Below are 46,445 nucleotides of genomic sequence, written 5' to 3' on the forward strand. Positions count from 1 at the left end.
CCCCGACATCCGGCACGGGCTGCGCGAGGGCAGCGTCGACCTGGCCGTGGTGGCGCTGGACCGGCAGCGGCAGCGCGGACTGGTGACCCGCCTGCTGTCGTACGAGGAGATGGTGCTGGTGTCCGCCCCGCCGCGCGTGCTCGCCGGAACCGGCCCGGACGGCACGGTCACCCTCGCCGGGGCGGCCCGGCTGCCGCTGGTGGACTTCACACCGGGCTGGGCGATCCGCGTCTGCGTGGACCGGGCGTTCCGCGCCGCCGGTGTGGAACGGGAGCCGGCCTTCGAGGTCGACGACTTCGCGGCCGCGGCCGAGCTGGTCCGCGACGACCTGGGCGTCTGCGTCCTGCCCGCCTCGATCGCGGGACGGTTCCCGGGCCTGAGCACCCACGCGTTCGCCCGGCACGCGCCGCACTGGAAGATCATGATGGTCCACCCCCGTGGCGACACGCCTCCGGCGGTCACCGCGCTCCTGCGGCACATGACCTGAGGGGCGGGTGGCCCGGGGACCCGTCGGCACCGCGGCCGGGCCTGGCCCCCGAAGGGCCGGTGCGCCGGACCGCGGGCGCCGTCAGGTGGATTCGGCGGGGCGGGAGAGCGGGCGGGCGGGCGGCTGGGGGGTCAGCCGGTCCAGGCCCTTGCGGTCGTAGTAGCGGGTCATCGCGAAGCCGAAGACGAGGGCGAGCACGCTCCCGACGGCGATCATGAGCCAGGCGCGCCCGAGCCCGGCGTCGGCCCGCGCGTCGAAGAACAGGATGGCGCGCACCCCGTCGCTGAGCTGGCGCATGGGCTCGAAGACGGACAGGAACCGGTAGAAGCCGGGGACCGCCTGGAGCGGGACCGTGGCGCCCGAGGAGGGCAGGCCCAGCACGATGAACACGAACATCGACACGAGCTGGCCGATCCCGCCGAACGCCGCGTTGATCGCCTGGACGCCCAGTCCGACGGCCAGGCTCGCGCAGTAGGAGTAGAGCCACAGCAAGGGCAGGTGGGTGGCGTCCATGCCGAGGATCGCGACGGTGGCCAGCATGACGAGCGACACCGTGAGCACGGTGATCCCGGCCGTCATGACCATCTTCAGGAGCAGGGTCTGGGTGCGGCTGATCGGCACGGTGGGGCGGCGGGTGTGCCAGGGGCCGATCTCGGTGTCGGCGTAGCCGAGGGCCGTGTCGACGCCGGTGCCGATGAGGTTGCCGCCGAGGAATCCGGCCAGCACCAGGAGGAGGGTGTAGTAGAACGCGCTCAGCCCGAGTCCGCTGTGCGCGCCGATGGGGTGTCCGATCCGGGTGACGACCTGGACGGGGTCGGCGAGCAGCAGCCGCGTCGTGGGGTCCGCCTTCGCGGTCACGGGGGACGCCGTCAGCTGCTTCCCGATGGTCGCGGAGGTCTGCTGGGCCGCGGCCGTGGTGATCCGGGAGGCGAGGGACGAACCGAGGCTGCCCATGCCCGGGTTGGTCAGCACCGTCATGGTGGGCCGGACGGTGGCGTTCGCCGTGGTCAGCGCGGTCAGGGAGTCGGTGAAGTTCCGGGGGACGACGAGGGCTCCGTAGATCTTGCCGGAGGAGAGTTCGTCCTCCGCCTGCGCCCGGGTGAGTCTGCGCCAGCCCGCCGCGCCGGCGGTGTCGCTCGCCGCGATGGCCGCGGTCACCTGGGTTCCCACGTTCTGCCGCTGTCCCGGAGGGGGCTTGCCGGTGTCCTCGTTGACCAGGCCGATCGGCAGGTCGCGCAGGTGCCCGTTCGGGTTGACGATGCCGCCCATGTAGAGCAGCGACAGCAGCAGCGCGAGCAGGCCCGTGAGCACGGTGGGCACCAGCCACAGCTTCGGGCGGCGCAGGAGTGCGGCGGCACGCGCGCGTGCGGGAGCGTCCGGGCCTCCGGCGGTGCCGTCGGGGCCACCGGTGCGGGCGGCGCCTCCGCCCGCACCCGTCGTGCCCGGGGGCTCCTCGGGGTGACTGCTGTCGGCGTCCATGGTTCTCCACAGGTTCCGGGGCGGCACGGGAACGGCGAGGGGCGCGCGGTCCTCGGCCGGGGAGTCCAGGACCGCACGTCAGCCCAGGATCGGACGGACCCGCGCGTCACGGACGACGACTCGCCGAACCCCGGCCGCGCACGACGAAGCCCGCGCGCAGGACGAGCTGATCACGTCCCCTCGTGCCGCGCCCCCCGAGGCCGTCGCCGCCCCCGGGCCGGGCCCTCCGGGGCCGCGTTCTGCGGTCGCGCCCTCGCCCCGCGGGCCGTACGTTCGTCACCACGGTCGTCGTCTTCGGCCGTGTCGCTCACACGGTGGTCCCGCTTCCACTCCCGGACACCGTGGCGTCACACCGGACGGGAACGTCTCCCGCGTACCCGTTGCATCGCCTCGGATCCGTCCGTCCGTACCCGGGCGTGACGCGGAAGGACGACGTGCGCCGTGTCCCTGCCTCCGCTCGACAGCCTCCCCTCGACCACGGCCGAGGTCACGGCCACGGCCACAGCCGCACCGGCACCGGCACCGGCACCGGCACCGGCACCCGGCGACGCGCTGTGCGTCACCCGTCCGGGCTCCGCGACCCGCCTCGCGTTCCTCGGCCGTCCCGCCCGCCTGGTGCTCGCGCTGCTCCCCCTGCTGATCATCGGGATCTGGGCGGCGCTGGACCGGAGCACCTGGCGTGACGGCGCCGCACGGCTGGCCGACGCCGATCCCCGGTGGCTGCTCATGGGGGTCGTGTTCACCCTGATGGGCTGGGTGGTCGCCGCCTGCATCCGGCAGGGCGCCCTGCCGGAGCGGCTGCCGCCCGGCCTGCTGCTGGCCTCGCAGCTCGCCGCCGGCGCCGCCAACCTCGTCCTGCCGTCGAGCATCGGCGCGCACGCGGTCACGCTGCGCTTCCTCCAGGGCCGGGGCATCCCGCTGGCTCGCGCCACCGCGTCGCTCGCCCTGTACGCGCTGGTCAGGCCGGTGGCGAGGATTCCGGTGCTGATCTTCTTCCTGGTGGCCCTCGAGGACGTCCGCGAGCTCGGCGGGCTCGCCCCGGACCGCCGGACGCTGCTGCCGGCCGCGGGCGCCGTGGCACTCGGCCTCACCGCCGTCTGCCTGCTGCTGACCCTGGTCCGCCCGCTGCGCCGCCCGGCCCTCGGCTTCCTGCGCACCGCGCTCACCGACGTACGGATCCTGCACACCCGGCCCAGCCGCGTCCTCGCCCTCTGGGGCGGTTCGGCGCTCGCCCCGGTGCTCCAGGGGAGCACGGTCGCGGCGGTCGGCTTCTCGCTCGGGCTGCCGCTGTCCTGGGCTCAGGTGGTGTTCGCGCTGCTGGTGGCCAGTACCGTCGCCGGCGCCGTGCCCGCACCGGGCGGAATCGGCCCGGTGGACGCGGCCCTGGTCCTCACCCTGGCCGCGCTGGGCGCCCCGATGGGCCTGTCGACGGCCACCGTCATCACCTACCGCGCCCTGACGATCTGGATCCCGCTGCTCCCGGGCACGCTGATCCTTTCGGCCCTCGTGCATCGCAAGGTGCTGTGAGAGGAGGCCGACCCGGGCCGGGCGGAACAGCCCGGCGACCGCGATCGGCCTCCGTCCGGCGTCGGCCGGGCCGGCTCAGCCCTCGTCGGGCGTCAGCCGGCCTCGCTCAGCCCTCGTCCGGCGTCAGCCGCAGCGAGATGCTGTTGATGCAGTACCTCTGGTCCGTCGGTGTCGGATAGCCCTCGCCCTCGAAGACGTGGCCGAGGTGCGAACCGCAGCGGGAGCAGCGCACCTCCGTCCGCACCATGCCGAGCGAACGGTCCTGGATCAGCTCGACGGCGTCCGAGTTCTTCGGGTCGTAGAAGGACGGCCAGCCGCAGTGCGACTCGAACTTCTCCGTGGAGGTGAAGAGTTCGGCGCCGCAGGCGCGACAGGAGTAGACGCCCTTCGCCTTGGTGTCGGTGTACTCGCCGGTGAAGGCGGGCTCGGTGCCCGCCTTGCGCAGCACCTTGTACTCGGCCGGGGTCAGCTCCGCGCGCCACTGCTCGTCCGGCTTTTCGATGTCGTACGACATGAAGCTCAACCCCTCACGCTCAAGGAGGCCCGCTGGGGGCCACGGTCACTCGGCCAGGCGGGCGAGGATCTCCGGTCCGAGATCCGTCACGTCGCCCGCGCCCATGGTGAGAACGAGATCACCGGGCTTGGACATTCCCGCGACGACGGACGGGACCTGGGCCTTGTCGTGGACCGGTGTCACCTCCGCGCCCGCGGTGCGGGCGGCCTGGATGATCAGCTCGCTGGTGACACCGGGGATCGGGTCCTCGCGGGCCGGGTAGATGTCCAGGACGACCGAGGAATCGGCCAGCGACAGGGCCTCGCCCATCTCCTTGCCCAGTTCCTGGGTGCGGGAGAACAGGTGCGGCTGGAAGACGACGAGGATGCGGCCCGAGGCCCCGGCCCGCATGGCCTCCAGGTCGGCGGTCATCTCGGTCGGGTGGTGCGCGTAGGAGTCGACGACCTGGACGCCGGCCGCCTCGCCCTTGAGCTGGAGGCGGCGCTTGACTCCGGTGTACGAGGCGAGCGCGGGGGCCAGCTCGGCGGCCGGGATGCCGAGGGCGACGCCCGCGGCCAGCGCGGCCACCGCGTTGTGGGCGTAGTGGCGGCCGGGGACGGAGACCGTGAAGGTCAGCTCGGCGCCGTCCAGCAGGACCGTCACCTCGCTCGTGAGACCGTGCGGGACCACGGACAGCACCCGGACGTCCGCGTCGCCGGCGTCGCCGTACGTCACCACGCGCACGTCACGGCCCGTGACGCGGCGGGTCAGTTCGCGGGCGCCCTCGTGGTCCGCCGAGATCACCAGCGTGCCGCCCTCGGTGACGCGGTCCACGAACGTCTCGAAGGACTCGTAGATCTCGTCCATGGACGAGTAGTTGGCGTGGTGGTCGAGCTCGACGTTGAGGATGATCGCGACCTCGGGCGCGTACTTGTGGAAGCTGCGGTCCGATTCGTCGGCCTCGGCGACGAAGATGTCACCGTCGCCGTGCAGGGCGTTCGAGCCGGGGGCGTCGAGGTCGCCGCCGATGGCGTACGAGGGGGCGAGGCCGAGCGAGGACAGGGACACGGCCAGCATCGAGGTGGTGGTCGTCTTGCCGTGGGTGCCGGCGACCGCGATCGGGCGCAGTCCGTCCATCAGACGGGCGAGGGCGTCCGAGCGGTGGACGACGGGGATGCCCAGCTCGGCCGCGCGGGCCAGCTCGGGGTTGTCCGCGCGGATCGCGGAGGAGACCACGACACAGGTGGCGTCCGCGGCGAGGTGGTCGGCCGCGTGCCCGATGTGGACCGTGGCGCCCAGCGCGCGCAGCGCCTCGGCGGTGGCGGACTCCTTGGCGTCGCTGCCCGCCACGACGGCTCCGCGCTGGGCGAGGATCTTCGCGATGCCCGACATCCCGGCGCCGCCGATGCCGATGAAGTGCGGTCGGTCCATCGCGGTAGGAAGGCCGGGTGCCATGCGTGTTTCTCCCCAAGATCCGGTACGAAGGTGGGTGCGCTCTCCCGAAGGGAACGCGGCCCCAGCCTATGGGGTGCGACCGGCGCCGCCTCACGAGGGACACCGGCGACCGCACCCCGGGCGCCCCTCGGGGCCCCGGTCAGGCCTTGCTGTGCGAGAACAGCTTCAGGACCGGCACACCCACCTTGTGGCGCGCCCGGGAGGCCCAGTCGCGGTGGAAGAACTCCTCCACGTAGTGGGGGTCGGTCAGCACGATGACCTCGTCGGCCTCCACCTGGTCGACCAGGGTCTTCAGCGCGTCGAGGGGGTGGTCCTCGATGAGCCGGCCCTCGGCCGTGCTGCCGGAGCCGCGCAGCGCCAGCAGCGACACCTCCAGCGCCCGCTCGCCCTGGCCGGCGGCCGCCTCGCCCTCCGGTGTGTCGCCCTCGTGGGTCGCCTCGTCGATCTCGCCCATCGCGACGTCGTCGATGGCCCGCAGCAACCGGTCCGCCTGGTCGCCCCGGGGCTGGAGCAGTACGTGGAAGGCGACCGACTCGTCACCGTGCAAGGTGGTGACGAACTCCACGTCGGCGGACGTCAGGGCCTTCTCGATCATCAATACGCTCGTGAACACGACAGGCGCCCTTCTCGTCCGTGGGCCGTCCCGGCCCCCTGCGGAAACCATCCTGCCCCGTGACAGCACGGGTACTGCGCGAATTAGTGTGCCCGTCCGAAGAGAAACGGAATCTCTTATTCCGACTGTCGGTCGGATCGGCGGTACCGGCCGTACAGGAACCCGTCCTCCTCCAGCAGGGACGCCAGCTCGAAGTGCCGGGGCACCGGCACCGAGGGCCCTCCCGCGATCCGCTGGGCGTCGCCCGCGACGAGCATCGGGGACAGCGTCAGACACATCTCGTCCAGGACACCGGCCGCGACGAACTGACCCAGCAGCCTCGGCCCGCCCTCGGTGAGCAGCCTGGTGTGCCCGAGGTCACCCAGGGCCCGTACGGCACGGGCGGGATCGACCCCCGCTCCGTCCCCGGCGATCACCACCCGCGCGCCGGCCCGCTCGGCCTCGGCGATCCGCTCCGGCGCCGCCGCGGCACCGGTCAGCACCAGCGTGGGCACCAGGGGCGAGGTGAACAGCGGCAGCGAGAAGTCCAGGTCGAGGCTGGCCGTGACCACCGCGATCGCGGGCGCGGGGCCCTGCCCGGCGGCTTCCCGCAGTGCCGCGAAGGCCTCACGCGCGCGGGCCGGCCGGTAGCCCTCCTGCCGCACCGTCTCGGCGCCGGCGACCACGACGTCCGCGAGTCCCCTGAGGACACCGAAGATCCTCATGTCGGTCGCGTTCGAGATGGGCTGCGAGCGCCCGTCGTGCTGGGCGGCGCCGTCGAGCGTGGACACCATGTTGGCCCGCAGCCAGGGCCGCCGGACGTCGGGGTAGGCGTACGCCTCCGCCAGTTCCCCGAGCTCCCACTCCCGCTCCGTCCCACCCGCCCCGGGGGCCTCACCGGAGGGCTGTGCTGCTGTTTCATAGGTCACAGGGAACAGGCGTCGCATGTCGTGCAGTGTGGCACGGCGCATAGAGTGGGGAACCGTGTCGTCCACCTCCACCGCCTCCGCGATCGACCCGATAGCCGAAGCGGCCCCGCTGTCCCTGTGCGCCCGCGAGCCGCACGTCCCCGCCGACCGGCTCGTCGCCGAGATGGTGCCGCCGCCGCGCTTCGACTCGGTCCGCTTCGCCACGTACATCCCCGACCCGAACCAGCCCAGCCAGACCGAGGCCGTGGGCGTCCTCGAGGCGTTCGCCGCGGGTCTCGGCGGAGCGCACGCCGTGGGCGCGCCCAAGCGGCGGCTGTTCGGCTTCGGCAAGGGGGCCCCGAAGACGCCGACCGGTCCCCGGGGCGTCTACCTGGACGGCGGCTACGGCGTCGGCAAGACCCACCTCCTCGCCTCCCTGTGGCACGCGACCCCGGCGGAGCCCTCGCTCAAGGCGTTCGGCACCTTCGTGGAACTGACGAACCTCGTCGGCGCGCTCGGTTTCCAGAAGACCGTGCAGACCCTCTCCGGGCACCGCCTCCTGTGCATCGACGAGTTCGAGCTCGACGACCCGGGCGACACCGTCCTCGTCTCCACCCTGCTCGGCAAGCTGGTCGACGCGGGCGTGGCGCTCGCCGCCACCTCGAACACACTTCCGGGCAAGCTCGGCGAGGGCCGGTTCGCGGCCGCCGACTTCCTGCGGGAGATCCAGGGCCTGTCCGCGCGCTTCCGCCCGCTGCGCATCGACGGCGAGGACTACCGCCACCGCGGACTGCCCGAGGCGCCCGCCCCGTTCTCCGACGAGCAGGTCACCAAGGCCGCGTACGCCACCGACGGCGCGTCCCTCGACGACTTCCCGCACCTGCTCGATCACCTCGCGCGCGTGCACCCCAGCCGGTACGGCGCCCTGACCGACGGGCTCAAGGCGGTCTGCCTGACCGACGTGCAGCCCGTCCCGGACCAGTCGACGGCGCTGCGGCTCGTCGTGCTGGCCGACCGGCTCTACGACCGCGAGGTGCCGGTCCTCGCCTCCGGAATGCCCTTCGACCGGCTGTTCAGCGAGGAGATGCTGAACGGCGGCTACCGCAAGAAGTACTTCCGCGCGATCTCCCGGCTGACCGCGCTCGCCCGCGACGCGAAGGGGCTCGTGGCGAACCACGGAGCCTAGGGCGTGTCCGGTGCGCCCGGTACCGCGGGACGCCCGCGGCACCGGGACCCCCTCCGCACCGACCGGTAACAACCGCGCCCCCGCGACGTAGAGTGGAATGGCCAGACACATCAGGCGGCTCGGAAGGGGGTCGTCATGGTCCAGGAACTCGTCGTGGCGATCACGGCGGCCTGCTCCGCCTCGGTGATCTACGTCGCCGCCGCCGCCCGCGTCGTCAAGCAGTACGAACGCGGGGTCGTGTTCCGTCTCGGGCGGGTGGCGGGCGAGGTCCGCGCCCCCGGCTTCACCATGGTCGTGCCGTTCGTGGACCGGCTGCGCAAGGTCAACATGCAGATCGTGACCCTGCCCATCCCGGCCCAGGAGGGCATCACCCGGGACAACGTGACGGTCCGCGTCGACGCGGTCGTCTACTTCAAGGTGGTGGACGCGACGAACGCCATCATCCAGGTCGAGGACTACCGCTTCGCGGTCTCCCAGATGGCACAGACCTCGCTCCGGTCGATCATCGGCAAGAGCGATCTGGACGACCTGCTCTCCAACCGCGAAAAGCTCAACCAGGGGCTGGAGTTGATGATCGACAGCCCGGCCATCGGCTGGGGCGTGCAGATCGACCGGGTCGAGATCAAGGACGTGTCGCTGCCCGAGACGATGAAGCGGTCCATGGCCCGGCAGGCCGAGGCGGACCGCGAGCGCAGGGCCCGGATCATCAACGCGGACGCGGAACTCCAGGCCTCCAAGAAGCTCGCGGAAGCCGCCGGTGTCATGTCGGAACAGCCGGCCGCCCTCCAACTGCGCCTCCTGCAGACCGTGGTGGCCGTCGCCGCGGAGAAGAACTCCACCCTCGTCCTGCCCTTCCCCGTCGAACTGCTGCGCTTCCTGGAACGGGCCCAGAGCGGACAGCAGCCGCCCGTGGCGCCGTCACGGCCGGAACAGCCGCCGGGCGCACCGCCACCGGTGGAGCGACGGCCCGGGGTCGAACCCGTGGAGCCTCCCCCCGCGCAGGACCGGCTCGCCAGAACGCTGGGGGCGATCGGCCTCCCCGAGGCGTTCGCCGACACGGACGGGCTCGGGGTCCCGGACACCTTCGGCATCCTGGGCGAGCCCCGGGTTCCGCTGGAGCCCGAGGGACCGAAGGACGCCGGCGATCCGGACGGGACCGGGAACCCGGACGGGTTCGGCGGTGCCGATGGCTTCGGGAACGAGGCGGACCGGACCGGGACCGAGGAGAAGCGCGCGGAGCCGGAGGCCCCCGCGGGGTGACGCCGGGTGCCGGAGGCCCCGCGAGGTGACGGCTGGTGCCGGAGGCTCCGCGCGAGGTGGCGCCTGGTGCCGCAGGCCCCCGTGGGCTGACGCCGGGGCCGCCCACGCCGCCGGTGGAGAACTCGCGGTCCTAAGCTGGCCGCATGAGCGACGACTACTGCGCGAGCGGCGCGGACGGCCCGGCCGGTGAGTCCCGCGGCGCCCTCGAAGCGGCGGGGCAGGACGGGCCGTACGCGGAGTGCGTGCTGTGCCGTGAACCGACCGAGTACCCGGAGTCGTACAAGGGGATCACGCTGTGCCCGGTCTGCGACTGGCAGGAGGCGCAGCGCACCGCGTGCTCGGGGTGACCGGCGCGCGCGGACGGTCCGCGGAACGGGCGGCTCGGGAACCGGACCGTCCGTCCGGAACGGATCTTCCGCCTGGCAGACTGGGGACGTGAGCCGCGACGACCCGACCCCCGCCGACGACAGCCCGTTCCGTGACGAGTCCACGGTGCGCGACGAGGCGCGGCAGTTCGTGCTGCCGCTGGTCGTGCGCATCGAGAAGGCCGCTCCCCCGGCGCGCACCGACGCGCTGGAGACCGCCGCCCGGGCCGTGCTGACCATGCTGAGCGACGAGCGTTCGCTCGGGGACGGCATCTGGGCGCAGGCGATGCGGGACTGGCAGGACGCCCGGATCCGCAAGGTCGTACGGCGGGCGCGCGGAGCGGAGTGGCGGCGGGCCGAGGCGCTGCCCGGCATCACCGTGACCGGCCGGTCCGCGGAGGTACGGGTGTTCCCGCCGGTGCCGCTGGACGGCTGGCCGAAGGAGCTGGCGCGGCTCCAGGTGTCGGGTACGGATCTCGACGATCCGGAGCCGCCGGCGCCGGCCGATCCGTCGGCGCCCGTGCTGTGGCTCAACCCGGAACTCGACATGTCGGCGGGCAAGACGATGGCGCAGACGGGCCATGGGGCCCAACTGGCCTGGTGGGAGCTGTCGGAGAAGGAGCGGACCGCCTGGCGCGGGGCGGGTTTCGCCCTCTCGGTGCGCACCGCGGATCCGGCCCACTGGAGTGAACTCAGCGTCTCCGACGTGCCGTTGGTCCGTGACGCGGGGTTCACGGAGATCGCTCCCGGACTGACGGTCGCCGTCGAGGGACACGACCGCGTCGGCGCCCTGCCGCAGGACGCCCCGGATCCGGCCGGCTGACGCCGGGCCCTACTCGGCCAGCGTGGTGGCGAGTTCCGCGGTGACGCGGACGATCTCGGTGTCCGGCTCGGCCAGCAGGTGCTGGAGGGTGCCGCGGTGGGCGCGGACGGCCTGGCGGGCCTCGCGCTCCCAGCCCACCCAGTTCTCCCGGCGGTTGAGGAGCTTGGGATAGGCGGCGGCCGTGCGCTCCCACTGCCGGGCTTCCGCGATGTCCCTCAGGAGCTGGATTATCTGCACGCGGCAGGTGACCTGGGGGAGTTCGGCGAGCTCCCAGAGGAAGGGGACGGTGGCGGCCGTCGCCTGCTCCACGACGAATCCGAACTGGCAGATTCGTTCCCTCAGGTCCTGGAGCGCCGCTCTGGCGGTTGCCGCGTCACCCCAGGCGACGGTGTTGAGCAGGAAGGGGATGGCTTCCGCCGACCCCTTGGAGTCCTTGATCTCGTCCCACGACACGCGTTCCAGGTTCCTGAGTGGTGTGGCCATTTCCGCTCCCTCCGAAGGCGTCGGACAGTGCCAGGTGCGCGGGCGGGCCGAGGCTCCGTCCCGGACGATCACGCTCCCCGGGGAGCGGCTGATCTGACGTCAGTACAGGCCTCTGGCAACGAGGTTGACGCCACGGCTATTATCCACGCTGACAGCGCCTTCGTGCAATTGCACGAGAAATTGCACGAAGACGGAGAGGCGCATGGGCCGCGTGGGGCCCGGGCCGCAGGCCGCGCCCGGGCGGCCCGCCCGGGCGCGCACCTGGTGGAACGTCTGCGTGGAACGTCAGCAAGGAGAGTGCGTTGGTGCCATCAGTGCCGAACGGAGTGCGGGCCAGCTCGCTGGGCGCCTCCTGGATCAAGAGCAGGCACAGCAATGCCGAAGGCAACTGCGTCGAGGTGGCCGCACTGGGCGACGGGCGGATAGCCGTCCGCAACTCCCGCGACCCCGACGGCCCGGCACTCGTCTACACCCCGGCGGAAGTGGCCGCGTTCCTGGCGGGCGCGAAGGACGGGGAGTTCGACCACCTGCTCTGAACCCGGCCGCCGGTGCGCCGAACTCCGTTGAAACGGAAGGATGGTTGTCCACTTCTGTCTCTCCATGCGGCAGAGTCCGGCGCAGTGCGATAATTTTGGCTGTCTTCTGCCGGTCGACTGGGAGTCAGGATGTCCGTCGAGTCACCCCGCGTCTCCCGCCTCGAACCGTATCTGAGCCGGGAGGAGCCCGCCCCCACTCTGCTGAAGATGCTGGTCGGCGTGCAGCTCGCCGGCGCCCGCGAGGACGCGGGGCTCTCCCAGGAACAGGCGGCGCGCTCCCTCGGGTTCAGCGCGGCGAAGCTGTCGCGCATAGAGGCGGGAAAGGGCCGCCGGCCCCCGACCGAGGACGACGTCCGCGCGCTGCTCGGCCTGTACGGGACCGAGGAGTACGAGATCTCGGTCCTGCTCAGACTGCTCAAGCGCGCGGGCGAGCCGGGGTGGTGGCAGCGCTACGACAAGCGGCTGATGCCCGAGTGGTTCGACCGGCTGGTCGGACTCCAGGAGGCGGCCACCACCATCCGCACCTTCGAGATCCAGTACGTTCCGGGCCTGTTGCAGACCCCCGAGTACACGCGTGCCGTGGTGGAACGCGGGCTGCCGACGGCACCCGCCGCCGAGGTGCAGCGCCGGGTGGAGCTGCGCACGCGCAGACGGGAGCTGCTGGACCGGGCGGACGCCCCTCAACTGTGGGCCGTCGTCGACGAGTCCGTGCTGCTGCGTGTCCTGGGCAGCCGTGAGGTGATGCGCGCCCAGCTCGAACACCTCATCGAGATGACCCAGCGCCCCCATGTGGTCGTGCAGATCGTGCCGTTGGACGTCACCAACGCCTCGGCGCCGGCCATCCCGGTCACCTATCTGCGCTTCGGCGGCGTCGAACTGCCCGACATCGTCTACCTGGAGCACATCAGAAGCGCCAACTTCCTGGAGGACCGCGACGAGACGGAGGAGTACCGGGTGGTACTGGACCGGCTCGCCGACGAGGCCCTCAGTCCCCGCGCGTCCCTCGCGCTGCTGCGCGGCACGGTGGAACAGCGGTACGCGGCGAACTAGGGCCTGTCGGACGGGAACGGCCGGACGGGAATGGCCGGACGGCCCTAGCGGATCCGGCCGACCCCGCCGAACTCGATCCACTCCTGCGTGAGCTGGCGCGGTACGACGTCGGTGTCCGGACGCCAGGTGGAGACCTCGACCAGTCCGGGTTCGAGGACGTCCATGCCGTCGAAGAACTCCTCCACGTCCTTCTCCTGACGGACGCGGCCCCAGTGCCCCTGCGTCGCGGTGTCCATGAAGCCGGTGACGAAGTCGCGGACCTCGGCGTCCTCGCTGACCAGCTGGCACATCACCATGAAACTGCCGGGCGCCAGCCGTTCGGCGACCCGGCGGATCACGGGGAGGGGCCCGTCCGTCTCGCTGTCCGGGATGCAGTGGAACACCGAGTTGAACAGCACGGCCACCGGCTGCGAGAGGTCGATCAGCCGCCGGGTGTCGGCGTGGTCGAAGATCTCGTCCGTCTGCCGCAGATCGGCGTGGATGACGGCGGTCCGCTCGTTCTGGTCGAGCAGGGCCCGGCCGTGGACGAGCACCATCGGGTCGACGTCGACGTAGACCACGCGGGAGGTCTCGTCGACGGCCTGGGCGACCTGGTGCACGTTGTTCTGGGTGGGCAGGCCGGATCCGTGGTCGAGGAACTGCCTGATGCCGTAGCCGTCCGCCAGCGTCCGGACCACCCGCTGGAGGAAACGCCGGTTGTTCAGCGCGAGCGCGCGCGTGCTGGGGACGACCTTGTCCAGCTCCTCGCAGGCCGCCCGGTCGGCGGCGTAGTTGTCCTTGCCGCCGAGGTAGTGGTCGTACATGCGCGCGGCCGTGGGCACCGTGGCATCGATCGACGTGGACAGCTGCTCGCCAGGCTGCATCGTTCCCCCAGATCCGTGTCGGCCTGCCTGACCGGCGCGACCGGCAAACCATCTTAGGGAAACGGAAGTTGGCGTTACCACCCCCCGAACGAAGGACGCGGGAGGGCTTTCAGGCCAACTCTCGCCGCCCGTTCCCGCTGGTGGCGCGAAAGGGCCACTCGCCCTCTCCGGTACCGGTCCGCTCGCCTCCGTCCGGGGCGGGACCGCCGGCGCGGAACCTCAAATCTTGCTCTGAACGTCCGCCCCGGTGGGTTCGGTCCCGGTCCCCTGGGCCATGACCTGGTCACGCCGGTGCACCGGCCGTCGTGGGGAGCGACGCAGAGGGAGGCGCGGCCGAGGCCGTGACGGAGGAGGGGACATGACGAAGCCGGGGCGGCTGGGTACGGGAATCGGGTGGCGGCCGGAGATAGCCGAGGCCGTGGAGCGGATGCCCGGCATCGACTGGGTCGAGGCGGTGGCGGAGAACGTGTGCCCCGGCCATCTGCCCGAGTCGCTGCTGCGCCTGCGCGAGCGGGGCGTCACGGTGGTGCCGCACGGCGTCTCCCTGGGTCTCGGCGGCGCCGACCGGCCCGACGAGGCGCGGCTCACCGCGCTGGCGGAGCGCGCCGAGGCGCTGGGTTCACCGCTCGTCACGGAACACATCGCCTTCGTCCGGGCTGGTGGCCCGCTCACCGCGTCACCGCTGCTGGAGGCCGGGCACCTGCTGCCCGTTCCGCGCACCCGGGACGCGCTGCGCGTCCTGTGCGCGAACGTCCGCGCGGCCCAGGCCGCGCTCCCCGTCCCCCTCGCCGTGGAGAACATCGCCGCGCTGATCTCCTGGCCCGGCGAGGAGATGACCGAGGGACAGTTCCTCTACGACCTGGTCGACCGCACCGGCGTCCGGCTGCTCATCGACGTGGCCAACCTCCACACCAACCATGTCAACCGCGGCGAGGACCCCGCGAGGGCCCTCGACGAACTGCCCGTCGAGGCGATCGCCTACGTCCACGTCGCCGGAGGCTTCGAGCGGGACGGCGTGTGGCACGACAGCCACGCCCACCCCGTCCCGCGGCCCGTGCTCGACATCCTCGCCGACCTCGCGTCCCGGGTGACCCCGCCGGGTGTCCTCCTCGAACGCGACGAGAACTTCCCCGGACCGGCCGAGCTGGAGCGGGAGCTCACCGCGATCCGGGAGACCGTGGAGAAGGCGGAGGCCGCGCCCCGGCCCGCCGGGCGTGACAGCGTGGCCCCGGCCGGGAGCGGCACCGCTCCCCTCGCGGCCGGACCGGACGACGCGGCCGCGACGGACTCCCCCGCCGACGCGGGAGACGCCCCCCGGCAGCGGGTGGCGCTGGCGCAGGCCGCCCTGCTGTCCGCGCTGGTCGCCGGGACCCCCGCGCCCGAGGGCTTCGACCGCGCCCGCCTCGGGGTCCAGGGGCGCGCCCTCGCCGCCAAACGCGCGGACGTCGTGGCCAAGGTGGCCCCGGAGCTGCCCGAGATCCTGGCCGACGGCTACCGGCCGGCGTTCCTCGCGTACGCGCAGCGGCGTCCGATGACCGGCGGCTACCGCCGCGACGCCCTGGACTTCGCCGAGCACCTGCTGCTCACGGGCCTGCCGGAGGGCGCCGGGACCCGGCGGCTGCGCGCGTGGTGGCTGGAGCGGTCGGGCCCGGCCCCGCTGTCCGGGCGGCCCGTGGCCCGGCTGGCCAGGGCCACCCGCAAGGCCCTGCTCCGCCGCTGAGCGACCCCACCTGCGGACGACACCGCCCCGCCAACCGGCCGACCCGCTGCCCCACGACCCCGCCGACCCACCAAATCGGCCGACCCGCCGCCCCACGGCCCGCCGAGCGGACGGCGCCGCCGCTCCAACCGGCCGACCCGTCAGCCCGCCGACCCGCCGACCCGCCGACCGGCCGACCCACGCCCCCGGACGACACCACCCCGCGCCCCATCGCCCCGCCGGCTCGGAGGCTCGGCACCCCGCCGGCTCGCCGGCTCCGCGGTAAGCACTCGGACCCCGGCGAGACGTCTCGGCCAGGCATCCGACACACCCCCTCCGCGGAGTGTGCCCGGAGTAACACCGCGTCCTGTGAAGGTGATGTGTGCGTCCGCTTCCTGTCGCTTCAGGCCGTTTTGGTGTCGGCGCGAACCACCGCAACAGGTGCCTTCCCCCCTCGGCCCGATCCGTTCTTCGTGTACGGCGGTTGACGTAGAGCCCGCAGTAGCATGCCAACCCGCACCCGAAGCGCATTAGCGTGCGGTGCCGCAACAGGAGGCACCATGCGATCCGACAACCGCAGCGGACCGGTCAGCGGGACAGGGCTCATCATCGCCGCACTGCTGGCGACCCTGGCCGCGCTGGCCTTTCCGATCTGGTCGTACGCGGACCGCGCCGGCACCGGCCTCGACACCCTGAACTCCGGAACCGTGCCGAGCCCGTACGGCCCGCTCTCGGGCCTGGACAGGGAGTTCGTCACCAGGGTCCGGCTGGCCGGACTGTGGGAGCTGCCCGCGGGCCAGCAGGCCCAGGAGCGCGGCACCACCCAGGCCGTACGGACGGCCGGACAGCATCTGATCGAGGGACACACGTTCCTCGACGCGCGCGTCCGCAGCGTCGCCGCGCGGCTCAGCCTGGAACTGCCCAGTCAGCCCAACGCGCAGCAGCGTCAGTGGCTGTCCACGCTCAGCGCGGCGCACGGCACGCAGTACGACCGGGACTTCGCGAACATCCTGCGCGCGGCGCACGGCAAGGTGTTCGCCATGGTCGCCCAGGTCCGAGCGAACACCCGCAACTCGCTCGTACGCGATCTCGCCGACGACGCGAACACCACCGTGCTCGACCACATCAAGGTGCTCGAGGCGACCGGATACGTGGACTTCGACGCGCTCGCCCGGGACGCGGCCACCGCGAGCCCGCCGCCGCTCACCAACTCCCCCGCGCCGCCCGGGCCGGTCCCGTCCCCTTCCTCACCGGCTCCCGTGACCCCGTCCTCGGGCTACCCGCTCCCCCCGGCCGCCTCGCGCCCCAACCCCTCGCCCGGCTCCTGAACGGACCGCCGGACCCTCAGGAGCCGCCCGGACCGGACGAGTTGAGGACGGTGCGAGGGTCGAGCACCGGGGCACACGACAAACGGAACGTCACACACCGGCAACGGCTCCGTCCCACATCGTGAATGGAGCATGGCGCCCGCCCGGTCCCATCGCATAGAAAAACGCCATGTTCTGGGTCCTTCTCCTGATCCTCGCCTGGGTGGCGGCCGGTGTCTCCTGCACCCGGCTGTGTCTGGCCGCGGTCCACGCCGCGTCGCTCGACGCCGACGCCGCGCACGGGCACGACCTCACGCTGTACGAGGCCGCGTTCCTGTCCGGCGGGCCGGCCCGGGTGGCCGACCTGACCCTGGTGTCGATGGCCCGGCAGCGCCGCCTGCTGCTCGCGCACACCGGCTGGGCCACGGTCGTCGACCCGCGCGGGCGCGACGACATGGAGCGCTCGGTCATCGGGGCGATCGGGCCCGAGGGCCAGTCCCGGATAGCACCGCTGCGGGCGGCCACCGCCGCCGCCGACTCCGTACGCCGTCTCGCGGACCGCCTGGTCGCGGCCGGCCTCGCCGTCCCCGACGGGGCGCGCACCACGATCGCGGGGGCCGTCCGCCAGGTCCAGGCCGCCGCGGCCGGGGTCCTCGCGCTGGGCCTCGTGGCCCTGCTGCTGCCGGGTCAGGCCCCGGGCAGCGACGTCCCGGTGGCCGTCTGGTTCCTGCTCCCGCTCATCCTGACGGTGAGCTGTCTGGCCATAGCCCGGATCGAGGTGCACCCCTGCACCCGCTGGGCCTCCCCGGCCGGGCAGCGGCTGCTCGGCACCCTGGCCCGGCACTCCGACGCGTCCGGCGACGACCGTACGTACCTCACCTCCGTCGCCGTACGCGGTGTCCGCGCGATCGGCGAGCCCGAACTGCGGGCGGCCCTGGCGCACCGCGACCGCGACACGTCCTGGCGGGAGGGGGCCCGCTAGGACAGGCCCGCGGCCCGGTCCGACACGCCCGGAAGTACCAAAGGGGCTGAAAGGAGCCCGCGGGGGCGCATCGGGGTCATTGGCGCCGACACCGGCGGGCGGTGCTTTACTTCGCCGACCGCCGAACGAAGCATCCTTCTGTCGCTGCCGCGCGCTGAAGGGATTCGCGATGAGAGCTGCCGTCCTCCACGGAACCGCAGGGTCCTTGCTGCTGACCGGCCTCGTCGCCGCTCCGGCGGGCGGCGCGCAGGCCTGGCCGGACCCGGTCGGATCCGCCGAGACGCGCGGCACCGCCGTCGCCGCCGGGCGCGCCGCCGCCGCGGGCATCCGCTTCGGCAGGTGCCCCAAGGTGGAGCACCTGCCGGCAAGCCTCCAGTGCGGCACGGTCTCGGTGCCCCTCGACTACGCCCTCCCCGACGGCAAACGGATCAGACTGACCGTCAGCCGGGTGAAGGCCACCGGCAAGGACCCGCACAACGCGCGGCACAAGGTGCCGCGCCAGGGCTCCCTCGTCTACAACCCCGGCGGTCCCGGGGCCTCCGGCATGTACTTCCCGCTGATCGGCCTCATGCCCGAATGGAAGCGGATCGGAGCCGCGTACGACCTCGTCGGTTACGCCCCCCGCGGCGTCGGCCGGTCGGCGCCGCTGTCCTGCCGGGACCCCCGGCACCCGCGCAAGCCGCTCCTGCAGGCCCCGGCGGTCCCCTCGGAGTCGTTCAAGAAGGCACGGATCGCGGAGGCCAAGGCGTACGCCCGCGGCTGTGCCCGGCGTTCGGGCGCCGCCCTGCGCCACTACACCTCGCTCGCCAACGCCCGTGACCTGGACGTGCTGCGGGCCGCGCTCGGCGAGCGGAAGCTGACGTTCATGGGTGCCTCGTACGGGACCTACTACGGGGCCCTGTACGCGACCCTGTTCCCCTCGCACGTACGCCGCATGGTCTTCGACTCGGCGGTGAACCCCGACCCCGAGAAGGTCTGGTACGGCAACAACCTCGACCAGTCGGCCGCGTTCGAGATCCGCTGGGCGGACTTCCGCGCGTGGATCGCCCGGCACGACAAGGTGTACGGGCTCGGCCGCACCGCCGAGGAGGTGCGGCGTTCCTACGAGAAGGCGCGGGCCCGGCTCGCCGCCTCGCCCGCGGGCGGGAAGGTGGGCCCGGCCCAGCTCCAGGGCACGTTCCTGCAGGCCGGGTACTTCGACGACTACTGGCCGCAGCGCGCGCTGGCGCTGTCCGCCTATCTGAAGGGCGATCCGAAGCCGCTGATCCAGCTGGCGGGCCCCCACCCGGAGGCGGCCGCCGAGCAGGAGAACGGCAGCGCGGTCTACACGGCGGTGGAGTGCAACGACGCGCCCTGGCCGACCGACTGGCGCACCTGGGACCGCGACAACACCCGGCTCGCGCGCGTCGCGCCGTTCGAGACCTGGGACAACGTGTGGATGAACCTGCCGTGCGCGTACTGGTCGGCGCCCCGGCAGAAGCCGCTCGACGTGCGGACACTGCCCGGTGAGCTGCCGCCGACGCTGATCCTCGCCGCCGAGCGGGACGCGGCGACACCGTACGAGGGAGCCAAGGAGCTGCAGCGACGGCTGTGGGGCTCGGTGCTGGTGACGGAGCACGGCGCCGGCACCCACGGGATCGGCGGCGGCCCCAACAGTTGCGTCAACGCCCATCTGGACGCGTATCTCCTGGAGGGCCGGCTTCCCGGCCGTGACGCGGGATGCGCACCGCACCGGGAGCCGGTGGCGCGGGCCCGCTGACCGGCTCCGCGGACACGGAAGGCGGGCGCCCCGCGAAGGGACGCCCGCCCTTTTGCGCGGGGACGGCCGGACCGGTGCCGGGACGGCCGGGCGAAAGGTGCCGGGACGGTCAGGCGAGGCCCGCGACCAGGTCGGCGACGTCCTTGCGGCGGCCGGTGTAGAACGGGACCTCCTCGCGGACGTGCATCCGGGCCTCGGAGGCGCGCAGGTGGCGCATGAGGTCGACGATGCGGTAGAGCTCGTCCGCCTCGAAGGCGAGCATCCACTCGTAGTCGCCGAGCGAGAACGAGGCGACCGTGTTCGCGCGGACATCGGGGTACCCGCGGGCCATCTTGCCGTGGTCGGCGAGCATCCGGCGGCGGTCCTCGTCGGGCAGCAGGTACCAGTCGTAGGAGCGCACGAAGGGGTAGACGCTGACGTAGTCGCGGGGCGTCTCGTCGGCGAGGAACGCCGGGATGTGCGAGCGGTTGAACTCGGCCGGACGGTGCAGCGCCATGTTCGACCAGACCGGCTCCAGGGCGCGGCCCAGCTTCGTACGGCGGAAGAGGTTGTACGCCTCCTGGAGCTGGTCGCTGGTCTCGGCGTGCCACCAGATCATGATGTCGGCGTCGGCGCGCAGCCCCGAGACGTCGTAGGTGCCACGCACGGTGACGTCCTTCGCGGCGAGCTGGTCGAACAGCTCCTGGACCTCGTCGGCGTAACCGGAACGGTCCTCGGGGAGCACGTCCTTCAGCTTGAAGACCGACCACAGGGTGTAGCGGATGACCTCGTTCAGGTCCTTGGCCAGCTTGCCCTTGTTCGGGATCCGGGCGGCCTCGGTGGTGGGGGCGTCGTCACTCATGAGGCTATTCTCCCGCGCCGCCGTGCAGGCTCTGCACCGGGTTGGCGGTGAGCTCGCGCACGCCGCGCGGGTCGCCGCCCAGCTGGTCGACCGCGGCGTACGCGCTCGCGATGCAGGCCGGGATGCCGACACCGTCGTACTGCGCGCCGCACACCGCGAGACCCGGCAGCTTGGCGACCTCCTCGCGGATGCGGGCCACGCGCGCGTGGTGGCCGACCGGGTACTGCGGCAGGCCGTCGTCCCAGCGGGTGACGCGGGTCGCGAGCGGTTCGGCGTCCAGGCCGGTGGCCTCGCGCAGGTCGTGCCGGGAGACGTCGACCAGGTGGGCGTCCTCCCGCTCCAGGATCTCCGTCTCGCCGTAGCGCCCCACGGAGGTGCGCAGCACCAGCACGTCCGGGTCCTCGTCGGCGATCCAGCCCCACTTGCGGGAGGCGAAGGTGGACGCCTTGATCGTGCGGCCGTCCACCGGCGGCACCAGGAAGCCGCTGCCCTCGGGCAGGGCGACGCCGGCACGGCGGTAGGCGAGGGTGACCAGGGCCATGGAGGCGTACTCGACCGTACGCAGCTCGGCGGCGGCCGCGGGTGATTCGGCGCCCAGCAGCGTGGCCGCGGCGGGGGCGGGAACGGCGACGACCACCGCGTCGGCCCGCAGGACACGCTCGCCGGCGACCACCTGCCAGCCCGTCGGTGCCGTCCGGCGCAGTTCCGTCACGGGAGTCCCGGTCAGGATCTCCCCGCCCCGGTCCGCCACCGAGCGTGCCACGGCGAGCGGCAGCCGGCCCACGCCGCCCTGGATGCCCATGAAGACCGGCCCGGTCTGCCCGCCCGCGGCCGCCCCGGCCTGGATCTCCCGGACCGCCTCCGTGAGCGAGTCATGGGTCCGCGCGGCCCGGAAGAGCTGCGGGACCGCGGAACGCATCGAGATGCGGTAGGCGTCGCCCGCGTAGACACCGCCCAGGAGCGGCTCGACCAGGCGGTCCACGACCTCGCGGCCGAGGCGGGCCGCCACGTACTCCCCGACGGCCACGTCGTCGCCGACCTCGGTGCGGGGCAGTTCGGCGTCGCGCTCGATGCGGGCGAGGCCCTCGTCCGACAGGACACCGGCCAGGGCGTCGGCCGTGCCCGGTACGCCCATCACATGGCCCTTGGGCATCGGGCGCAGCGCACCCCGGGTCCAGATCGAGGCCGTGGCGGTGGCCGGCGGCCGCAGCCGGTCGGTCAGGCCCACCTCGCGCGCCAGGTCCACCGCTTCCGGGCGGCGCGCCAGCATGGACTCGGCGCCCAGGTCGACCCGCACGCCCGCGATCTCCCCGGGAAGGAGCTTGCCGCCCACCCGGTCCGAGGCCTCGACGACGGTCACGCGTGTCCCGCGTCCGAGCAATCGGTGTGCGGCCGCCAGCCCGGCGATGCCGGCTCCGACGACGACGACGTGCCCCAGGTCCGGTCGTGATGCGCTCATGACCCCACCCTCTCAGACACCGGCGGCCCTCCCGCCAGGGCCGTGCGGCCCCTTCGAGTCCGGACCGTGACCGCATCGGGACCGGAGTACGCCAACGTCCCGTGCCCGTCCGGCGTCGAAGAAGCGTCAGTCGTCACCACCCTGGGGGTAGACCCGCATGCGCACTGCCAGCTCCGGACATCCGCTCCGGCCCGTGTCACCCGGCGAGTCCGGCTCGTCCGCCTCGTCCGCCTCGTCCGTCCCGTCGGTCCCGTCGGTCCCGGCCGCGTCGTCGGCGCGCGCCGGCCGTCCCGCCCGGCTCATGGCCGGGATGTTCCTCGTCACCGCGCTCGCGCTGACGGGCTGCGGCGCGGGAAGCGGGGCGGGAGGCAGCAACGACAAGTCGGTCGCGCGGAGCGACGCGAACGCCGCCCCCGCCGAGCAGGCGGACTCGGGGGCCGCGGGGGCCGCAGGGAGCGGCGCGTCGAACGGCCGCAAGGCCGCTCCGCCCAAGGTGACCGTGAACAGCATCATCCGTACGGCCTCCCTGACCGTCGTGGTCAAGGACGTTCCCGAGGCCCTGGACGACGCCCGCACGGCGGCCGAGAACGCCGGGGGCTACGTCGGCGACGAGACCACCACCCGCGACGAACGGGACCACGAGCGCACGCGGGTCGTCCTGCGGGTGCCCACCGAGCGGTACGACGAGGTGCTCACCGGCCTGGAGGGCGCCGGCAAGGTCGTCTCGCGGACCGCGAAGGCGGAGGACGTCACCGATCAGGTCGTGGACGTGGAGAGCCGCGTCAAGTCGCAGCGCGCCAGCGTGGCCCGGGTCCGCGAACTGATGGACAAGGCGACCAGGCTCAGTGATGTGGTGGCCCTGGAAGGGGAGTTGAGCACCAGGGAGGCCGATCTGGAGGCGCTGCTGGCCCAGCAGTCGTCGCTGAAGGACCGTACGAGCCTCGCCACCATCACGCTCACGCTGTCCGAGACTCCGGTGAAGAAGGCGGAGAAGAAGGGGTCCGACCCCGGCTTCCTCGACGCGCTCTCGGGCGGCTGGGACGTGCTGGTCACCGTGGTGCGCTGGCTGGCGCTGGCGATCGGCGCGGTGCTCCCCTTCGTGGTGGTCCTGGGTCTGATCGCCCTGGTGTGGATGCGCGGGGTGAGCCCCCGGCTGCGCCGCCGGACCCCGGCGGCCGCCTCGGGACCGGCTCCGGTTCCCGCTCCTGCGGTGGCGCCGGGCCCGGCTCCGGCCGCGGCTCCCGCTCCGGCGGTGCCCGCGGGGCAGGGACCGGCTCCGGTTCCGGCCGCGCGCCCGGCTCAGGCCCCCGCCGCGGAGCCGGCCGGCGGCGCGGCCGGCGGCACGGGTTCCGGCAAGGCGGGCGAGGCGGCCTCCGGCCCGGCTCGCGAGGGCCGCGGGGAGGACTGAAGTGCCGCGCCCCCGTAGCGTGTTCGTATGGGCATGAACGATGCGAACGGTGCGAGCGGCGGGCGTGACGACCGGGAACGGCTGGTCGTGATCGGGGGTGACGCGGCGGGCATGTCCGCCGCGTCCCAGGCACGCCGGCTGCGCGGTCCCGACGAGCTGGAGATCGTGGCGTTCGAGCGGAGCCACTTCACCTCGTACTCGGCGTGCGGCATCCCGTACTGGGTGGGCGGCGACGTCCCCGACCGGGACCGGCTGATCGCGCGGACCCCCGGGCAGCACCGGGAGCGCGCCATCGACCTGCGGATGCGCACGGAGGTCACCGAGATCGACGTGGCGGGCGCCCGCGTGCGGTCGCTGGACCTCGAGACCGGGGCCGAGGAGTGGACGTCGTACGACAGGCTCGTCATCGCGACCGGCGCGCGTCCGGTCCGCCCCGATCTGCCGGGCGCCGACGCGCCTGGCGTCCACGGTGTGCAGACCCTGGACGACGGGCAGGCGCTGCTCGACACGCTCGCGAGGACCGGGGGCCGCCGTGCCGTGGTCGTCGGCGCGGGCTACATCGGCGTGGAGATGGCCGAGGCGCTGATCAACCGCGGGTACGAGGTGACCGTCGTCAACCGGGGCACGGAGCCGATGGCCACCCTCGACCCGGACATGGGCCGCCTGGTGCACAAGGCCATGGAGGGCCTCGGCATCACCATGGTCGGAAACGCGGAGGTCACCGGGTTCCTCACCGGCGACGAGGGGCGGGTCCGCGCGGTCGTCACGGAGGAGGCCACCTATCCGGCGGACGTGGTGGTGCTCGGCATCGGCGTACGCCCCGAGACGTCGCTGGCCCGTGCGGCCGGGCTGCCGCTCGGCGACCACGGGGGGCTGCTCACCGATCTGTCGATGCGGGTACGCGGGCACGAGGACATCTGGGCGGGCGGCGACTGCGTCGAGGTGCTGGACCTGGTCTCGGGGCGCGAGCGGCACATCGCGCTGGGCACCCACGCGAACAAGCACGGGCAGGTCATCGGCTCCAACGTGGCCGGCGGATACGCCACGTTCCCCGGTGTCGTCGGCACGGCGGTGAGCAAGGTCTGCGATCTGGAGATCGCCCGCACCGGGCTGCGCGAGAAGGACGCGCGCCGGGCGGGCCTGAGGTTCGAGACCGTCACCGTCGAGTCGACGAGCCGCGCGGGCTACTACCCGAACGCCGCCCTCATGACGGTGAAGATGCTCGCGGAACACCGCACGGGACGGCTGCTCGGCGTGCAGATCGTCGGCCGGGAGGGCGCGGCGAAGCGTGTGGACATCGCCGCGGTGGCGCTGACCGCGGGCATGACGGTGGAGCAGATGACGATGCTGGACCTCGGCTACGCGCCGCCGTTCTCCCCGGTCTGGGACCCCGTCCTGGTCGCGGCCCGCAAGGCGGTGGCGAAGGTGCGGCAGACGGCACGGTGACGGGCGGGGCGGTGGGCCTCCGCCCCGCCCGGACGGTCCGCCGGGCGGCGCGCGGCCCGCGGACCGGCTACGCGGACTCGTTCCCCGCCGACCCGTTGATCCGGTCGATCGCCTGCCGGGCCTGCTCGGCGGGCGGCCGGGGCGGCAGCGAGGAGACCGAGGCGGCCGCGGTGACCGCGGGCGGGGTCTGGGCCGGCTTCGCGTGCGCCGCCGGCCGGGAGGAGCGCAGACGATGGCTGACGGCCTCGTCCAGGGTCACGGGCCGCTGCAACCGGGCCGCGAGCCGTCCGGCCTCCTGGCCGAGCGCGGCGACGTCCTCCCAGGGGAGGTGCACCACCAGCGCGATCTCCGCCTCGCCGTCGGGCAGGGCGTGCATCGGAGGAGTAACTCGGTCGCTCATGGCCTGTGTCCTCACGTCTTCACGTCGTCGCGTCGTCGTACCCGGGCCGCGTCGCCGGAGCGACGCGGGGGACTGAGGAGACATACGGGCGCAGGGGCACATGTGTTCAGTGGGGCCGGCGGGAAACCGCCCGCGGGCGGCCCCGGCCAGGTGGCCGGGCGGGGCCGCCGGAGCGCGGATTCACCCCGCGCTCCGGGGGCAGTAGTCCCTCGTGGTCATTCCCGTCCATGACGTGAACCCGGTGCGGCGCACGCCCTATGTGACGTACGCGCTGATCGCCGCCAATGTGCTCGTCTTCCTCTACACCCCCGGTCTCGCCGGATCGGTGGCGGGCGACAGCGCCCTGTCGCAGCTCTGTCATCTGCACGCGTTCCTGGACCACTGGGCCGCCGTGCCGCAGGAACTGATCCACCATCGGGTGCCCCGTCTGGTGCCGACCGGCGAGGTCGGCGGCGGGCCGCACGGGCCGGGCTGCGTGCTGGGACCGCGGGACTACGACAAGTCGCCGCCGCTGTCGGTGCTCACGGCGATGTTCCTGCACGGGAGCTGGCTGCATCTGCTGGGCAACATGCTCTTCCTGCTGATCTTCGGCAACAACATCGAGGACCGGCTCGGACATGTGCGCTTCACGCTGTTCTACGTGGCGTGCGGCTTCGCGGCGGCGTACGGCTTCGCGCTGGTCAACGAGGACTCGGGCGACCCGCTGATCGGCGCCTCGGGGGCGATCGCCGGGGTCCTCGGCGCGTATCTGGTGCTGTATCCGAGAGCCAGGGTCTGGGTCCTGGTCCCGTTCCTGGTGTTCCTGCCGCTGCGGCTGCCCGCGTGGCTCGTGCTGGGCTTCTGGTTCGTGCTCCAGGCCGCGTACTCGTCGGGCGCCGCCGTGCCGGACGGGGGCACCGTGGCGTACGCGGCGCACGTCGTCGGCTTCCTGGCCGGCATGCTCCTGGCCTGGCCGCTGCGCCCGGGCACCCCGCCGCCGCCCGAGCCGCGCCGCCTGCTGTGGGGCAGACAGGCGCGGCACGGCTGGTGAACCGTGAACGGGCCGGCCGCGGGTCCCGGGCCGTGTCCGCGAAGCCGCGCCTGCCCGGCGACGCCCAGGGTCTGTCTGACAGGCCCTAGCGCGCGGTCTGCTGGTGGACGTACTCCACCAGGCGGGACAGCGCGTCCGGGTCCATGCTCGGCATGACGCCGTGCCCGAGGTTGAAGACGTGGCCCTCCAGACCGGCGGCCGCGTCGAGCACCTCGCGGGTCTTCGCCTCGACGGCCTCGGTGCTCGCGAACAGGACCGCGGGGTCGAGGTTGCCCTGGAGCGCCTTGCCGGGGCCGACGCGGCGGGCGGCCTCGTCGAGCGGGACGCGCCAGTCGACGCCGACGACGTCCGCGCCGGCCTCACCCATGAGGCCGAGCAGTTCGCCGGTGCCCACGCCGAAGTGGATGCGCGGCACGCCGTACGAGGCGACCGCGTCGAAGACCTTCGCCGAGGCGGGCATCACGGAACGGCGGTAGTCGGCCGGGGCCAGGGCGCCGACCCAGGAGTCGAAGAGCTGGACGGCGCTCGCCCCGGCCTCGATCTGCACCTTCAGGAAGGCGGAGGTGATCTCGGCGAGACGGTCCAGGAGGTCGGCCCAGAGCTGCGGGTCGCTGTACATCAGCGCCTTGGTGTGCTCGTGGTTCTTGGACGGACCGCCCTCCACGAGGTAACTCGCGAGGGTGAAAGGCGCGCCGGCGAAACCGATCAGGGGAGTCTCGCCGAGTTCGGCCGTCAGGAGCCCGATCGCCTCGGTGACGTACCAGACGTCCTCGGGGCTCAGATCACGCAGCTGGGCCAGGTCGGCACGGGTGCGGATCGGGTTCTGGACGACCGGGCCGACGCCCGGCTTGATGTCCAGGTCGACACCGATGGCCTTCAGCGGGACCACGATGTCGCTGAAGTAGATCGCGGCGTCCACGTGGTGCCGGCGGACCGGCTGGAGCGTGATCTCGGCGACCAGCTCGGGCCGCATGCAGGACTCCAGCATGGGGATGCCCTCGCGCACCTTGAGGTACTCGGGCAGTGAGCGACCGGCCTGCCGCATGAACCACACGGGCGTGTGCGGCACGGGCTCGCGCCTGCACGCCTTGAGGAAGGCGGACTCGTACGTGGCTGTCGGCTGGTGCCCGGCGGGGCTGTGGTTGGCGCTCACGACGGAAAGTCTCCCACGGCTCACGGACACCCCCGTCCCGGGCTCCGGTGCGCCCGCCGCCCCGGCCGCGGTCCTCCGGACGGCGCGCCCGCGGGACGGCGTGCGCCCGGCGTGATCCGGACAGGGGTCCCACGCACGGGTGTCTCTCCCTGCGCGCGGGCTCCGTTCCCCTTAATCTTCCCGGCATGGCTGCGGCTCAGGGACGACTGTCGGACGGCGCTGGCGGAATGGACGACGCGAGGGAGAAGAAGGAGGAGGACAGGAATGCGGCGGAGACGGCCCCGTTGCCCTTCCGGGCGGCCGTCGACGCACTGCGGGCCGCCCGGCTGCGGCCGGACATCGAGATCGACCCGACACGACCACCGCAGCGCCTGGCTCCGTACGCGTACGCGCTGGAGGCCGCGGTCGTCGCCGACGACGAGGATCTGGCCGACGGCCGTCTCGTCCTGCTGCACGATCCGGCCGGGCACGACGCCTGGCAGGGCTCCTTCCGTCTGGTGACCCTGGTCCGCGCGGAGCTGGAGCCGGAGATGGCCGCCGACCCGCTGCTCCCCGAGGTCTGCTGGTCGTGGCTGACCGGCGCGCTCCAGGCCCGCGGGCTCTCGTACGGCGAGCCGAGCGGCACCGTGACCCGCGCGAGCTCGCACTACTTCGGCGGGCTCGCGGAGCGCCCGGCCGCCTCGCAGATCGAGATCCGCGCCTCGTGGACGCCGCGTGAGGGACTCGGCGGCGTACCGGACACCGCCGCGCACCTCGCCGGCTGGTGCGACCTGCTGTGCCAGATCGCCGGTCTGCCGCCGGTGACCCCGGGCGACGCCTCGGTGGTCACCCTGCCGCAGCGCCGGGGACCACAGTCCCGCTGACCCCGCCGAGGGCGCGCGCCGACGCGCGCGCCCTTTCCGTTTCCTTACCGGCCGCACGCCGATACGAGCACTTTCGGCCGCGTATCGACGAGGAATGACGCGGAACGACTCGGTTCGATCTTCGGATGATCGATCGCGCGTCCGAATTGCACGGATTGTTACTCACCCCATCGTGATCATTCCCTAAAGGTCGACGGGTTTGATGCCGAAGACGTCTGTGACCTTGAAAGCACGGTTCGTCCTGGCTCGCCCCCCAGAGCCGGTCCCGTCCCGCTCCCGCACCCCAGGAGGCCTGGTGTCCGTTCTCCTCGAGCAGCCCGCAAGCCTGGTCGCCTACCGCCCGAACAAGCCGACCGCCATGGTGGTCGTGGCAGACCCCCGGGTCCGTTCCACCGTCACCCGCCATCTGTGGGCGCTCGGAGTGCGCGACGTCATCGAGGCGTCGTCCGTCGCGGAGGCCCGTCCCCGAATCGGCAACCCGCGCGACATCTGCGTCGCCGACGTCCATCTGCCGGACGGTTCCGGCCTCACCCTCCTTTCCGAAACCCGAGCCGCGGGCTGGCCCAACGGCCTCGCCCTCTCCGCGGCCGACGACATCGGTGCCGTACGCAACGCCCTCGCGGGCGGCGTCAAGGGCTACGTCGTCACCGGCACCCGTACGAACGTCGGGCTCCCCACCCGGCCGGGCGCCGCGCCCATCGGTTCGGCCGCCGCCCGTATGCACCGCCGCCCCCCGGGTGCCCCGAGCCACCCGGGCGGCTACCGCGAACTGTCCGGCCGAGAGGTCGAGGTCCTGCGCCTGGTCGCGGAGGGCCAGTCGAACAAGGCCATCGGCGTCTCCATGGGCCTGTCCGCACTGACCGTCAAGAGCCACCTCGCCCGCATCGCGCGCAAGCTCGGCACGGGCGACCGCGCCGGAATGGTCGCGGTGGCCCTGCGGACCGGAATCATCCACTGACCCTCCCCCGCCCCCTCCTCCCCCGCCTCCCGATGCCCCGCACCCGACACCGAGCGGTCGCCCTTCCCCCCGGCCGCCCCCCGGCGCGTGAACCGCGTCTTGCGCTCACCTGACTGGTTTACGACCATCCGACGCCCGTCGACGGAACGTTCCGTCGACGGGCGTCGTCCATCCACGGATACCCTTGACAGGTGACCGACGCCCAAGAGACCGCAGCAGACAGCTCACTGCGAACCACCGGAGGCGGCCCTCCGGACGACGTCGAATCGGCGCCGACCCCTTTGCTGGAGCCCCGAGAGGGCATCCCGCCGGTGATCGCCGACGAGGCCGCCCTCGCCGAGGTGATCGCCGCCTTCGCCGCCGGCAGCGGCCCGGTGGCCGTCGACGCCGAGCGGGCGTCCGGCTACCGCTACGGCCAGCGCGCCTATCTCGTGCAGCTTCGCCGCGAGGGCGCCGGCAGCGCGCTCATCGACCCCGTCGCCTGTCCCGACCTGTCCGGTCTCGGTGAGGCCGTCTCCGGGGCCGAGTGGGTCCTGCACGCCGCGACCCAGGACCTGCCCTGCCTGCGCGGGATAGGCATGATCCCCACCACCCTCTTCGACACCGAGCTGGCCGGACGCCTCGCCGGGTTCCCCCGGGTGGGCCTGGGCGCCATGGTCGAGAGCGTCCTCGGCTTCGTCCTGGAGAAGGGGCACTCCGCCGTCGACTGGTCGACGCGCCCGCTGCCCGAGCCCTGGCTGCGCTACGCCGCGCTCGACGTCGAGCTGCTGGTCGACCTGCGTGACGCCCTGGAGAAGGAGCTCGACCGGCAGGGCAAGCTGGAGTGGGCCCGGCAGGAGTTCGACGCCATCGCCCAGGCCGAGCCCGCGCCACCGCGCAAGGACCCCTGGCGCCGCACGTCCGGGATGCACAAGGTGCGCCGCCGCCGGCAGATGGCCGTCGTACGGGAGCTGTGGGAGACCCGGGACCGCGTCGCGCAGCGCCGGGACATCTCGCCCGGCAAGGTGCTCGGGGACGCGGCCATCGTCGAGGCGGCACTGGCCGTGCCCGTCAACCTGCACGCCCTGGCCGCCCTGAACGGCTTCGGGCACCGCATGGGCCGGCGTCAGCTGGAGCAGTGGCAGGCCGCGGTCGACCGCGCGAGGGCGCTGCCGGACGCCGAGCTGCCGCAGCCCGGCCAGCCGGTCACCGGGCCTCCCCCGCCGCGGGCCTGGGCCGACAAGGACCCGGCCGCCGCCGCCCGGCTCTCCGCCGCGCGGGCGGCCGTGTCGGCGCTGGCCGAAGGGCTGAACATGCCGCAGGAGAACCTGATCACGCCGGACACCGTGCGGCGCGTGTGCTGGGAGCCGCCCGCGACGCCGGACACGCAGTCCGTCGGCGCGGCGCTGACCGCCTGCGGGGCCCGCCCCTGGCAGGTCGAACTGGTCACACCGGCCCTGGTGACGGCACTGTCGGTGAAGACGGCCTAGGGGCGGCCCACCGGGGTCGGCCGGGGCCGGGGCGACCGGGCACCGTCCGCGCACGCCGGGGTCGGCCGAGGCATGGGCCGGCCCGGCATCGTCCGCGCACGCCGGGGACTGCCGAGGCCTGGGCCGGCCCGGCATCGTCCGCGCACGCCGGGGACGGTCCAGGGCCGGGGCAACGAAGCACACCCCCGGCACGACCGCCCAGGCCGGCCCCCGGTACGACAGCTCAGGCCGGCCCCGGTACGACAGCTCAGCCTGTGGCCCCCGCACGATCGCCCCAAGCCCGTGCCCCCGGCACGACCGCCCAAGCCCGCCCCCAGGTCCGACGCCGCACGAAGGGCCTCCCGATCCGATCCACCTCGGCTCGGGAGGCTTTTCCCCGGCACTACCGCCCAAGCCGGACCCCGGTACGACAGCTCAAGACTGTGGCCCCCGTACGACCGTCCAAAGCCCGTGCCCCCCGGCACGACCGCCCAAGCCTGCCTCCAGGTCCGACGCCCCAGGAAGGGCCCCCTGATCCGATCCGCCCCGGCTCGGGAGGTCTTTCCCCGGTCCTCACGGCGGGGTCGGTCCCTCGAACGGGCGATGAGATCGCGCCAAGATCCTGGGCGCCCGATCATGGCCGGTTCCTCCCGGCGTTCGGCCTTCCGGATGTGACCTTCGCCGCTCCCGCCCGCGGGACTGGGCAGGCTGGTTACTCGTAAGTAGCATGGGTGCTGAGCGCGCGCTCAGGCGTGTGTCGCGCAGCAGTGCCATCCCGCATCTGGAGGAGAGCCATCGTGCCTCGTACCGTCAGGGACGTCGTCTTCGTCGACGGCGTCCGCACCCCGTTCGGCAAGGCGGGCCCGAAGGGCATCTACCACGAGACCCGCGCCGACGACCTCGTCGTGAAGGCCATCCGGGAGCTGCTGCGCCGCAACCCCGGTCTTGACCCCAAGAAGATCGACGAGGTCGCCATCGCCGCGACCACGCAGATCGGTGACCAGGGTCTGACCCTGGGCCGCACGGCCGGCATCCTCGCCGGACTGCCGCAGTCGGTCCCGGGTTACTCCATCGACCGTATGTGCGCGGGCGCGCTGACCGCCGTCACCAGCGTCGCGGGCTCCATCGGCTTCGGCGCGTACGACGTCGTCATCGCCGGCGGTGTCGAGCACATGGGCCGTCACCCCATGGGCGAGGGCGTGGACCCGAACCCGCGCTTCGTGAGCGAGAAGCTGGTCGACGAGTCCGCCCTCTTCATGGGCATGACCGCCGAGAACCTGCACGACCGCTACCCGACCATCACCAAGCAGCGCGCCGACGAGTACGCCGTGCGCTCGCAGGAGAAGGCCGCCAAGGCGTACGCCAACGGCAAGATCCAGCAGGACCTGGTGCCGATCTCGGTGCGCAACACCAACCCGGAGGTCGGCGAGACCGGCTGGGGCCTGGTCACCGCCGACGAGCCGATGCGTCCGGGCACCACGCTGGAGAGCCTGTCGGGTCTGAAGACCCCGTTCCGCGTCCACGGCCGGGTCACCGCCGGCAACGCGGCCGGTCTGAACGACGGTGCGACCGCGTCGATCATCGCCTCCGAGGACTTCGCCCGCGAGAACGGCCTGCCGGTCAAGATGCGCCTGGTCTCGTACGCCTTCGCGGGCGTCGAGCCGGAGGTCATGGGCTACGGCCCGATCCCGGCCACCGAGAAGGCCCTCGCCCAGGCCGGTCTGTCGATCGAGGACATCAACCTCTTCGAGATCAACGAGGCCTTCGCCGTCCAGGTGCTCGCCTTCCTGGAGCACTACGGCATCGCCGACGACGACGCGCGCGTCAACCAGTACGGCGGCGCCATCGCCTACGGCCACCCACTCGCCTCCTCCGGCGTCCGTCTGATGACGCAGCTGGCCCGCCAGTTCGAGGAGCAGCCGGAGGTCCGTTACGGCCTCACCACCATGTGCGTCGGCTTCGGCATGGGCGCCACGGTGATCTGGGAGAACCCGCACCACAAGGACGCCGGAGGCGACAAGTGAGCACCGCTGAACTCCTCAAGGGAGCGGCCGAGCTGTTCCCCGACGAGGTCGTGACCTCGGCGAACGTACGCCACCTCGACCTGCCGTTCGGTGCCGGGCGCTTCGCGCTCATCACCCTCGACAACGGCTTCGACCACACCAAGCCGACCACCTTCGGCCCCGCGTCGCTGGCGAACCTGAACGCCGCCATCGACCAGGTCGAGCAGGAGGCCGCGGCCGGCGAGATCGTCGGTATCGGCGTCACCGGCAAGCCGTTCATCTTCGCGGTCGGCGCCGACCTCAAGGGTGTCGAGCTGCTGAAGCGCCACGAGGACGCGCTCGCCATCGGCAAGGGCGGCCACGAGGTCTTCAAGCGCTTGTCGGGCCTCGCGGTCCCGACCTTCGCGTACTACAACGGCGCGGCGATGGGCGGTGGCGTCGAGGTCGGTCTGCACTGCACCTACCGGACGGTCTCCGCGGCCCTGCCGGCGTTCTCGCTGCCCGAGGTCTTCCTCGGTCTGGTCCCCGGCTGGGGCGGCTGCACGATCCTGCCGAACCTGATCGGTGCGGACAAGGCCGTCTCGGTGATCATCGAGAACTCGCTCAACCAGAACAAGCAGCTCAAGGGCGGTCAGGTCTACGACCTCGGCATCGCCGACGCGCTCTTCGAGGGTGCGGACTTCCTGGAGCAGTCGCTGCTGTGGACGGCCGCCGTCCTCAAGGGCGAGATCGCGATCGAGCGTCCGGAGATCGACCGCGGCGAGGCCTGGGACCAGGCCGTCGCCCGTGGCCGCTTCATCGCCGACAGCAAGGTGCACGGGGCCGCCCCGGCCGCCTACCGTGCGCTGGACATCATCGCCGCGGCCAAGGACGGCGACCTGCAGAAGGGCTACGACGCCGAGGACGTGGCGCTCGCCGACCTGATCATGGGCGGCGAACTGCGTGCGGGCATCTACGCCTTCAACCTGGTCCAGAAGCGCGGCAAGCGTCCGGCGGGCGCGCCGGACAAGTCCCTCGCGCGTCCGGTCACCAAGGTGGGCGTCGTCGGCGCGGGTCTGATGGCCTCGCAGCTCGCCCTGCTCTTCCTGCGCCGCCTGGAGGTGCCGGTCGTGCTGACCGACATCGACCAGGAGCGCGTCGACAAGGGTGTGGGCTACGTCCACTCCGAGATCGACAAGCTGCTGCTCAAGGGCCGCGTCAACCAGGACAAGGCCAACCGCCTCAAGGCCCTGGTCTCCGGTGTCCTGGACAAGGCGGAGGGCTTCTCCGACGCCGACTTCATCATCGAGGCCGTCTTCGAGGAGATCGGCGTCAAGCAGCAGGTGTTCGCGGAGGTCGAGGCGGTCGCCCCGGCGCACGCGATCCTCGCCACCAACACCTCCTCGCTGTCGGTGAGCGAGATGGCGTCGAAGCTGAAGAACCCCGAGCGGGTCGTCGGCTTCCACTTCTTCAACCCGGTCGCGATCCTCCCGCTCCTGGAGATCGTGCGCGGCGAGCAGACGGACGACGCCTCGCTGGCCACGGCGTTCGCCGTCGCCAAGAAGCTGAAGAAGACCGCGGTCCTCACCAAGGACGCCCCGGCGTTCGTCGTGAACCGCATCCTGACCCGCTTCATGGGCGAGATCCAGAACGTCATCGACGAGGGCACGCCGGTCGAGGACGCGGAGAAGGCGGTGGAGCCGCTCGGCCTGCCGATGTCCCCGCTGGTCCTCCTGGAGCTGGTCGGTCCCGCGATCGGTCTGCACGTCTCGGAGACCCTCAACCGGGCCTTCCCGGACCGCTTCACGGTCTCCCCGAACCTCGCGGCCGTCGTCAAGGCGGGCAAGCGCGGCTTCTACGTCTACGACTCCGGCAAGCCGGAGCTGGACCCCGAGGTCGCCGCCCTCCTCAAGCAGGGCGACGTCGTCCTGACCGAGGAGCAGGTGCGGGACCGGGTCCTCGACGCGGTCGCCCAGGAGATCCGGCTCATGCTCGACGAGGGCGTCGTCGCCGAGGCCCAGGACATCGACCTGTGCCTGATCACCGGCGCGGGCTGGCCCTTCCACCTGGGCGGCATCACGCCGTACCTGGACCGCGAGGGCGTCTCGGAGCGCGCGACCGGCAAGCGTTTCCTGGACGCGGGCGTGGCGTCGGTTCCGGCGTAACGGCCTGACGGTCAGAGGGCCTGACGGTCTGACGTCTGACGGCACAAGGGAAGAGGGCCTCCGCGCACCGCGCGGAGGCCCTCTCTCGTTCTCAGCACCCGTGCGCCGGGCGCCGGTTCACCAGACCGGCATGGCCGGGTAGTGCTCGCAGGCGCCGGAGTCACCGGGGCAGGCGTGGCGGGAGGCCAGCGACGTCGCCAGCCAGCTGTCCTCGGGAACACCGTGCACGCGCAGCGTCAGCGACGCGGGCGCGGAGTTGATGGCGCTGAACACCCCGACGAACTCGACGGGGTAGGTACCCGGACGCCAGTCGTGGGCGTGGGTGACCTGCCAGGTCCCGTCCTTCCTGACCGCCGTCTCGGCGATGATCCTGCCCTGTTCGAGGACCATGACCTTCGTGGTGCCGGGGGACGCCTTGCCGGAGAAGCGGGGACGCGGGCCGCTCCAGGCGTCGGGCTTCGGGCCCACCACCTCCGGCGGCTCCAAGTGGTCGAGGACCTCGAACTCCAGCATGGAGGACCGGGAGACGGCGTTGCCCACGACGGCGAGCACCTCGACGCTGTGGGAGCCCGCGGGCCACAGGACGGTCCGGCGCCACTGCCAGGCACCGGACGGCGTGACCGCGGTGCCGCCGAGGTAGCGGCCCTTCTCGAAGAACAGGACGTAGTCCGTCCCCACGGGCGCCTTGCCGGCCAGCTTGCGCTGGTTGCTGACGACCTGGCCCGGCGCGGGCGAGGTGAACACCGGCATGTCCAGGAGGGTAGGTGTCATGGTGAGAGCCATCTCGGGGTGACTCACCGTGAACTCCGTGAGCACCGGCGGGAGTTCACTGGGTGTCAGCAACTCCGGGTCGATGATGCCGGCGGGCAGGCCGGGAGCCTCGAGCAGGGAGGCGGCCAAGCGGCGGGCCACCGCACGCGCGCCGGTCTCGTTGAAGTGGGTGGAGTCGATGATGCCGTCGGGGTGGTTCGGGTGCTCGCCCGGGTCCAGCCAGCGGTAGAGCCGCCGGGCTCGTGTCGGACCGAGTTCCGTGAGCATGTCCGTGGTGAACGCGGCCATGTCGATCAGCGCCGCACCGGTCTCGGCGGAGACCTCGCGGGTGAGCCCGACGAATCCGCCGTGGGTGTCGGGGACGTCGCCGGCCTCGTCGAAGGTGCAGCGGGCAGCGGGCGTGACCAGCACCGGAACAGCTCCCTCGGCCCGGATCGCCTCGATGCTCAGACGCAGGTACTCCTTGTACTCGCGGGGGCCGTGGTAGCGGTCGGGCTGGTTGATGCGCTGCTCGACCTGCCCGTAGGCCAGGAGCACCACGTCGCCCGGGTTGAGGAGGGTGAGGAGCGCGGCCATGCGATGGGTGAAGTAGCCACGCAGCGTCATGGCATCACGGGCGTAGTTGCGCACCTCGTTGCCCTCGACCAGAAACTCGTCGAGGAACTGTCCCCAGCCCGCGAGCGGTGCTTCGCCCTCGGTCCGGGACGTGGCCACCGAGTTGCCCAGGATGCAGATCTTCCTCATGTCTTGCTCATTGCCTTCCTCATTTTCTCTGTTCAACGGTGTCGCGGCCGGGTCAGACAACCGTGAGCGGCCCGAAGCCGTCGGTGATGTCCGTCGTGAGCTGCCGCATCACCCGCAGTCGCGCGTCCGTGCCCACCGCCGCCACCACGACCCGCCCCGCCCCGTCCACGGCGAGAGCGGGCGGGCGAGCCATCAGCACGTCGTGGTCGGTCCACTCCGTGGTCCGCTCCTCACCCGGGCGCGGGGCCTGGGCGGGGATCACGGCGGTGCTCAGCCGGTTCGCCGCGTTCCGGCGGGCGAGGACGATGCGGTCGTCCTCGCCGGTCATCCGCCGCAGCGCGGCGATCCTGCCCGTTCCGCCGTGCCCGCCGAGGCGTTCGGCGTGTCCGTTCCACCGGCCGTCGGGCCGCTGCCGCAGGCACAGGACCTCGCCGGAGTCCTCCTCGCGGTAGAGAACCGCCACGCGCGAGCGTCCGATCTGCACCGGGGTGATGCCTCCGGTGGGACGCCAGGCGTCGGGGTCGGCCGATGTCACGCCGTCCTGCATCTTGTACGAGCCGTACATGCCGTCCTGGTACCAGCGCGCCCCGCTGCCGCGATTCGCGCCGTACAGCTCGATCCGGCCGGTGGTCATGAAGACCGTGGTGAGGCAGTCCTGCATGTCGCGACCGCGCAGGTCCTCCCATTCGCCCCAGCCGTCGGCGGTCTCGCGGCGGGCGCTGACGCCGGAGCCGAAGTTGCGGGTGAAGACGTGCAGGATCCCCGAGCTGCCGACGGCCGCCTCGGGGACGCCGATCTCCCGGCAGCGCTGCCAGTCCTCGGTGTAGTCGTTGGGGTTGCCGATCCCCTGCCAGGGCACCACGGTCCCGGTGTGGGCCTGCCGTCGCATGCGGACGATCTCCACGTCCACGCGCCCGGCCGGCCCCCGGGTACGGCGCAGTGTCACGAGGTGCACCCCGCCCTCGGAGTCCGGGGCCACCGACAGCGAGGGCACCAGTCCGCCGCCGGGCAGCAGGACCGGCCGGCCCCAACTGCCGCCGGGCTCGCTCTCGGTCCAGACGGCGACCCGGCCGCCCAGACCGACATAGGCGGCGAGCCGTCCGTCGGCCTGGAGGTGGAGCCAGTCGGTGCTGCCTTCGTAGCGGGTCCGGGTGCTCCAGCCGTAGCGGCGGGTGTCGGCGCCGTCGGAGAGCTGGAGGTCGCCGCAGTAGCGGTGCTTGCAGTCGTGGCCGTCCGCGGAGGTGTACACCTCCAGGACGCGCTTCTTCTCCGCCCAGGCGTGCTCGGTGAGATTGCTGGGCCAGATCTTGTTGCTGTAGCCGACGCAGTGGTCCACCAGGGGCGGCGCGCCTCCCTCGGCGACGTAGCGCTCCAGGGCCGCCAGCGCGAACTGCGCGGTGGCGGTGTGGTCCTGGTGGTCGCTCGACTTCGGGCCCCGCTCCTCGTCCCAGTCGGTGTGCCAGGGGTCGGGGTCCATGCTCCAGAACTGGCTGGGCCGGGTGCGGTGAAGCAGGTCGACGAGGCAGCGCAGCAACGCGTCCTTCGTGAACTCCTGCGGCATGCGCAGCGGGGACTCCGTGGCGACCAGGGTGAGCTGGGAGTCGGCGGCGCCGTTCCACAGCTTGGCCAGCCGGACGGAGGGGACGTCGGCCGGGAATCCGTGTCCGGTGTTGACGATCCGCAGTCCGAAGAAGAAGAGCTGGACATGGGGCGCGGCCAGCAGTGTGGACCGCTCGGCCGTCACGCCCGCCGAGAAGGAGACGACGTCGCGCGCCCATTCGCTCTCGCGTTCGCCGGTGACCATGGTGGCGTACGCGGCGCGCAGTCCCTGCTGGCGGGCCTCCGCGTACCCCTCGTAGTCCGGCGGGCCGTCCAGCCGCCGGGGGTCGCGGGTGTCGATGTTGCGCCCGTCAGCCTCCGCCGCCGTCAGGTAGACGCTGGTGACCCGGTGGCCGGCTTCGAGGGCCCGCTGCAGATCCGGGTTGATGAAGTACAGGTCGTCGTCCGGATGCGCGAGTATCTGGACCAGCGACGCCTGCGCCGGGGCCGGCTCGGTGGGCTGGGTCACGGAGGTCCCGCGGGCCGGGGGCCGGCGGTGCAGTTCCGGCATTCCGAACGTCATAGCGGCCACTCCGGCAGGCGTTGCGCGTGAAACTTCTGATTGCGGGGCGAACCCGCCTCGAACTGGCTCGCGATGGGGAAATAGCTCGGCAGGAACGCCGCCAGCGTGGCGTCCTGCTCGTCCTCCGACACGTCTCCGTCATGGAAGTCGTTGAGGCAGAAGACGTCGTTGGACCGGGTGGCGAGCATCCGGTTGAGCTTCTTCACCTGTTCGCTCAGGCCGACGTTGACGAAGCCGCCCGCGATACGGCCCGGCACGCTGCGGCCGGTGTAGTAGCCGAAGTAGTGGTGCAGCGACGAGGCGACCGACACGTCGGTGGCGTTGCGCAGCTGGTTGCCCGCGGTGTTGGCCAGCTCTTCGGCGAACTCGCTCTCCAGGTCGCGCATGACGCTCCGGCGCAGCGGGTGCGGGGCGTGGATGAACGAGTTGACCAGGACCCGGCCGAACCTCTCCGACAGCAGCCGCCGGTTGTTCTTCGCCGCCATGCGGCTGAACTCGTCCTTGGCGTTGATCGGGTTCAGAGGGATGGCGTTCGACGACATGAAGTGCTTCGACTGGCCGTTGCCGAGGAAGAACAGACTCGGCTGGATCGGCCGCGCGGCGAACACGTCGTCGTTGAAGTAGAGGAAGTGCTCGGCGAGGCCTTCGATGTGGTGGAGCCGGCTCTCGATGGCGTGCGAGTTGTAGGTGGGCAGCTGCCCCTGGCCGGCGAAGATCTCGGTGTGGTCCACCACCCGCACCCTGGGGTGGGTGGTGTCCAGCCACGACGGCACCTGACGGTCCGTCACCAGGTAGATGTTCCTGATCCAGGGCGCGTACATGTCGAGGGACCTGAGGGAGTAGCGCAGCTCGTCCCGGTTGCGGAACCGCGCGGCGCTGGTCGCCGCGTCCTGCGTCTCGATGCCCTTGGCCGCGAGGACGGCGTTCTTGCGCTCCAGCCACGCGACGTCGGATCCGTCGACCCAGGTGTACACGGCGTCGACGGGGAACGTGATGTCGTGGTGGAGGTCCTGGTTGAACGCCTGGATCGTCGGATAGCGGCGCCCGCCCAGCACCATCGAGTCCAGCCGCAGCGCCTCCCTCGGGATCCGGCCGCCGATGAGCGTCCGGAAAGGGGAGACGATGTGGTCGGGGTCGGTCTCGTCGTCGTCCCAGAAGGCGACGGTGCAGCCGTACGTTGCCCCGAGCCGCAGGGTGCGGGAGGGAGTGACCACGCTCTGGTAGACCCTGACCCCCGCACAAGGGGTCCGAGCGTGGCCGGTCGTCAGGCCGCCGAGCGTGGTGACGACGGCGTCGTCCCGCTCGTTGAGCAGCGCCACGTACACGGCCTGCTTCGTGAAACTGCGGCCGAACGCCCTCAGCACCGCCTCCCGGTGGGTGGCGTGCACGGCGACGGTGTGCCGCACCTTGGTCGTCCGGGTGACGAAGTACGGGATCCCGGCCGTCTCCAGGGCGGTCGCGACCATCGCCAGGTTGGCCTGGATGATGTCGTGCGGGGTCTCCGCCTCGATGACGCGGCACACCTGCCCGCCGTCGCGCACGAGTCCGCCGCCGCGACGCAGCATGCGCTCCTCGGCCGTCGCGAGTTCTTCGGAGTTCTGCGTGCTGCGCGGTGCGGTGGCCGCCGCCCGGGCCTGGCCGTCGGTGCCCGAGGTCAGCGAGTGGGCCGCGATCCGCGCGGCCTTGCGCGTGTCACGGCGCCCGGAGGCACGGTCCTCCTCCAGGCTCGCGAACAGGCGGTCGAGGTTGCGGTTGTAGCGGAAGCCCGCCGCGGCCTCCGTGGCCTCGGCGCCCATCGACCAGCGCCGGTCGGTGTTCTCGATCAGTTCGAGCAGCGCTCCGGCCAGGGCGTCGGTGTCGCCGGGGGTGACCAGCAGGCCGGTCCGCCCGTGCTGCACGACCTCGCGCGGGGCGGTCGGGCAGTCGTAGGCGACCACGGGGACACCGGCGGCGTGGGCCTGCATCAGGAACAGTCCCAGCGCGTCCTCGGTCGCCGCGCTGAGCGCGATGCTCGTCTTGGCCCACTCCTCGGAGAGGTCGGCCGGCGCCTCGCCGACGAACTGGACGCTGCTGTGCAGGCCGAGCTCGTCCCGCTGCGCCCGCAGCGCCTTGGCGAGCGGGCCGTCGCCGATGATCCGCAGGGTCCAGGTGGGGTGCTGGGGGCTGACCTTGGCCCACGCGGCCAGTGCCTGCGCTATGCCGAAACGTTCCTCCATGCGGGCGACGAGCGTGACCATACGGGTCTCGAGCGTCGACCGGGGCCGGAACCTCCGGGTGAGTGCGGGCCGGGCCACGGTGAGCGGCGGCACCGCCTTCCCGAAGGTCTCGGCGAACCACTGGCGCGAACGGGCCCGCGGCAGGGCGAGCGCGTCGCAGCGCACGAGGTGCCGCAGCAGCGGCTCGGCGACCGGGCCGGCCGCCTCGGGGGCGCCGAGCTCGTAGTGGACGGCGAGGACGTGCGGCGGCAGGAAGCGCGTGACGTACGCGAGGTGCGCCGGCGACGTGGTGATCAGGACGTCCACGTCGAGGTGCCGGAGCGCGTGCTCCAGCTCGATGTCGGCGAGCCGGTGGAACCGCGTGTCCCAGCGGCGCTCGACGATGTCGCTGGGCAGGGCGGCCAGGGCCGCCTCGGCGTCGGCGGCGAGCCCGGACCTGCGCGCGGCCCGGGACTTGAGGGACTCGACGAGGAACGTGACGTCGACGCGCGGGTCCGGGGACTCGAAGCGGCGGCGGCGCTCCTTGAACACGCTGATGATCCGGACTTCCTCGTGCCGGCCCGCGAGCGCCACGGCATGTCCGAATACGGCGCGCTCCGCGTCACCCAGCACATCCGCCTGGGTCAGCAGAAAAGCGACTCTCAAATCTCGTTCCTTAATCAGCCCGGTCGCCGTCGCTGCAGGTGAACCTGAAGTTCCCTGCCGGCGTGTACCGGGGTTCGATCCTCATCAGGACGCCGCGGTGCGGTGACACGAGGATCTTGCGCATCGTGAACACCCGCCCCGGTGCCTGTACGTCGTGCAGCCGCCTGGCCAGGCGGAGCGGCGCGCCCCGGTCCGGGTGCACCAGGACGTCCCAGTGCTCGGGCCGGCCTCCTTCCGGAAGCATCTGCGCGAGCGGCACCTCCAGGCGCCAGATGCCCGGCTGCGTCTCGGCGAGCGAGCACCGCAGCCGCCGTCCCGCGGCCACGACCTCGGCCCAGGGAGCGGTCGCCCGCACACCGAGCACCCGCAGATCGACGTCGATGCGCGCGTGCTGGATGTGCACCGCGGCCACCTCCGCCACGGGCCGGGCCTTGGAGCACACGACGCGCGCGTCCCCCCGCACCGTGCGTCCGAGGCGGTAGCGGTGAGCGGTGAGCGGTGAGCGTGCCATGGGGCCGGTGACACCCTTGCGCGGCGCGGTCGGCTCCGCCAGCGTCAGCGGCAACCGCGTCCTGCGGCGTCCCGAGCGCACGTCGAGGCTGAGCTTCCAGCGGCCCCGGCCGACCGGCACACCACCCGCCTCGGCGCCGAGCAGCACCGCGGCGTCCATGAGCCACGGCCCCTCGGGGTCGGGATACACCCGTGCCGGGCGGCGGTGCCGGCGCAGCCCTCGCCGCATGACGATCTCGGCGGTCTCCGCCTGGGTGACGAACGCGGGAAGCTCGGCATGCAGGTTCACGGTCTGCCCGTCGAGCACCGCGGCATAGCGCAGCAGCGCCGTGCGTCCGAGGCGCCGGGGCAGGAAGAACCCGTTCATCAGCGACGCGCGGTAGCCCGAGAGGCTCCTGAGGACCCGTCGGCGCACGGCACGTATTCCCCGTCCCGCCCTCATCCGGCACCTCGTCCCGGCTGTGCGAGGCGTCGCGTCGGAACGCGCCCGGTCTGCTCCAGCTCACAGGGGCTCGGGACGGGAAAGTACGAGTCGAGGAAGCGGGTCACCATCCGCGCCTGTGCCTCTCTGTCCTTCGGCACCACGGTGTCGTTGATGCAGAACGTGTCGAAGTCCCGCTTGGCGAGCAGCGCGTTCATCCGGTACTCCGCCTTGCTGTCGCCGATGTCGATGTAGACGTAGCGCAGGTCGCCCACCGTGGCGCGGGCGGAGTTGTACGCGTAGTAGTGGTGCAGCGAGGAGGCGACGGGGATGTCGTTCGGGGAGCGGAAGCGCGAGTGCTGCGTCACCCAGTGCGCCCGCGCGTAGACCTCCTCGATCTCGGCGAGGACGCTGCGCCTGAGGGCGTGCGGGGTGTGCTTCATCTTCTGGGAGATCACGGTGCCGAACTGCTGGGCGATGAGGCCGCGGCTGTTCTTCCCCGCGGCGTCCACGGGCAGGTCCTGCGGCTTGATCTGGCCGGAGGGGATCAGCGCCTTGGACATGAAGAACTTGGACAGCCCGTTCGGGTGGAAGAAGCGGTCCGGCCGCACCGGCCGTCCGAAGAAGACGTCGTCGTTCAGGTACAGGAAGTGTTCCGCGAGCCCCGGGATGTGGTGCAGCTGGCTCTCGATCGCGTGCGAGTTGAAGGTCGGCAGGGCCGTCGGATCGCTGAAGATCTCCCGGTGGTCGATCACCTTCAGACCCGGATAGTCGGTGTCGAGCCAGCCGGGCACCTGCCCCGCGGTCACCAGGAAGATGTTCCGCACCCAGGGCGCGTACTGGTGGATCGACCGCAGTGAGTAACGGAGTTCGTCCCGGCTCGTGTAGCGCGCGTCGTTCGACGCCTGCTCGTGCAGCGGCGCACGGCCGATCGCCACCCTCCGCTCGGCGGCGTTCTTGCCCGCGCGCCAGACCGGGTCCGCGTCGTCGACCCAGGTGTAGACGACGTCGATCGGGTAGAGGTGGTCGCCGAGCAGCGAGGCGGTGAATTCGGGCAGCGTGCGGATCTGTCCCGTCCGGTACAGGGACGGTACGGGGCTGAAGAGGCTCTGCTCGGCCTGGCGGCGTTCCGGGCGCAGCGGCGTACTGGCGACCACGGGGTTGGAGCGCGGTGCGACCAGCTCACCGTCGACCTCGTCCCAGAACTCCAGGTCGCAGCCCGACTCCTGGGCGAAGACGAGGTTCTCCGTCGGGTCGCAGACGTTCCACGACAGCCGGAGCACCTGCTGCGAGCGGAGCCTGCGCCAGGTCTTCGTCGCCTCTCCGGTCAGCGGCGCACCCTCCGGCACGGCGCAGACGTAGCCCGGGTTGTGGCCGAAGACGAGCTGGAGCACTTCCTCCACGTCGGCGCGCGACCTCGCGGGAACGGCCACGCAGGGAACGGACCTGGCGGTACCGCGTACGGCGAAGTAGTCGATCTCGGCATCCTCGAGCACCGCGACGAGGAGGTGGAGGTTCCTGGCCCGCGCGGCCCACTCGGTGGCCCCGGGCACGACCGTGGCCAGCAGATGCCGGCCGTTGTACTGCACGACGCGCATCGGGGCGCGGCCGTCGCCGAGGTCCGAGCCGCTCCGGCCGCTCAGCATCGCCTTGACCAGAACCGAGCGGAACGAGTCGAGGGCCGCGAGGGCGCGGATGACGGCGGTGCGCAGCGGACGCGGCACCCGGCGCACGATGCGCCGGCGCGCCCGTACGGGCACCAGGGATCGATAGGTCGACACCAGGGCACTGTTCTCGGGGTTACCCGGGCTCACCACGAAGACTCCTCAGCGTCTTGCAGAAAGGGCTGAGGCCCCCCTCACACCCGACAGCGATCACCTATGACTGATCACTCGGCCCCGAACCGAGGCGATCACCTCACGGAATATTCACATCCAAGTCATCGCCTGTCCACTTTTTGCCCGCGACGGACACAAACGTGAGACATCCTTCACTCGGATTCGGGCCTTTCGAGGCGTGAGGTCCGAATTGCACCCCGGTACGCGGGGGCACTTTCAGGTCGCCCGCACGACCCCGCGGCCACACCCGGGCCGCCGCCGCCCCTGGCCGCACACACGTCCGAACCTCGCGTCTATAGTGCAGGTCAGCCCGGCAATGCACGGACCGGCCACTCCCCCCACCCGAGTCCTCGAGCCATCGACACCGCCCGTACCAGGGCACGAGCAGCTAGGACCCGGACCAGGATGAGCCATGTCCCGACGCCCCAGCCGACCGCATCCGACGCCCCGTCAAAGGGCGTCGACACAGGGCGGGCAGCCAAGCGCGAGCGCCCCGGCGGCCGCCGTATCGGCAGGAAGATCCTGCTGGGGCTGGCCGTCCTCGTCATCGCGGCCGGCGGCACCGGCTACTGGCTCTACAGCGACCTCGACGGCAACATCAAGGGCGTCGACCTCGACAAGGCGCTGGGCGACGACCGGCCCGAGAAGCTGCCCACGTCCGGGCAGAACATCCTGATCCTCGGGTCCGACTCGCGCGCCGGCGCGAACGCGGCACTGAAGACGGGCAACGTGTCCGGGGCGCGTTCCGACACCGCGCTGGTGATGCACATACCCGAGGGCCGCGAGAAGGCCGTCGCCGTCAGCATCCCGCGCGACACCCTGGTGACCCGCCCCGAGTGCACCGGGGCGGACGGCTCGAAGGTCCCCTCCGCGAAGCGGGTCATGTTCAACTCCATCTACTCCCAGGTCGGTTCGGCCTGCGTGGTGAAGACCGTGGAGCAGATCTCCGGGATCCGCATGGACCACTACGTGGAAATCGACTTCGCCGGCTTCAAGGGCCTGGTCGACGCGATAGGCGGCGTGACCGTCACCGTCGACAAGGACATCCACGACACGTCCAGCGGTCTCGACCTCACGGCGGGCACGCACCGGCTGAACGGCACGCAGTCCCTGGAGTTCGTACGGACCCGGCACGGTGTCGGCGACGGCAGCGACCTCGGACGCATCGGTCTCCAGCAGCAGTTCATGACCTCGCTGCTCTCCGAGATCAAGAAGCAGGACCTGCTGGGCAGCCCGGCCAAGACGTACGGGATCGCCGACAGTCTGACCCAGGCGCTGACCACCGACTCCGACCTCGCCTCGCTCACGGCGCTCGCCGAGTTCGGCCGGAGCATGAACGGCGTCGACCCGTCCACCATGGAGACCATCATGCTCCCGGTGGCGTACGACAAGGTCGACCCGAACCGGGTCGTGGCGGCCGAGCCGCAGGCGTCGGCCCTCTGGAAGGCGCTGCGCACGGACTCCGTCATCCCGGAGTCGGCGAAGAAGTCGCCCGCCACCGGCGGGAGTTCCTGAACTGCCCCATGGACAAGGGCCCGGTCTCCGCCTGTTCGGGTGGAGGCCGGGCCCTTGTCCGTGCGGGCGCCGTGTCAGACCGTGCGCCAGGCCTCCAGGGCGATGCCCGGCTCGTCCTTGCGGCGGGTGAGGCGGAGTTCACCGGTCCCCGGGGAGAGGGTCGCGGCGACCACCCGGCCCTCCTCGTCCTCGGCCAGCGCCAGCAGGGCGTCGGCGGGGAGTTCGGGTCCCGACTCCGTCCACCACGCGCCCGCCGACTCGTCCTCGGTCGGGTAGGCGGCGAAGGCCACCCGCCCGCTCTCCGCCCGCTGGGCGAGCAGCGTGCAGTCGTGGCCGTCGAGTCGGCAGCGGATGACCCGCACCGGCCCCGGTCCGGCCGAGGTGAGCAGGGACACCGGTCTGGTGCCGGGGCGCCAGGTGCACACCTCGCCCGAGTCGTCGGTGAAGAAGAGCGTGGTGGAGCCGGCCGAGGTGGCGAGCGCCTGCAGGGTGTCCGGGCGGACCGGCGCCTCCAGCGCCTCGTCCAGGGCGGGCACCGAGCCCGCCTCCTCCTGGCTCCAGTGCAGCACCCCGCCCGCGACGGCCGCGTACAGCTCGACGCGGCCGGACATCCCCGTCACGGCCGCCAGCTCTCCCCGGACGCCGTGCCCCTTGAGGTCGCGCCAGGGCCCCCAGCCGCCCTTCTCCTTCTGGGCGATCATGCTGACTCCGGCGCCCTTGTTGCGCACGAAGACATGGGCGCGCCCCTGCGCGTCGACCGCGACGGCGGGGTTGCCCGTCCGGTCCCCGCTGCGGTTGGGGTGGCCGATCGGGTTCCAGTCGAGGGCGGCGAGATCCGGCCGGAAGTGGGTCGAGTGGACGAGGCCCGACTCGTCCCTGACCGTCGGACGCCAGGAGACCAGATGGGTGTAGCGGTCGGGACCCTGGCCCAGGGCCAGTACGGAGTGCAGGCGCTGTTCGCCCCCGACGGTGCGGGGAGGGCCCCAGGGGCCGCCGGGTCCGTGTTCCGCACGGCAGCGGACGGTGGCCTCCGACAGCAGGTACACACTGAGCCTGCCGTCGCGACCACGTATGAGCCAGTCGACGTTCACCGGATCACCTTAATCGGGGGCCGCCCGCCCGGTGATCCGGGGCGGGCCGGGGGGGGGGGGGGGGGGCGGGCGCGGGGGGGGGGGGGCGCGGGGGGGGGGGCCGCCCCGGGGGGGGGGGGGGGGGGGGGGTGGGGGGGGGGGGGGGGGGGGGGGGGGGGGGGCGGG

39 protein-coding genes (1 of these 39 cut by a window edge) are annotated in these 46,445 nt (G+C 72.4%); 21 read left to right on the plus strand and 18 right to left on the minus strand.

Annotation, left to right across the window (positions count from 1 at the left end):
- Window positions 1–487, plus strand: the 3' portion of a protein-coding gene (locus tag ACFYYF_RS19255; protein WP_388777188.1) for a LysR family transcriptional regulator. The gene continues 383 nt to the left of window position 1, outside the view; 487 of the gene's 870 nt are visible here — the last part of the coding sequence; its start codon lies beyond the left edge, outside the window; its stop codon occupies window positions 485–487.
- 81 nt (window positions 488–568) lie between these two features.
- Here ACFYYF_RS19255 and ACFYYF_RS19260 read toward each other — a convergent pair whose 3' ends face one another.
- Window positions 569–1,966, minus strand: a complete 1,398-nt coding sequence (locus ACFYYF_RS19260) for a YhgE/Pip domain-containing protein (protein ID WP_388777190.1) — start codon at window positions 1,964–1,966, stop codon at window positions 569–571.
- A 441-nt stretch (window positions 1,967–2,407) separates the two neighbouring features.
- Between ACFYYF_RS19260 and ACFYYF_RS19265 the strand changes: the two genes are divergently transcribed.
- Window positions 2,408–3,493, plus strand: a complete 1,086-nt coding sequence (locus ACFYYF_RS19265; RefSeq protein WP_388777191.1) for a YbhN family protein — start codon at window positions 2,408–2,410, stop codon at window positions 3,491–3,493.
- A gap of 106 nt (window positions 3,494–3,599) precedes the next feature.
- Here the strand turns inward: ACFYYF_RS19265 and msrB are convergent, their stop codons facing one another.
- The 4 genes from msrB to ACFYYF_RS19285 all read right to left on the minus strand — a co-directional run bounded on the left by msrB (window position 3,600) and on the right by ACFYYF_RS19285 (window position 6,980).
- Window positions 3,600–4,007, minus strand: a complete 408-nt coding sequence (msrB, locus tag ACFYYF_RS19270; protein WP_388777193.1) for a peptide-methionine (R)-S-oxide reductase MsrB — start codon at window positions 4,005–4,007, stop codon at window positions 3,600–3,602.
- Between the two features lie 45 nt (window positions 4,008–4,052).
- The gene (gene murC / locus ACFYYF_RS19275) at window positions 4,053–5,441 is read right to left on the minus strand and encodes a UDP-N-acetylmuramate--L-alanine ligase (protein ID WP_388777195.1); all 1,389 of its coding nucleotides are present in this window, start codon (window positions 5,439–5,441) and stop codon (window positions 4,053–4,055) included.
- A gap of 139 nt (window positions 5,442–5,580) precedes the next feature.
- Window positions 5,581–6,054: an indole-3-glycerol phosphate synthase gene (locus ACFYYF_RS19280; RefSeq protein ID WP_361682012.1), complete on the minus strand. Its 474-nt coding sequence runs from the start codon at window positions 6,052–6,054 to the stop codon at window positions 5,581–5,583.
- Between the two features lie 116 nt (window positions 6,055–6,170).
- Window positions 6,171–6,980, minus strand: a complete 810-nt coding sequence (locus tag ACFYYF_RS19285) for a pyrimidine reductase family protein (protein ID WP_388777197.1) — start codon at window positions 6,978–6,980, stop codon at window positions 6,171–6,173.
- On the opposite strand from ACFYYF_RS19285, the gene zapE reads away from it, so the two are divergent.
- From zapE to ACFYYF_RS19305, 4 genes are all read left to right on the plus strand, one after another.
- Window positions 6,979–8,127: a cell division protein ZapE gene (zapE, locus tag ACFYYF_RS19290; RefSeq protein WP_388777200.1), complete on the plus strand. Its 1,149-nt coding sequence runs from the start codon at window positions 6,979–6,981 to the stop codon at window positions 8,125–8,127. The genes ACFYYF_RS19285 and zapE overlap by 2 nt on opposite strands.
- Before the next feature lie 135 nt (window positions 8,128–8,262).
- Window positions 8,263–9,387 (plus strand): slipin family protein, encoded by a 1,125-nt coding sequence (locus tag ACFYYF_RS19295; protein WP_388777202.1) that lies wholly within the window; start codon window positions 8,263–8,265, stop codon window positions 9,385–9,387.
- A 143-nt stretch (window positions 9,388–9,530) separates the two neighbouring features.
- A complete protein-coding gene (locus tag ACFYYF_RS19300; protein ID WP_388777205.1) occupies window positions 9,531–9,734 on the plus strand; it encodes a hypothetical protein in 204 nt (67 codons plus the stop codon).
- 88 nt (window positions 9,735–9,822) lie between these two features.
- Window positions 9,823–10,575, plus strand: coding sequence for a peptidyl-tRNA hydrolase (locus ACFYYF_RS19305; RefSeq protein ID WP_388777208.1), 753 nt, complete (start codon window positions 9,823–9,825; stop codon window positions 10,573–10,575).
- Window positions 10,576–10,584: 9 nt separating this feature from the next.
- Here ACFYYF_RS19305 and ACFYYF_RS19310 read toward each other — a convergent pair whose 3' ends face one another.
- Window positions 10,585–11,058, minus strand: a complete 474-nt coding sequence (locus tag ACFYYF_RS19310; RefSeq protein WP_361681994.1) for a hypothetical protein — start codon at window positions 11,056–11,058, stop codon at window positions 10,585–10,587.
- Between the two features lie 305 nt (window positions 11,059–11,363).
- On the opposite strand from ACFYYF_RS19310, the gene ACFYYF_RS19315 reads away from it, so the two are divergent.
- Together ACFYYF_RS19315 and ACFYYF_RS19320 are read left to right on the plus strand one after the other, a co-directional pair.
- Window positions 11,364–11,594, plus strand: a complete 231-nt coding sequence (locus ACFYYF_RS19315) for a DUF397 domain-containing protein (protein WP_355767705.1) — start codon at window positions 11,364–11,366, stop codon at window positions 11,592–11,594.
- Between the two features lie 129 nt (window positions 11,595–11,723).
- Window positions 11,724–12,644, plus strand: coding sequence for a helix-turn-helix domain-containing protein (locus ACFYYF_RS19320; RefSeq protein WP_388777212.1), 921 nt, complete (start codon window positions 11,724–11,726; stop codon window positions 12,642–12,644).
- 44 nt (window positions 12,645–12,688) lie between these two features.
- Here ACFYYF_RS19320 and ACFYYF_RS19325 read toward each other — a convergent pair whose 3' ends face one another.
- Window positions 12,689–13,507, minus strand: coding sequence for an SAM-dependent methyltransferase (locus ACFYYF_RS19325; protein WP_361681988.1), 819 nt, complete (start codon window positions 13,505–13,507; stop codon window positions 12,689–12,691).
- A gap of 358 nt (window positions 13,508–13,865) precedes the next feature.
- Between ACFYYF_RS19325 and ACFYYF_RS19330 the strand changes: the two genes are divergently transcribed.
- From ACFYYF_RS19330 to ACFYYF_RS19345, 4 genes are all read left to right on the plus strand, one after another.
- Window positions 13,866–15,227 carry a DUF692 domain-containing protein gene (locus tag ACFYYF_RS19330; RefSeq protein ID WP_388777215.1) on the plus strand — a complete coding sequence of 454 codons (1,362 nt, stop codon included), beginning with the start codon at window positions 13,866–13,868 and terminating at the stop codon, window positions 15,225–15,227.
- A 539-nt stretch (window positions 15,228–15,766) separates the two neighbouring features.
- Window positions 15,767–16,534, plus strand: coding sequence for a DUF4142 domain-containing protein (locus tag ACFYYF_RS19335; RefSeq protein WP_388777218.1), 768 nt, complete (start codon window positions 15,767–15,769; stop codon window positions 16,532–16,534).
- A 169-nt stretch (window positions 16,535–16,703) separates the two neighbouring features.
- Complete coding sequence (locus tag ACFYYF_RS19340; protein ID WP_388777220.1) at window positions 16,704–17,495, plus strand: TIGR04222 domain-containing membrane protein; 792 nt, start codon at window positions 16,704–16,706, stop codon at window positions 17,493–17,495.
- 169 nt (window positions 17,496–17,664) lie between these two features.
- Window positions 17,665–19,254, plus strand: a complete 1,590-nt coding sequence (locus tag ACFYYF_RS19345) for an alpha/beta hydrolase (protein ID WP_388777223.1) — start codon at window positions 17,665–17,667, stop codon at window positions 19,252–19,254.
- A gap of 109 nt (window positions 19,255–19,363) precedes the next feature.
- On the opposite strand, the gene hemQ is transcribed toward ACFYYF_RS19345, so the two are convergent.
- The 3 genes from hemQ to ACFYYF_RS19360 all read right to left on the minus strand — a co-directional run bounded on the left by hemQ (window position 19,364) and on the right by ACFYYF_RS19360 (window position 21,857).
- Window positions 19,364–20,095, minus strand: a complete 732-nt coding sequence (gene hemQ / locus ACFYYF_RS19350) for a hydrogen peroxide-dependent heme synthase (RefSeq protein WP_361681973.1) — start codon at window positions 20,093–20,095, stop codon at window positions 19,364–19,366.
- 4 nt (window positions 20,096–20,099) lie between these two features.
- On the minus strand, window positions 20,100–21,554 hold the full coding sequence (gene hemG / locus ACFYYF_RS19355; protein WP_388777225.1) for a protoporphyrinogen oxidase: 1,455 nt from the start codon (window positions 21,552–21,554) through the stop codon (window positions 20,100–20,102).
- Between the two features lie 126 nt (window positions 21,555–21,680).
- Window positions 21,681–21,857, minus strand: a complete 177-nt coding sequence (locus ACFYYF_RS19360) for a hypothetical protein (protein WP_388777228.1) — start codon at window positions 21,855–21,857, stop codon at window positions 21,681–21,683.
- On the opposite strand from ACFYYF_RS19360, the gene ACFYYF_RS19365 reads away from it, so the two are divergent.
- Window positions 21,856–22,962, plus strand: a complete 1,107-nt coding sequence (locus tag ACFYYF_RS19365; RefSeq protein WP_388777230.1) for a DUF4349 domain-containing protein — start codon at window positions 21,856–21,858, stop codon at window positions 22,960–22,962. The genes ACFYYF_RS19360 and ACFYYF_RS19365 overlap by 2 nt on opposite strands.
- A gap of 27 nt (window positions 22,963–22,989) precedes the next feature.
- The gene (locus tag ACFYYF_RS19370; protein WP_388777232.1) at window positions 22,990–24,408 is read left to right on the plus strand and encodes an FAD-dependent oxidoreductase; all 1,419 of its coding nucleotides are present in this window, start codon (window positions 22,990–22,992) and stop codon (window positions 24,406–24,408) included.
- A 67-nt stretch (window positions 24,409–24,475) separates the two neighbouring features.
- On the opposite strand, the gene ACFYYF_RS19375 is transcribed toward ACFYYF_RS19370, so the two are convergent.
- Complete coding sequence (locus tag ACFYYF_RS19375; protein WP_365481870.1) at window positions 24,476–24,808, minus strand: hypothetical protein; 333 nt, start codon at window positions 24,806–24,808, stop codon at window positions 24,476–24,478.
- Window positions 24,809–25,019: 211 nt separating this feature from the next.
- Between ACFYYF_RS19375 and ACFYYF_RS19380 the strand changes: the two genes are divergently transcribed.
- Window positions 25,020–25,838, plus strand: coding sequence for a rhomboid family intramembrane serine protease (locus ACFYYF_RS19380; RefSeq protein ID WP_361681961.1), 819 nt, complete (start codon window positions 25,020–25,022; stop codon window positions 25,836–25,838).
- 85 nt (window positions 25,839–25,923) lie between these two features.
- On the opposite strand, the gene hemE is transcribed toward ACFYYF_RS19380, so the two are convergent.
- Window positions 25,924–26,991: a uroporphyrinogen decarboxylase gene (gene hemE / locus ACFYYF_RS19385; protein WP_361681958.1), complete on the minus strand. Its 1,068-nt coding sequence runs from the start codon at window positions 26,989–26,991 to the stop codon at window positions 25,924–25,926.
- A gap of 185 nt (window positions 26,992–27,176) precedes the next feature.
- On the opposite strand from hemE, the gene ACFYYF_RS19390 reads away from it, so the two are divergent.
- From ACFYYF_RS19390 to ACFYYF_RS19410, 5 genes are all read left to right on the plus strand, one after another.
- Window positions 27,177–27,854, plus strand: a complete 678-nt coding sequence (locus ACFYYF_RS19390) for a DUF3000 domain-containing protein (protein ID WP_361681955.1) — start codon at window positions 27,177–27,179, stop codon at window positions 27,852–27,854.
- Window positions 27,855–28,149: 295 nt separating this feature from the next.
- Complete coding sequence (locus tag ACFYYF_RS19395; protein ID WP_019073943.1) at window positions 28,150–28,812, plus strand: response regulator transcription factor; 663 nt, start codon at window positions 28,150–28,152, stop codon at window positions 28,810–28,812.
- 191 nt (window positions 28,813–29,003) lie between these two features.
- Window positions 29,004–30,281 (plus strand): HRDC domain-containing protein, encoded by a 1,278-nt coding sequence (locus ACFYYF_RS19400; protein ID WP_388777237.1) that lies wholly within the window; start codon window positions 29,004–29,006, stop codon window positions 30,279–30,281.
- 776 nt (window positions 30,282–31,057) lie between these two features.
- A complete protein-coding gene (locus ACFYYF_RS19405; RefSeq protein ID WP_388777239.1) occupies window positions 31,058–32,284 on the plus strand; it encodes a thiolase family protein in 1,227 nt (408 codons plus the stop codon).
- Complete coding sequence (locus ACFYYF_RS19410; protein WP_388777241.1) at window positions 32,281–34,407, plus strand: 3-hydroxyacyl-CoA dehydrogenase NAD-binding domain-containing protein; 2,127 nt, start codon at window positions 32,281–32,283, stop codon at window positions 34,405–34,407. Before ACFYYF_RS19405 ends, ACFYYF_RS19410 begins: the two co-directional genes overlap by 4 nt.
- Before the next feature lie 117 nt (window positions 34,408–34,524).
- On the opposite strand, the gene ACFYYF_RS19415 is transcribed toward ACFYYF_RS19410, so the two are convergent.
- From ACFYYF_RS19415 to ACFYYF_RS19435, 5 genes are read right to left on the minus strand one after another with little or no spacing between them, the layout of a single operon-like run.
- A complete protein-coding gene (locus ACFYYF_RS19415; protein ID WP_388777244.1) occupies window positions 34,525–35,922 on the minus strand; it encodes a hypothetical protein in 1,398 nt (465 codons plus the stop codon).
- A gap of 52 nt (window positions 35,923–35,974) precedes the next feature.
- Entirely contained in the window at window positions 35,975–38,044 is a 2,070-nt protein-coding gene (locus tag ACFYYF_RS19420; protein WP_388777247.1) for a PIG-L family deacetylase, read from the minus strand.
- A complete protein-coding gene (locus tag ACFYYF_RS19425; protein ID WP_388777249.1) occupies window positions 38,041–40,905 on the minus strand; it encodes a stealth conserved region 3 domain-containing protein in 2,865 nt (954 codons plus the stop codon). The genes ACFYYF_RS19420 and ACFYYF_RS19425 overlap by 4 nt, the downstream gene beginning before the upstream one ends.
- Window positions 40,906–40,915: 10 nt before the next feature.
- Entirely contained in the window at window positions 40,916–41,830 is a 915-nt protein-coding gene (locus ACFYYF_RS19430; protein WP_388777252.1) for a hypothetical protein, read from the minus strand.
- Between the two features lie 23 nt (window positions 41,831–41,853).
- Window positions 41,854–43,653, minus strand: coding sequence for a stealth family protein (locus tag ACFYYF_RS19435; RefSeq protein ID WP_388777255.1), 1,800 nt, complete (start codon window positions 43,651–43,653; stop codon window positions 41,854–41,856).
- A 426-nt stretch (window positions 43,654–44,079) separates the two neighbouring features.
- Here ACFYYF_RS19435 and ACFYYF_RS19440 point away from each other — a divergent pair, with 426 nt between their 5' ends.
- Window positions 44,080–45,189, plus strand: a complete 1,110-nt coding sequence (locus ACFYYF_RS19440; RefSeq protein WP_388777257.1) for an LCP family protein — start codon at window positions 44,080–44,082, stop codon at window positions 45,187–45,189.
- A 74-nt stretch (window positions 45,190–45,263) separates the two neighbouring features.
- Here ACFYYF_RS19440 and ACFYYF_RS19445 read toward each other — a convergent pair whose 3' ends face one another.
- On the minus strand, window positions 45,264–46,280 hold the full coding sequence (locus tag ACFYYF_RS19445) for a hypothetical protein (protein ID WP_388777260.1): 1,017 nt from the start codon (window positions 46,278–46,280) through the stop codon (window positions 45,264–45,266).
- Window positions 46,281–46,445 lie beyond the last annotated feature (165 nt).

It is taken from the genome of Streptomyces sp. NPDC001914 (assembly GCF_042891215.1).
Lineage (GTDB): Bacteria > Actinomycetota > Actinomycetes > Streptomycetales > Streptomycetaceae > Streptomyces.

Excerpts from the sequence above, each read along its gene's own strand:
- hemQ (WP_361681973.1), bottom strand. The coding sequence starts at position 20,095 with ATGAGTGACGACGCCCCCACCACCGAGGCCGCCCGGATCCCGAACAAG.
- ACFYYF_RS19320 (WP_388777212.1), top strand. The coding sequence starts at position 11,724 with ATGTCCGTCGAGTCACCCCGCGTCTCCCGCCTCGAACCGTATCTGAGC.
- msrB (WP_388777193.1), bottom strand. The coding sequence starts at position 4,007 with ATGTCGTACGACATCGAAAAGCCGGACGAGCAGTGGCGCGCGGAGCTG.
- ACFYYF_RS19365 (WP_388777230.1), top strand. The coding sequence starts at position 21,856 with ATGGCCGGGATGTTCCTCGTCACCGCGCTCGCGCTGACGGGCTGCGGC.
- ACFYYF_RS19325 (WP_361681988.1), bottom strand. The coding sequence starts at position 13,507 with ATGCAGCCTGGCGAGCAGCTGTCCACGTCGATCGATGCCACGGTGCCC.
- murC (WP_388777195.1), bottom strand. The coding sequence starts at position 5,441 with ATGGCACCCGGCCTTCCTACCGCGATGGACCGACCGCACTTCATCGGC.
- ACFYYF_RS19375 (WP_365481870.1), bottom strand. The coding sequence starts at position 24,808 with ATGAGCGACCGAGTTACTCCTCCGATGCACGCCCTGCCCGACGGCGAG.
- ACFYYF_RS19295 (WP_388777202.1), top strand. The coding sequence starts at position 8,263 with ATGGTCCAGGAACTCGTCGTGGCGATCACGGCGGCCTGCTCCGCCTCG.
- ACFYYF_RS19440 (WP_388777257.1), top strand. The coding sequence starts at position 44,080 with ATGAGCCATGTCCCGACGCCCCAGCCGACCGCATCCGACGCCCCGTCA.
- ACFYYF_RS19285 (WP_388777197.1), bottom strand. The coding sequence starts at position 6,980 with ATGCGACGCCTGTTCCCTGTGACCTATGAAACAGCAGCACAGCCCTCC.
- ACFYYF_RS19310 (WP_361681994.1), bottom strand. The coding sequence starts at position 11,058 with ATGGCCACACCACTCAGGAACCTGGAACGCGTGTCGTGGGACGAGATC.
- ACFYYF_RS19300 (WP_388777205.1), top strand. The coding sequence starts at position 9,531 with ATGAGCGACGACTACTGCGCGAGCGGCGCGGACGGCCCGGCCGGTGAG.
- ACFYYF_RS19370 (WP_388777232.1), top strand. The coding sequence starts at position 22,990 with ATGGGCATGAACGATGCGAACGGTGCGAGCGGCGGGCGTGACGACCGG.
- ACFYYF_RS19360 (WP_388777228.1), bottom strand. The coding sequence starts at position 21,857 with ATGAGCCGGGCGGGACGGCCGGCGCGCGCCGACGACGCGGCCGGGACC.
- ACFYYF_RS19340 (WP_388777220.1), top strand. The coding sequence starts at position 16,704 with ATGTTCTGGGTCCTTCTCCTGATCCTCGCCTGGGTGGCGGCCGGTGTC.
- ACFYYF_RS19260 (WP_388777190.1), bottom strand. The coding sequence starts at position 1,966 with ATGGACGCCGACAGCAGTCACCCCGAGGAGCCCCCGGGCACGACGGGT.
- ACFYYF_RS19415 (WP_388777244.1), bottom strand. The coding sequence starts at position 35,922 with ATGAGGAAGATCTGCATCCTGGGCAACTCGGTGGCCACGTCCCGGACC.
- ACFYYF_RS19420 (WP_388777247.1), bottom strand. The coding sequence starts at position 38,044 with ATGACGTTCGGAATGCCGGAACTGCACCGCCGGCCCCCGGCCCGCGGG.
- hemG (WP_388777225.1), bottom strand. The coding sequence starts at position 21,554 with ATGAGCGCATCACGACCGGACCTGGGGCACGTCGTCGTCGTCGGAGCC.
- ACFYYF_RS19330 (WP_388777215.1), top strand. The coding sequence starts at position 13,866 with ATGACGAAGCCGGGGCGGCTGGGTACGGGAATCGGGTGGCGGCCGGAG.
- ACFYYF_RS19390 (WP_361681955.1), top strand. The coding sequence starts at position 27,177 with ATGGCTGCGGCTCAGGGACGACTGTCGGACGGCGCTGGCGGAATGGAC.
- ACFYYF_RS19335 (WP_388777218.1), top strand. The coding sequence starts at position 15,767 with ATGCGATCCGACAACCGCAGCGGACCGGTCAGCGGGACAGGGCTCATC.
- zapE (WP_388777200.1), top strand. The coding sequence starts at position 6,979 with ATGTCGTGCAGTGTGGCACGGCGCATAGAGTGGGGAACCGTGTCGTCC.
- ACFYYF_RS19345 (WP_388777223.1), top strand. The coding sequence starts at position 17,665 with ATGAGAGCTGCCGTCCTCCACGGAACCGCAGGGTCCTTGCTGCTGACC.